Here is a 57,671-nt window from a genome sequence, read left to right as displayed (position 1 = left end):
CCACAAAACAAACTAACGAATAGCAGACTTTTCTTTTTGCAAACGTTGCTGAAATTTCTGGCTATTAAATTTAGTTAACAAAGCCTGCGCACGGCGTTCAACCTTCGCCCAGAAAGCAGTGTTTTGCGGCAAATAATGTTGTTTAAAAACATCCAATTCTTTTGTGCTTAATCCACATTGCAACGCAGAAAAATATAACCCTGCAATATCTTTCATGACAGCGTTTCCGCTACTTGATTGGCCTTGTAGCATGCGATGCAAATCAATCAAATGTAGATTTTTAATGTTTGAATTTTTAAAGTCTAAATCCTGTTTTTTCAATACAAAATGGCATAAATAAAAATCACGATGGCAAAGCCCTGCGCCATGTAATTTGCTGGCGAGTTCCGCCATCGCTTGCATCAGCGCTTGTTTGAAACCATCCGAGTAGCTAGGCCAGTCGGCACAAATATCTTCCAGCGTCACAATCTCGCCTAAATCTTCTGTCATCACAAAAGACTGCATAGTTGCGGGATTACAGCCCTGCTGACCATAAGCTACTAGCGGTGTGGTGGGTATGCCAATTGCGTTGAGTTTTTGAATGGCATGTACCTCTGTCATCGCGCCAAGAATCGGTTTTTTAAAAGCAATTAAATTCTTAAAAATCTCAGCCCAACCCACGCCAAAATGCTGCTTAATAAAATAGCTCTTTTTCCCCAACTTCACTTGTATGGTTTTACGCCCACGCACGTCACGATAAGCTTTACCAGGCATTTGCATCAGCGCGCTAAAGGCTTCACCGCTTAAATGTTGTTTGATTTCGTCAGGCACAACTAAATGGCTGTTCATCATCACGATTTCTTTTTCTGCAAGGCTGCGTTTTGATTGGCCAGCTTTGTCTCTGCAAGTTTAATTAAAATTTCAGCTTCTGCGCTACCGTCGTTGGCCTGCATAATTTGCTGCACATAAGCCAAACCATTTTGTGCCCATTGTGCTTTTTCATTGGTCTGTATCATCTGCAAAAACTGTTGGTTAAACTGGGTTTGATTAAAGGGCGAAGCCGATACAATTCCCGCATCGGCATCCGTCACATGATGCGCATAGCCGCAACTTGCCGTAACCAGCATTGGCGCGCCACAAGCCATGCCCTCTAAAATCACTAAACCAGTATTTTCACGATATGCTGGATGTATGCACACATCTGCACCTTGCATCAATTGTGGCGTATCGGGCCGGCCTTTTGACACCACAACATGATTTTCAATACCCAGTTTTTTCGCCATTTTTTCAAATTGCTTAGGGTTATCCTGCCCCACCGCAACCAATCTTGTGTGGGCACGTACATCATCAGGCAATGCGGCAAGCGCCAGAATCGCACGATCCAAGCCTTTCATCGCGAAGCCAGAACCGGTTAGTAAAAACACAAAATCATTCACACCAAAGCCAAAAGCATTGCGCAAATGCGCGCGCATTGCCGCTTTATCTTGTAATACAAATCGCTCTGGCGATAAAAATGGTGGGATATAGTGAAAGCGCTCACTTTGCGTGCCGTACCAATGTTGAAAATGCGGTTTTTCGGTGAGTGAAACCGCTAATATCTGTGTATTCAGTTCTGCCGAAAATACCGCTTTTTCACACGCAGCGAACCATTTAAAACGTGGTAATAATCGATATAAAAAACTGCGCTGCTTGTGCGCACGCTCTATAAAACAAGGGTCTGCGGCAAAGTGCGCATCCAAACCGGCCATGCGGTTGTAGCCAAACACATAATCAAAATGACTGTGTTTTATTTGCGCAAAAGTAGCCTGTATAAACTGTTGGTAGCGTTGATAATTAAACCAGGCCTTTTGTGGTAATTCATGCACTTTGATATTGGCCGGCATATCGCCTTGCCAACTCATGGTGAAAATCTCTACAATATGCCCGCGTTTAACCAGCTCGTTAGCGGTGCGCAGCATATCGCGCTGCATGCCACCAAATGGAAAATATTTAAAAATGATAAAAGCAAAGTGCAATTGAGATGGTTTTGAGCGACTTAACGCTTTCAAAATAACAAAAAATCAATTGTATGCGAAAATGCCTGAAACCATGAAAATTCTCATCGTTAAAACTTCATCGCTAGGCGATGTTATTCACTGTTTACCTGTTATTAACGACATTCATGTCGCTTATCCGGACGTGCAGATTGATTGGGTGGTTGAAGAAAATTTTGCTGATATTCCACGCCTGCACCCACGCATTAATCGCGTTTACACGGTTGCATTCAGACGTTGGCGCAAACAATTGTTGAATGCAAAAACTTGGGAAGAAATCAAACGATTCAAACACTTAATTGCACAAAACAATTACGACGCAGTGATTGATACGCAAGGTTTATTAAAAAGCGCGCTGATTACGCGCTTCACCCATGGCGTTAAACATGGTTATGATAAACGGTCGATTCGCGAGCCGCTTGCCAGTTATTTTTATGATAGAAAATATAGCATTTCTTATCAGCAGCATGCAGTTACGCGCAATCGTGCTTTAGCTGCATTAAGCATCGATTATGATCCGCCTTCGGCAGTGCCGGATTATGGTTTGGAAGCAAAACCGAATTCGGAAAATATTCCAAAAAAACCTTACATTATCGCGTTGCATGGCACTAGCCGCGATAGCAAACTGTGGCCAACAGAGCACTGGATTGATCTAGGAAAAGCGCTAAACCAAACACAGGTCAGCATTGTGCTGCCGTGGTCTAATCCAGCTGAGTTGTCGCGAGCAGAGCAAATTGCCAAGTCGTTGCATAATTCGGTTGTATTACCTAAATTGAGCATTGAAGAGCTGGCATCTGTGATTAGCCAAGCAAAAGCCGCTATTGGCGTCGATACGGGTTTATCGCATTTGGCAGCAGCGCTGAATATTCCCACTATCGCGATTTACACCGACACCAACCCCGCACTTACTGGTGTAATGGGTAGTCAGGCGCAAGCGATTAACTTGGGTAATATTGGCAAAACTCCGAGTGTGGATGATGTCTTGACGTGCTTGAATCATATTCAATAATCATATTCAATTGGTTAATTTAGTCTAGTTTATCCAAAATATTGTGCCAATTTTGCACTGGCGCACTTGAAATAAAACCGCTTATCCCCACGTTCAAAACAGTGTTATTAATGAATGGGGAAACACATGACAGACGATTTAGAAAACGCACAACAAGGCGAAACACCAATTGAAGAAATCAGCGCACAAACACCAGAAGAACGTATTGCTGAACTAGAAGCAGCACTGGAAGAAGCCAAAGCCAGCGTTTTATATACTAAAGCAGAAGGCGAAAATATTCGCCGTCGCGCCAATGACGATATTGATAAAGCACGGAAATTTGCGCTAGAGAAATTCAGCAATGAACTACTTGCTGTAAAAGATAGCTTGGATGCAGCGATATTGATTGAAGCAGCAGATGTAAAAAGCTACAAAGATGGTATTGAAATCACCATTAAACAATTAACTTCTGTGTTTGAAAAATTCAATATCGCAGAAGTGAATCCATTAGGTGAGAAATTTGACCCGAATAAACATCAGGCGATTTCAGTGCTGGAAAATAGTGGCGAGCCAAACACGGTAACCAGCGTATTGCAAAAAGGTTACACACTGAATGACCGTGTATTAAGGCCTGCGCTGGTAATGGTTGCAAAATAAGTGGCGCAAAATAAATGAATAGCCACAAATTCTTTAAGGCTATTGAAAAGCTGAAAAACCACCCAACATTACATTCATACAGGTTTTAAATTAACCGAATTAAATTAAGACAAAGTTAAATTTAAGACTAAATTAAATTTAGTCATATTGAAAGAAAAAGGAATAAGCAAAATGGGAAAAATTATTGGTATTGACTTAGGTACAACAAACTCTTGCGTTGCCGTGATGGAAGGCGGCAAACCACGCGTGATTGAAAACTCAGAAGGCACACGCACTACGCCTTCAATCATCGCTTACCAAGAAGATGGCGAAATCTTAGCGGGCGCACCAGCTAAACGCCAGGCGGTAACTAACCCAAAAAATACGCTGTACGCAGTTAAGCGTTTAATTGGTCGTCGTTTTGAAGAAAAAGAAGTGCAAAAAGACATCAAACTGATGCCATACACCATTGCAAAAGCCGATAACGGCGATGCATGGGTGGAAGTGCGCGGCCAAAAAATGGCACCACCGCAAATTTCTGCTGAAGTATTACGCAAAATGAAAAAAACCGCTGAAGACTATTTAGGTGAAGAAGTAACTGAGGCCGTGATTACTGTGCCGGCTTACTTTAACGATAGTCAACGCCAAGCCACTAAAGATGCTGGTCGTATCGCTGGTTTAGAAGTTAAACGTATCATCAACGAGCCGACTGCTGCTGCATTAGCCTTTGGTCTGGATAAACAGGAAGGTGATCGCAAGATTGCGGTATATGACTTAGGCGGCGGTACATTCGACGTTTCTATCATTGAAATCTCCAGCATCGATGGCGAACATCAATTTGAAGTATTGAGTACCAACGGCGATACGTTCCTGGGTGGCGAAGACTTTGATAACCGTTTAATCGACTTTTTAGCCGATGAATTCAAAAAAGACAATGGTGGCCTGGATTTGCGTAATGATTTATTGGCAAAACAACGTTTGAAAGAAGCGGCCGAAAAAGCAAAAATCGAGCTTTCTGGCGCAACACAGACAGAAGTGAACTTGCCATACATCACTGCAGATGCAACCGGCCCTAAACACTTAGTAGTGAAAATCACGCGAGCTAAATTAGAGTCATTGGTTGAGGACCTAATTGAACGCACAATGGCACCGTGCCGCACTGCGATTAAAGATGCAGGCATTTCCGTTGACGATATCACCGATGTGATTTTAGTTGGCGGTCAAAGCCGTATGCCAAAAGTGCAAGAGAAAGTAAAAGAGATTTTTGGTAAAGAGCCACGTAAAGACGTGAACCCTGATGAAGCGGTAGCGGTAGGCGCCGCGATTCAAGGTGGCGTGCTGAAAGGTGACGTTAAAGATGTGTTGTTATTAGACGTAACGCCACTGAGCTTAGGTATTGAAACACTAGGCGGCGTGATGACTAAGGTTATCAAGAAAAACACGACGATTCCTACCAAGGCATCACAAACGTTTTCAACCGCTGATGACAACCAGAATGCAGTGACGATCCAAGTGTTGCAAGGTGAGCGCGAAATGGCTTCTGCCAACAAATCGCTTGGTCAATTCAACTTGTCAGACATTCCGCCAGCGCCACGTGGCATGCCTCAAATTGAAGTGACATTTGATATTGATGCAAACGGTATTTTGCATGTTTCTGCTAAAGATAAAGCCACTGGTAAAGAAAATAAAATTACCATTAAAGCGAACTCTGGCTTGTCTGAAGCTGAAATTCAGCAAATGGAAGAAGACGCGATTAAATACGCGGATGAAGACAAGAAATACCGCGAATTGGTTGATGCACGCAACGCAGCCGATGGCATGGTTCACTCAGTGAAAAAATCATTGTCTGAGCATGGCGATAAGTTAGATGAAGCTGAAAAAACAGCGATCGAAACGGCATTGAAAGATGTTGAAGATGTGCTGCAATCTGACGACAAAGATACGATTGAAGCAAAAACCAATGCATTGACCGAAGCAGCGCAAAAACTTGGTGAAAAAGTGTATGCAGAAGAGCAAGCACAAGCAAATGCTGCCAATGCACAACCTAGCCCGGAAGGTGAGAAAACGGTAGATGCAGAAGTAGTCGACGCTGAGTTTGAAGAAGTGAAGAAAGACTAAGTCTTTTAGTTAAGTAATCGATAGTCGTTAGCGTCCTAATATGATGCTAACGATTTTTCGTTATTAACTATTCATGAAAAAATAACTGACGATTCACTATAGATTAGATAAATATCAAACCATGGCTACCAAAAAAGATTATTACGAAGTATTAGGCGTTAACAAAGACGCCTCTGAAGAAGAGATTAAAAAATCTTATCGCAAATTGGCGATGAAATATCATCCTGACCGCAACCCTGACAATCCAAATGCTGAAGAACACTTCAAAGAGGCAAAAGAAGCCTACGAAATGCTCTCTGACGACCAAAAGCGTGCGGCTTATGATCAATATGGTCATGCAGGCGTAGAACAAGGCGCTGGTGCCGGTGGTTTTGGTGGCGCAGGTTTTGGTGATGCATTCGGCGATATCTTTGGTGATATTTTTGGTGGTGGTCGCCAAGGTGGCGGTCAACGTAATAATGTCTATCGCGGTGCCGACTTACGTTACAACATGGAAATTAGTTTGGAAGATGCCGCAAAAGGCACTGAAACCAAGATTCGCATTCCTGTTCAAGCAGCGTGCGAAACCTGTAAAGGTACTGGTGCCAAAACTGGCAAATCACCTGTTACCTGCTCTACTTGTGGTGGCCACGGTCAAGTGCGTATGCAACAAGGCTTTTTCTCTGTGCAACAAACCTGCCCGAAGTGTCATGGCAGCGGCAAAATTATCAAAGATGAAGATAAATGCGGTACTTGCCACGGTGCTGGCCGTCAAAAAATCAACAAGACCTTATCGGTTAAAATCCCCGCTGGCGTGGACGAAGGTGATCGTATTCGTTTAACAGGCGAAGGTGAGGCTGGCGTGAATGGCGGCCCAACTGGTGATTTGTACGTCGTGGTGCATTTAAAACAACATGAGATATTCCAACGCGACGGTGGTAATTTACATTGCGAAATGCCGATTAGTTTTAGCACCGCTGCAATTGGTGGCGAGATTGAAGTGCCTACTTTAGGCGGCTCTGCCAAAATGAAAATTCCTGCGGAAACTCAAACTGGCGGTGTATTCAGGTTAAAAGGAAAAGGCATTAAACCGCTTCGCCAATCTGAAGCTGGCGATTTAATGGTGCATGTGGTGGTTGAAACACCGGTTAAATTAACCGAAAAACAAAAAGAATTATTACGTGAATTTGAAATCAGCACCCAAGCAGATTCAGGCAAGCACAGTCCACGCAATAAAAGCTGGATGGATAAAGTAAAAGGTTTTTTTGATTAAGCTGTAAAATATGAGCAAAGATTAACCGCGCTTCACTTTCATATATCTAAATACTGTATTTTTCTATTTTAAAGGTCTGCAATTGCAGGCCTTTAATTTTTTCTCATTTGCATTTCACTCGCGTAAAAGTTTTCAACGCTTAATTAGCTGAAGTATTAGATAATCTAATTTCAGTGTTATTCTGTGGCGCGATTTTTAACATGCTTTAATCAATTTTTAATTTACCTTAACCAAATTAGTGAAATCCGATAACAACAAGCGTAAGCTACATCCGCGTAATCAGCATCGTGAGCGATATGATTTTGACCAGCTTACGCAGTCCAGCGCAACATTGGTGCAGTATGTGCGATTGAACGAATATGGTGATGCCTCTATCGACTTTTCTAACCCGCAAGCGGTTAAAGCCTTAAATCAGGCACTGTTAAAGCAGTTTTATGGCGTATCTGTTTGGGATATCCCAAAACAGTATCTTTGCCCGCCGATTCCTGGTCGCGCAGATTATTTACATTACCTTGCAGATTTACTTAGTGAACTTAATGACGGTCAAGCGCCAATAGGCAAATGTGTGCGTGTATTGGATATTGGCGTGGGAGCCAATATGATTTATCCGTTAATAGGCAATCGCGAATATGGCTGGCATTTTGTAGGGGCAGATATTGAAGTGAAAGCCTTACAAAATGCGCAACAATTAATTGATGCGAACGGACTTTCAAATGCGATCGAACTTCGATTGCAAACCTCACCGCCTTCTATTTTTAAAGACATGATTCGTCAGGATGACGCTTTTGCTTTAACAATGTGTAACCCACCCTTTCATGGCTCGTTAGAAGAGGCGCAGGCAGGTACAAAACGTAAATGGCAAGGACTAGCCAAACAATCGGCGAAACATACTACAGATAAAAAATCGACGATATTGAATTTTGGTGGACAAAGTGCAGAGCTATATTGTGAAGGCGGCGAAGAAGTCTTTGTAACCACAATGATTAACGAAAGTAAGCAGTTTTCCGCACAGTGCCTGTGGTTTACTACGCTTGTATCAAAAGCAGCTAATCTGCCGGGCATTTACCGTGCGCTTAAAAAAGCGAATGCGCTAAAAGTGAACACCATAGAAATGGCGCAAGGTCAAAAACAAAGCCGTATCGTTGCCTGGACTTTTCTTAACCCTAGTCAACAGCGGGCTTGGGTAACTATGCATTTAACCAAACACTTGCTTTAATCGCCCTTCCCGTTTTTTAAAACCTTCAACTACAGGGTTAAAACTTAAATATGCTTCATATTTACTCATTAACAATTCATTAACTTTAAATATTGACCGCTTACACTTAGGTTACACGCACGTCATAAAACCGACATATCTCTTTGATATTATTCATTTTAAGTTAACTAAATGGAGATAATAAAAATGAAAAGTATATTAACAAAGAGTATTTTACTTGGCAGCTTGGTATTAACAAGTTTTGCATTTGGCTCTTTTAGTGCCAATGCTGCAGGCTTTAACCAAAATGCTGCAAATGATGGCAAAGTCATGTCATCAATTAAATTTCAGGATGTGTTAGACAATACATCGCCAAATCAACTAGCAAGCAATTTTGGTAAGCCTGACGAAATTGTGATGATGAAAAACGCAGCAGGTGATGTTGCAGGTGTGATTTGGGTTTACCGTGATGCGGTTTTAAAAGCGCGCGGCATGATGGATGCAAGCTTTGTATTGATTAATGGCCAAATGAGGTACGTGACGTTATCTGATGCAGTTTAATTGAGTCTGACTCTATGTTGTAAGTAAGAAATGCCCGCAATTGCGGGCATTTTTATGTGTATAAAACATCAATAAGTGCAGTGTGTTGATCATTAGTAGCTGAAACTTCCTGTCATTTCTGATTCAACCACCTCTTCTCGCGCTCGCCTACGTCAACTAGATAAAAAACAGATCGCAGGATATACTGCAACTGCCTTTGTATAGGCAAACTCGTATCTTAAATTTGTTATTTTAAACGCTCTCATGAATTTATATCCTGTCACCATCATCGAAAATTTTTACGAAAATCCTGATGCAGTGCGTCAATTTGCGCTCAGTCAAAAATATCAGTTTCGGCATGAGCTTAACAATCTGAAATATGTGTTTCCTGGCAGCCGGACTAAAGACCTGTCCATTATCAACAAGCCTCTCTTTGAAAAAGTCTGCAGTAAAATCGTGTCAGTATTTCACAATTCTGAGCACGATTATATGCGCTGGGCGATTACCACTAGCTTTCAGAGTGTTTCAGCAGAATATAAACGCGGTGTGATTCATACCGATAGCAACACCATTTTCGCAGCAGTGTTATATTTATCGCCCGATGCGCCGCTAGATGCTGGCACCTCGTTATTTAAGCCCAATAAAAATTGGGATGCGGCAAAATATGAACAAGCATTAAAAGATAACGATAAGCGTTTTGAAGCGGGAGAAATCGCGATGAATACGGATTATCACAACATGTTTGATGAGATTGTGCGTATTAACAATGTGTATAACACCTTGATTTTATATGAAGGTCGCCACTACCATGCAGCAAACCAATTTTTTGGTAAAACTTTAAAAGACTCGCGTTTGGCTCAGGTGTTTTTTGTCAGCAAAATCGATGCGCAGAAACATAATGTGTTTCCATTAAATCGAACCAGTGCGATTAAAGTTTAAATAAGCTAATTTAAACTATCTAAAATCGCTGTTAACTCATCACGTATATCATTAAAATCGGTATATTTTCTAGCTTCTGCACCAACGCTTGATGTACGCGCATACCAATAGTGACTATTCCCTACGTCACCTTCTATTTTATGCAGTACCGCGTGCAGCCAATTAGCGGTGGTGTCAGAATAATCCTGCGCGATACGATGCGAAGTATCCCAATCGCCATCTAGTGCCGCCTGTACAGCAATTCTCAGCTGTTGTTTATTGTCAGCCATATTTGCACCAAATTTGACCTAATTTACTCGCTATCTTGGATATTCACGCTATCTTGGATATTCAATAGTGCCTTTTTGAATAAACTCGATTTTATAGCCATCTGGATCTTCAATAAAAGCAATCACAATCGTGCCATGCTTCATCGGCCCTGCCTCACGAATCACTTTTCCGCCAGCCGCTTTTACTTGCTCGCAGGCTTTGTAGGCATCGTCCACTTCCAGTGCCAAGTGCCCATATGCGCCGCCCATTTCGTAACTGGTTTTACCGTAATTATAGGTAAGCTCAAGTACGCTATTGTCGTATTCATTGCCGTATCCTACAAATGCCAGCGTAAATTCGCCATCAGGATAATCTTGTTGGCGTATCAATTTCATTCCCAACACTTTGGTATAGAAATCAATAGACTGTTCTAAGTTGCCGACGCGCAACATCGTGTGCAAAATTCTCATTTCAAACTCTCCTTGAGTTTTGTAGATTTATTATTCTTAAACAGTTTTATTTTTTGTATTGTTTTATTCTTGTATTAATTTATTTTAAGCAGTTTTTAATTGTGTCAGTCGATAATACTTATTCAATAACTGCTCCTGTGTCTCAACGACATCTGGATTAAGCGGAATACAACTCACCGGACACACCGCCACGCATTGCGGCTTATCAAAATGCCCTACACATTCTGTGCACAAATTGGGATTAATTTCGTAAATTTCCTGGCCTTGATAAATCGCTTCATTCGGGCACTCAGGCTCGCAAACATCGCAGTTAATGCATTCATCGGTGATAAAAAGCGCCATAAATTATGCTTGTTTAAGTTTTTGAATAATCGCATCTTCAACCGTGGATGATACAAACTGATGCACATCACCACCCAGTTTGGCGACTTCGCGTACCAGGCTGCTAGATACAAACATATATTGTTCGGCAGGTGTCAGGAACAAGGTTTCCAGTTTCGGGTAAAGCTTGCGATTCATGCCTGCCAGTTGAAACTCATATTCAAAATCACTGGCTGCACGCAAACCGCGAATCACCATTTGCGCGCCTTGATCTTGCACAAACTGCATTAACAAACCACTGAAGCCAACTACTCTAATATTGCTGGATTTTTTAAAGCCGCTTTGCGCAAGCGCGACACGCTCTTCCAGAGTAAATAATGTGCCTTTATTGGTACTGCCCGCAACGGCCACGATTAATTCATCAAACAAATTAGCCGCACGATGCACAATATCTTCATGCCCTAAAGTGATGGGATCAAATGTACCGGGATAGACGGCAATACGTTTTTTACTCATGAATGGCCTTAAATCAATACAACATATTAAGAAGTTGAAACCGATTTTAACAAATGATAGTAGACGTTGCCTGCTTTATTTTGTTTGATAATTTGCCAAGCATCAGTATCCAATACTTCAAATTCAGCTTCAACATACACAATGCCATCTGGAGCAAGGTGCTGATTTAATAATGGGAGTAGCTTGCTAAACCAATCTTTGTTGTATGGTGGATCGCAAAAGATAATGTCAAATTTTTGCGTATTCTGACTTAAAAACTGCAACGCATCCAAATGATGTATCTGGCAATTCTGTGCATTTAATAATGTTTGATTTTGCAAAAGCGATTTAAACGCTATAGCCGCATTTTCTATCATCAGGACACTTTTGGCATTACGTGACAATGCTTCAAATCCAAATGCGCCAGTTCCTGCAAATAAATCCAGGCAGTTTTTACCGGTTAAATCTTGTCCTAGCCAATTAAACACGGTTTGCCGGACGCGCTCTGGCGTAGGCCGCAAGCCTTCCGCATCAGGAAATTTCAGTAAACGGCTACGCCAAACACCGGCATTGATGCGGATTTGATTGGTGACAGTTTTAGTGCCGGATTTGTTGTTAAGTTTAGATTTAGACAAGGTTTTGTATAGACAAGTACGTCGTGGCAAAACCTTATTTTACCGCTTTATGGCCTGATTTTATGGCTTAAGTTTTGATGCGGTGTGTTTGCTTTACTGCCCGCCTACAATCACTGATACAAAATGATCCGGTTTGATACGGCGATTAAACGCATCTTTAATCTGTACAGCGGTTACTTTTTCCACTTCTTTATTAAAATCGTCTAAATACGTCAATGGCAATTTGTAAAACCCAATCACACTTAAGTAATCTAAAATTTTGCTATTACTGTCGATTCGCATCGGAAACCCGCCGGTAATATTGGATTTAGCCGCTTTCAACTCCTTCTCAGTCACGCCGTTTTGCATAAACTTGGCTAAAGTTTCGTTCACCACTTTAAGCGCGTCACTTGCTTGTTCTCTTTTGGTTTGCAAGCCGATTTGAAAAGGACCCAATTCGCCCATTGGCATAAAATAGCTATAAACGCTGTAAACCAAGCCACGTTTTTCACGCACTTCTTCGGTTAAGCGAGATACAAATCCACCGCCACCTAAAATGTAATTGCCCACATATAAAGGAAAGTAGTCTGCGTCACCACGTTTAACACCTGGATAGCCCAATAGAATGTGCGATTGGCTAGCAGGATGGTTAATATTCTGTGTGCTTGCGGCTTCTGGCAATGTTACCTCAGCAATTTTTGCTACCGCTGCACTTTGTGGTAAACCTTTCGATACGTTTTCTGCGATCTCACGCGCTTGTGCTTCTGTCATATCGCCTATCAAGGCGATTGTTGCGCTTTTTGCAGTGTAATATTGCTGATAAAACGCGATTAAATCTTCACGCCTCATGGCTGTAATCGTGTCAACTTCACCACTTTCATCCAAACCGTATGGATGTGCGCCGTATAACGCCTGCATAAACGCTTTGTTTGAAATACTTTCCGGTCGGGTTGCGGCTTCTTGCAAGCCGGCAATAATGCGCGTTTTTTCACGCTCTAAAATCGCTTGCGGAAAATCGGGTTTATGCAAGATTTTATTAAAAACAGTCAATGCTTTGGCTTGCTCACTGGTTAATGTGCGCAACTTAAATGCCGCTCTGTCTAAATCCAACTCGCCACCTAAAATAGCGCCAATATCCGCAAACTGGTTGGTAATCGCCTCTTCACTCAAACCATCTGCACCAAGCGTCATCATGTATTTAGTGACACCTGCAACGCCAGAGGTCGCTTTGGTATCGTGCGAACTACCCGCAGGAAAATTCACGCTCATATCAATAATCGGCAAATCGTGATTCTCGACAAAATACACGTCACTGCCTGAAGTCGTTTGCCAGTGGTTGATCTTAACGGCGGCGTTGGCATTAAATGCCAAAAGCGTGATAAATAAAGCGATTAAATATTGCATTGTTTTCATGCTAAAACCTTAAAATGGATTCTGTTTATTTGAAAAATTTAAAGCACTAAGCGAAGCTAGGCGCGCAATATCGCCGTGTACATTTGGTACACAAGATATTGCGCAACAACGCATCGCGACGCGGTTTAAGTTTTCCATTAGTGGATGTGTGGTTTGCCGACGGGCTTGGCATTCGGATCAATCGGCTGCGGGTCTAGCGTCGCAATGGTCATGTTATCTTTAACCAGATATTTTTTTGCCACTGCCTGTATTTGTTCAGATGTAATCGCCTTAAGCTGCTCAGGATATTCTTTCAGCAAACGCCAGCTGTAGCCCATGGTTTCAAGTTGCCCGATTTGCATGGCCTGATAAAACATCGAATCGCGCTGATAAACATCCGATGCAATCACGGCAGCTTTCACACGATCAAGTTCTTGCTGTGTCACGCCATTGGTTTTAATTAACTCGATTTGTGCGATTAAAGCGGCCTCCAGCTCTGCCACTGTTTTGCCTTCTGCTGGCGTACCAATCAATTCAAATAGCGCTTCGCGACCACGCGAAGTGCTGTCATAACCAGCGCCAACATCAACAGCAACTGAGTTTTCGCGTACTAATTTTTGATTTAATCGAGCAGAATCATTACCGCTTAACACACCGGCCAACACATCCAGCGCATAAGGCTCCCAAGCCTGCTCTGGCGTCGATGATTTTCCTTGTAACGTTGCTTTATCTTGTAAAGCAGGCACATGGAAGCCCATCATCAGATACGGCAACTTGGCAGGGGCCTTCACCACCACACGGCGTTCGCCAATTTGTGCAGGTTCTGTTTGCGGTTTTCTGGCGGGCAATACTTTAGGTTTTAATCCGCCAAAATATTGTTTGGCCAGCTTTAATACCTCTTGTGTTTTCACATCACCGACTACCACTAGGGTTGCGTTATTCGGTGCATACCAAGTGTTGTACCACTCGCGCGCATCTGCGGCAGTCATATTTTCCAGATCATTCATCCAGCCCACGATGGGTCTGGCATATGGGTGTGCTTTAAAAGTAGTCGATTGAAACTGTTCATTTACTTTTGACTGCGGCTTATCTTCCGTACGCCAGCGACGCTCCTCCATCACCACTTTAATTTCTTTGGCAAATTCGGCATCGGTAATCACCAGATTCGCCATGCGATCCGATTCCAATTTTAAAGAAAGCGGTAAATGCGACTTTTCCAATTGCTGAAAATAACACGTGTAATCAGTGCCGGTAAAGGCGTTTTCCTTGCCGCCTGCGGCTGCAACAATGCGCGAAAACTGGCCTGCCGGTACATTTTTTGTACCTTTGAACATCATATGTTCCAGCACGTGCGCCACACCCGTCTTACCATTTACTTCATCTATACTGCCTGCGCGATACCATACTTGTGACACCACCACTGGCGCACGATGGTCTTCCTGCACAATCACTTTCATGCCGTTTGGCAATTTAAACTCTTGTATCTCTGCTTGTGCAAACAAAGGACTTAATGCCAATAATAGTAAGATTAATCTCGAATTTGCCTTTTTCTTCGCTTTTTTGATATGTGTTCGCACAAAAATCTTTCTTAAAATTCAAAAATTGATAAGCACTTATTAAATAAGAACTTAAATGACACGGATTAAATAAATTTAGTTCCTGCCAGCGACTAATGGCACGCTCACGATTTTACGACTAAAATGCTTATTAATTGTTATTTAAAGTTAGCCATGTTTAATATTTTCAAGAAAAAATCCCAGCCAGATAACAGCATTGACAAAGAAACCGCTGTTAACGAAACAGAGGTTCAAGCAGAAGCAGTACCTGTCGTAACAGTATCAGCCACAGAGCCTAAAGAAACGGAACCTAAAAAAGCAGCACTAAGCTTTACTGAACGTCTCAAACAAGGTTTATCCAAAACTCGTCAACAACTTGGTGGTCAACTCAATAGTCTTTTTGGTGGCGGGAAAATCGATGCCGATACTTATGAGGAATTAGAAACGATTCTTTTGACATCCGACATTGGCGTAGCAGCAACCCAGCGATTACTCGACAATTTAAAAAAGCGTGTTAAACGTGAAAATCTGCAAGATACGACTGCACTTAAACAAGCATTAAAAGCAGAATTATTGGCGGTATTAACGCCATTAGAAATACCTTTACAAACCAATACTCATGCGCCTTTTGTGATTATGCTGGCAGGTGTTAATGGCGCAGGAAAAACCACCACTATCGGCAAATTAGCCAAACAATTTCAATCGCAAGGCAAAAGCGTTCTAATTGCAGCGGGCGATACATTTAGAGCCGCTGCGCGTGAGCAATTGCAGGTATGGGGCCAGCGCAATAATGTGCATGTGATTGCATCAGAAGGCGGTGATGCGGCGGCAGTTATTTTTGATGCAGTGAATTCTGCCATGGCAAAAAAAATCGATATCGTGATCGCGGATACGGCAGGTCGTTTGCCCACGCAGATGCACTTGATGGATGAAATTAAAAAAGTGCAGCGCGTCATTGATAAAGCCTATCCTGGTGCGCCGCATGAGATATTGTTGGTGATAGATGCCAACACTGGCCAGAACGCCGTCAGCCAAGTAAAAGCATTTGATGACGCGTTAGGTATAACGGGCTTGGTACTCAGCAAATTAGATGGTTCTGCCAAAGGCGGCGTGATTGCAGCGATTGCAGAAGCAAGACCGATACCAGTGCGCTTTATTGGCATCGGCGAAGCAATAGACGATTTACGCCCATTTAAGGCACAAGCATTTGTGGATGCGCTGTTTGATTAAGTACATTTGGCTTAATTTGATTAAAAATTTTTCATTTACTAAGCGCTATAATATTTTGATGACATATTTCAACCCAGCCTTTACCCAAGTGACCTTATGATTGTTTTTGACAACGTCACCAAACGCTATCCAGGCAGTATCGATGCCATTAGTAACGCGAGCTTTACGATTGAACAGGGCGAGCTTGTTTATGTCACCGGCCATTCGGGCGCAGGCAAAAGCACTTTACTTAAATTGATGGCAGCGATTGAGCGCCCTACTAATGGCACGGTGCTGATTAACAATCAAAACGTCAGTAAATTAAAAGAGGCAACTTTGCCGTTTATTCGCCGCAAATTTGGCTTGGTATTTCAAGATCATAAATTGCTTTATGACCGCAATTGCTTTCAAAATGTCGCCCTGCCATTGGCTATTAACGGTATTACCGGGCAAGAAGCCGCCAAACGTATTCGCGCAGCCCTAGATAAAGTAGGCCTGTTAGGCCGTGAAAAATCCATGCCGATTACCTTGTCCGGCGGCGAACAACAACGCTTGGCGATTGCACGTGCTGTAGTAAGCAAGCCCTCTATTTTAATTGCAGATGAACCAACCGGTAATTTGGATAAGAACTATGCGGAGGACATTCTGGCACTCTTTAAAGCATTTCAACAGGTTGGTGTCACCGTCATTATTGCCACACACGATGCGCTAGGTCGTACCGATGCTGACAATCAAACGGGCCATGAAATTACACATCACGAAAATAAAGTGTTGCATCTGAATCAAGGCAAGCTAATCAATCCGACCAATTCAGAGGTGATTGTATGAAAACTTGGCTGATACACCATATGCAGGCTTTACGGCTAGTATTATCTCGCTTTCAAAAAAACAGACTTGGCACTTTATTGATTTGCTTAAGTATAGGCGTCACGCTTGCATTACCTAGCGTAGCTTATATTATTTTAGATAATCTAAATGGCTTGGTGAGTAGCGTTAAGAGTGAATCACAGATCAGTGTATTTTTAACGGAAAAGCATGACACAGCACTTGTTTCAGGCATTGAAAAAATACTGAAACAAAATCCAGCCATTCAAAATGTAATATTTGTCTCAAAACAAGACGCTCTTGAACAGTTGACGGCAATCGATGCGAATAAATCACTGCTGGATTCTTTACAAGGCAATCCTCTGCCCGATGCATTTTTTGTTGAACCAAAGATGCTGGATGCAACTTCTATTGAGTCGCTTAAAAATGAATTAAGCAAAATACAGGGTGTAGAAACCGTTTTAGTGGATGGTGTATGGATTAAGCGCTTGAACTCACTGCTATTTTTAGGCAAAAAAATCTTAATTATTTTGGCTGGACTACTCGGCTTCGCGCTGATTGCCGTGATTGGCAATACCATCCGCATGCAGGTTTTAACCCAAAGCGCAGAGATAGAATTAAGCCGACTTATCGGTGCAACCAAAAGCTTTATTCGCAGGCCATTTTTGTATGTTGGTGGTTTGTATGGATTAGGTGGTGGCGCATTAGCGTTAATGATTACGTGGGTGATGATACTATTTTTTAATCAAACGATAAAAGCCATCGCTAACAGCTATCAATCCGATTTCAACTTACACTTTTTATCGTTTGCTGAGATTTTAGTTGTTCTAATTATCTCAACTGCGCTGGGCTGGATATCCGCTTATTTTTCACTATCCAGTTCAGCTAAAAGAACATAGGTTTGCCAACTATAATTTTCCCAACTTTAGTCTTCCTAAACGATTAGGCATTGACTCAAGCTTATAATTTGTTGCCAGTTAACTGGTTTAAACATACTTATTCCATAGAGTTTCAGATGCCTCTGCTCTCAAGCAGAGATATCTGAAACTCGTCAGGCTTTACTCCTGAAGGCTTGAAACACGAACAGCACAAATGTGGCCACGCCCACAGAAAATACAATGTCTCCAGGCACTCGTGCCCAAACAAGGCCTTCCATCACGTTGCTATGCATAAACTCTGCCGTTCGTGCATAAGCATAATGATGCTTAATGCTGGCATATGTTTGCCAGAGACCTTGGGGCAGCAAGGATAAGAACGTCATCATCGCCAGACCAATATTCAATGACCAGAATGTGATTTTTAGCAATTTCTGATTCCATTGTTTTACATCCGTCAATCCGCGCATGCAAAAGAGCATTAAACCGATGCCCAGCATTCCATAAACACCAAACAGTGCAGCGTGACCGTGATTGGCTGTAGTAGTTAAGCCTTGCATGTAGTACAGCGCAATTGGCGGATTAATCAAGAAACCGAAGAGTCCTGCCCCAATTAAATTCCATATTAAAACTGCGCTGAAGAACATGAATGGCCAATGATAAGCTTCTTGCCAGAGCGCCTGCTTCTCCATTTTCGCGTGATTGTAAGCTTCAAACCCAACTACCATCAGGGGCACGACTTCCAGCGCAGAAAAGGTTGCACCTAAAGCCATCACCCCAATCGGCGTACCGCTCCAATATAGGTGATGGAACGTGCCCAATACACCGCCACCAAGAAAGATAATGGTGGCAAATAGCACCATAATGGCCGCCACACTCTCACGTAGTATTCCCATGCGCACAAACAGTGTAGAGATGATTGCTGTCGCAAAAACTTCAAATATCCCTTCTACCCATAAATGCACGACCCACCAGCGCCAATATTCCATGATACTAATATGTGTATGCTGCCCCCACATCAGGCCAGCTCCGTAGAGCAGGCCAATGGATATCGTTGACACGATGACTAAAAACACCAAGGAGCTACTAGATTGCTGGCGTAAAGCTGGCCATAGCGCGCGTAAGACCAATAGCACCCACAACATAAGGCCAATAAACAGATATATCTGCCAGAAACGTCCAAGATCAATATATTCATAACCTTGATGCCCGAACCAGAAGTTAACCTTGAGACTATCAATAAAACCATGCACTGCAAGCCATTGCCCAGCAAACGAACCAACCACAATCAACAGCAAACTAATAAAGAGAAAATTCACCCCAAAGCGCTGGAATTTAGGTTCATGGCCTGATAATAACGGCGCAACATACAAACCTGTCGCAAGCCACGCGGTTGCAATCCAAAGTACGGCCAATTGCGTATGCCAAGTTCGAGTAACTACATAAGGCAAATAATCGACTAATGGCAGGCCATAAAGTCCCTGGCCTTCGACTGCGTAATGCGCAGTAATGATGCCCAGTCCGACTTGCGCGGCAAATAATAAGGTAACAATCCAGAAATATTTGGCAGTAGCACGCATGGACGGTGTAACAATCACATTCGCCAAACTATCTGTTTTTGCAAAACCCGTTTCTGGCTCTAAATCATTACGCCAATCATCGTATTGGCGCGCGTAATACCAAACCAAGCCGCCAATACCGGCCAGCAAAAGTAAAATTGAAACCAGACTCCACATCAGCACACTTGCGCTTGGTGTATTACCAACCAGCGGGTCATACGGCCAATTGCTGGTGTAACTTATATCATCATCAGGCCGATTGGTGACAGCGCTCCAGGAGGTCCAAAAGAAAAACGCATTCAGCGCATGAGCATCTTCATCATTAATAGTGGAATAAAGCGGAAATGCATAGTCGCGCCGTAAATCTAAATACGTATCATCACCTTGAAAAAGGCCGCGATAATGTTCAGCAACTTGGCTAACAGCCTTTGCACGCTCGGGGCTTACTGTGATTATTTCGCTATCAGGACTATAGGTATTTTTGCGCAACTCCTGCCGCAATAGCACTTCATTAATCGCTTTTTGTGAATCAAAGGTAGCGTTGCTTTGTGTATTTTCCCGCACGGAAATTAGTGTTAACAAAGCCTCGGCTTCGCGATGCAACCAATCAGCGCTCCAGTCTGGTGCTAAATAGCCGCCATGCCCCCAAACTGAGCCTTGCTGCATGCCACCTAATGATTGCCAGACATTCTGGCCGCTCTGGATGTCGCCACGCGTATAAAGAACTTCGCCTGCGTTGGTTTGCACGCTAGCAGGAATAGGCGGTGCCAGATGGTAAATTTCGCGGCCGTAATAAAGCAGCACTGCGAACATGACAATCATGCTACTTGCCAATATCAGCCATAAACGTTGAATCGTAAATGTGGTGGTGTAGCTTTTCATACCTCTCCCCTTGATGATTTTTTATACGCCGCCTTATACATTTACCTCGCCATTTTAGGCATTAAATGTATCAGTAAAGCACTAGGCTCAGCCAGTTCCAACTCAACAATTAGTAGATTATATGTAAATTATTTAAATAGAAACTGGGGCTTTAATTCTAAACTTTAAGATTAGTTAAAATAACTCACTAAGCAAATCTGGCCCGAATACTTCTTTATGGATATTGTGTTTTGCTACGCCAGCTTCTGTTAACTGCTCCTTCACGCACTTCATGAATTCCGTAGGTCCGCAGAGATAGAACTTTGTACTATCACTTTCCCACTCAGGAAAATGCTCAACGTGCATACGGCTGTAAAACTCGTTAGGTATATTTTCTCCATCATTAACCACACCATCAAAGAAAGTCTGAACTTCTAAATTTGGCATCACTTGCAATACTTGCTTAATATCATCTTGATGTGAGTGATAATCTTTGCTTTGTGCTGCATGGGCAAAAATAATCTTTTGTGTCGGATTCACTTCAGAAAAATGCTTTAAGGTAGCAATCATTGGGGTAATGCCTACGCCACCAGAAATTAGAACCAGTGTTTCATCTGCCTGTACTTCAGGCGTGAAATCACCTGCGGGTTGCCCTACAAATAATGCATCTCCTACTCTTAAATGATCATGCAACCAATTAGATACGCGCCCTGCCGGACTTTCTGTTTGATAGGACTCACGCTTAACTGAAATTCGATAATGCTGGTTAGAAGGTGCATCTGACAGGCTATATTGCCTTAGTTGGCGCGAGCCATCAGAAAAGTCTACAGCCACACTGACATATTGCCCTGGCTTAAATGGAGCGAGCGGCATGCCATCAATGGAGACTAATTCAAATGACTTTACTAATTTACTTTCTTGCTTGATATTTTTTACTTTGAGTTTAGTTAAGTAACCTGGTGCGATAGACGATCGTTCATACAATGCTTTTTCGTGCGCGATAAGTGCATCTGCCAATAAGCCATAAGCCTCAGCCCATGCATCCAATAATGGCTGCGTTGCAGCTTCACCCAATACCTCTTTAATAGCGCCAAGCAAATGCCAGCCTACGATGGGATAATGCTCTGGCAAAATACCCAAAGAAACATGTTTGTGCACAATCCTGCTGATAACGGGCGCTAATATTTCTGGATTGCTGATATTCGCCGCGTAAGCAAAAACGGCCGCCGCCAGAGATTGCTGCTGTACACCTTGGGCTTGATTTCCCATATTGAATAGATTTTTTAAATCAGGGTATTCAATAAAAAGATTTCGATAAAATGCCGTTGTGATGGCAACACCATGTTGCCGCAATACAGGCACACTGGCATCAATATAGGGTTTTGACGCTTCTGATAACATTTAGCACTCCTTTTTTTAATATGTATTTAAAATACCACTTTTAAATCAAAATAAAGAGCAGCACTCCGACCACTCTATTTTTCGACCGCTCTAATTAATGGATTGTGGATTTATCCAAATATATTTCCATGAAACTCTTCTGCATGTTAACAATCTGTTTTGTTGCTAATCCATGCGTTACATCTGCCAGTGTGTGCCGATCAAGCACATTAAAAAAAGCCTCGTAAGCTTCAGCAAGTATCAACCTTAATTCGCATCCATTTTTAAGTCTGCAATTCAGCTTTTCACAATCAATGACTTCTTGATGACCTTCAAGCACTCTTAATACTTGCCCAATACTAATATCGGCTGGCTCTACGGCCAGACACAATCCGCCTGAACGTCCTCTGATAGCGGCAACCCACCCGTTTTTAACCAGTTTACCCGCAACTTTGGCCAGGTGATTTCTTGGAATAGCAAACTGACTAGACACTTCTGCCAAGGTAATTGCCGGCGTTTCTCTGCGCTCGTGAGCAAGATACATCAAGAGACGTAAGCCAATATCTGAAAACTGAGTGAGTTGCATCGTTTAAGAGTGTATATAAGTTGCATTTAAAATGCAACTTATTAAATAGCACTGGCGGATGTGTTTTAGACTGGACATTATGCAACACAACAAACTATTCAAAGCATGGTGCAATTCTGAAACAGAATATGCGCTGTATAATTTAAGTAGATATTTTGATAGAAGCTTACATTGAAATGAACCTGACTAAAAACCATCGCTGTGTATGGGCAACCAATAACGAACTCATGCAGAAATATCACGATGAAGAATGGGGACGACCACAGCATGACCCGCGTATGCTGTGGGAAATGCTAATGCTAGAGGGATTTCAGGCTGGACTCTCTTGGATTACGGTACTTCGTAAGCGAGAGGCATTCCGCAAGGCTTTTGCTGACTTTAATCCAGTGGCTGTTGCTAGTTTTAATGAAGATGACATTAAACGCTTAATGGATGATGCAGGAATTATACGTGCGCGAGCCAAAATCGAAGCAACTATAGCTGGCGCAAAGATTTATTGTGAAATGATTAAACAAGGAGAAAGCTTTAGCGACTTCTGTTGGTCTTTCACAAATGGAAAAGTGATAGTTGGTGACGGTTCAAATATGCCAGCAATGACACCGTTATCTGAAATAATATCAAAAGAATTGAAACGCCGAGGATTCAAATTCGTCGGCCCCACAATTGTCTATGCCTGGATGCAAGCAGTTGGTATTGTGAATGATCATTCTGCAGATTGCTTCTGTCGCCAATAAATGTATTAAGCTATCAATCAGTTAGCTGATTGATAGCTGTATCTAAACTGAGGATTATGGAAATATGACGTGGTCAGTAGGCCAAGTGCCGCTATAAGCAGCTTCGGGATGTTTTCTTTCCACCAGTGCTCGAATCTCATTAGCTCGATGAAAAGGCACTAATACCGTCATCAACACTTTTCCTTCAGAAATTTTCTTTTCAAATGGCTTGAGGTGCGTGATGGGAACCGTGGTGGCCACCACTGCAGTCCACACCGCCCCACCGATAAAACCTAGCAATGTACATATTCCTAATGTAAGAAAAATTGGCAATGGTTGCGTATGACCCCATACTGATACACTCACTACAACCAACCCCAACACCAGTCCTAGCAATGCCCCTACTCCAACGCCAATCTCCCAGTCTTTAATCAGGGCGGAGCGCGCTGATGCAATCACCCCGGGCAAATCGCCCATCCTTGTGCCAGGCCTAGCAAGAAAATGAATACGCTTGGCGTTGATGCGCGCTAGTAATAGGTCATCTAGCGTTGAATGTGCACTAGCAACATCAGGCAATATAAAATATAGTCGACGGTTCATTTTGATACTCCTTATTCAGACTTAAAGCCAATAAACAAACACAAACAATAACAACCAGACCACGTCTACAAAGTGCCAATACCAGGAAACTGCTTCAAAAGCAAAATGGCGTTTTTCTGAAAAATGCCCGGCAATCACACGACCTAAAATCACGACCAACATAATGACGCCTAGCGTGACATGAGCGCCATGAAAACCAGTCAGCATGTAAAATGTTGCGCCATAAATCCCAGTCTTTAGACTGAAGTCGGCCAAGAAATATTCGTACGCCTGTAGCGCAATAAATATCACTCCCAACAGAATGGTGAGCGCCAGCCCGATTTTCAGTTGCAGACGGTTATCTTTTTTAAGACCCCAGTGCGCCCAAGTCACAATCGCACCAGAACTAAGCAATATCAGTGTATTAATGGCGGGAATACCCCATGCTGCCATAGGAGTAAACGATGCAAGTGAGCCCGGCCCGGCAGTCGGCCAAGTAGAGTTGTAGCCAGGCCACAGCAGTGACGCCTGCCCCAGCCAGGGTACGGCGAAATAACGTGCGTAGAACAGTGCGCCGAACAGGGCGGCAAAAAACATGACTTCGGAAAAGATAAACCAGCTCATGCCCCAGCGATAAGAAACGTCCACTTGGCCGTTGTATCTACCTGCAATGCCCTCTCTAATCACCGCACCGAACCATCCGAACAGCATAACTGCGAGTATGACCGCTCCGGCCAGCATCAGGTAAGAACCTGCAGGCATACGTTGTAGCAGAAGCAAAAAACCACTAGCCAAAGTCAACAAGGCAACTGAACCTACGATAGGCCACCAGGACGGAGCGGGTAAATAATATCGGCTGGTATCCATGACATATCCCTTTATCTAATTACCGGTGCAGTTTCAAACGTGTGATAAGGTACTGGCGAAGGCAACGTCCACTCCAACGTGTCCGCTCCATCCCAAGGTTTTTCACCAGCTGGCATACCTCCACGAATACATTTGACTACGATGTAGAGAAACAGTAGTTGACTAGCCCCCAACACGAATGCGCCGATGGAGGAAATCATGTTGAATTCTGCGAACTGCAAAGCATAGTCTGGCACTCGGCGCGGCATTCCCGCCAGTCCGGTAAAATGCATGGGGAAGAACGTGATGTTAAAGGCTATAGCAGTCAGCCAGAAATGCCACTGCCCTAGCGTTTCGTTGTACATATGTCCAGTCCATTTTGGTAACCAATAGTACACGCCAGCCATGATAGACATCGCCGCACCAGAAAATAATACATAGTGGAAATGCGCCACGACGTAATAGGTATCTTGCAATTGAATATCCACCGGCACCACCGCCAGCACCAACCCGCTGAAGCCTCCTATCGTAAACAGACAGATAACTGCTACGGAAAACAACATAGGTGTTTCAAAAGAAATAGCGCCTTGCCACATGGTGGCAATCCAGTTGAATACTTTTACACCGGTCGGCACCGCAATCAGCATTGTGGTGTACATAAAGAACAGCTGCCCAGCCGCAGGCATACCCACGGTAAACATATGATGCGCCCACACCACGAACGACAGGATAGCAATGGAAGCGGTGGCATACACCATAGAGTGGTAGCCAAACAAGGGCTTGCGCGAGAAGGTCGGAATAATGGTGGATAGAATGCCGAACGCCGGCAGGATCATAATATAAACCTCAGGATGACCGAAGAACCAGAATATATGCTGAAACATCACAGGGTCGCCGCCCCCTGCAGCATTGAAAAAATGGGTACCAAAGTGACGATCTGTTAATAACATCGTCACTGCCGAAGCCAGTACCGGCATTACCGCGACCAGCAGATAGGCAGTGATTAACCAAGTCCAAACGAACATCGGGATTTTCATCATGATCATACCAGGCGCCCGCAAATTGAGGATGGTGGTGATAATATTGATAGAGCCGATGATAGACGACAGCCCCATGATATGTATGGCGAAGATGGTCATATCGTAGCCAATACCACCCTGAATATATAGTGGTGGGTACATGGTCCAACCACCTGCTACGGCACCTCCCGGCACTAAGAACGAACCAAGCAGTAATAATGCTGCCATTGGCAACAGCCAGAAACTCCAATTATTAAGGCGTGGGAAAGCCATGTCTGGTGCGCCAATCATCAGCGGAATCTGCCAGTTAGCAAAACCGACAAAAGCAGGCATGATGGCGCCAAAAATCATAATCAGACCATGCATGGTCGTGAGCTGGTTAAACAAATTAGGCTGAAAGAATTGCAGTCCTGGTTCAAACAACTCAGTGCGGACTAACATCGCTAACGCCCCTGCGAACAGAAACATGGCAAAACTAAAGCACAGATACAGCGTGCCGATGTCCTTGTGGTTAGTAGTCGTTAACCAGCGCCTAATACCGCTAGGATGATCATGTTCATGGGAATCTAATGCAATGGCTGTCATTTAGCTACTCCTTTTCGTAACGCGGCGACCTCAGCTGGCTGAATCGTATCGCCAGTCTTGTTACCCCAACTATTGCGTTCGTAACTAACAACGGCAGCAATGTCAAAGTCAGACAGTTGCGCTGCCATCGGCTGCATGGCTGTACCTGTGATACCATTCATTAAAATATCCAAATGCCGCTCTTTGCTACCTAGCACCACCTTGCCATCTTTCCAGAATCCACGCTCAGCTAAAGGAGTGGTAACCCCTGCACCCGCACTGAATGGCGCACCATCAATCAGTGGCGGGAACATGCCTGCAATACCTTGCCCATTGGCTTGATGGCAGGCTGCGCAACGGCTTAAATATACTTTCTCGCCATGCATTGTTAGTTCCGCTAGTGTATAAGTCTTGCTGCTTGTACTGGAAGTTTCGGCTAGGCTGATTTTCTGGGTTTTAAGCCAGTCATCATATTGTTCCGGTGGTAGTGCTTCCACGACAATAGGCATGAAGCCGTGACCGACACCACACAATTCTGCACACTGGCCACGATAGGTACCAGGTTTTTCTACCTGAAACCATGCCTCATGAATAAAACCAGGAATGGCGTCCTGCTTAACACCGAACTGCGGTAACCACCACGAGTGAATGACATCCGCAGAGGTCAGTAAAATACGCACTTTCTTTCCAGTGGGCACCACCAGTGGCCTATCAACCTCCAGCAGGTAATGCGCACCTTTCACCACTTTGTTGTCGATTTGGTCGCGCGGTGTACCTAGATTGCTCACGTAACGCACACCCTCACCAAGGTACTCGTATTCCCACATCCATTGATGACCAGTGACTTTGATATTCATGTCTGAATGCTCGACATTTTTCATCGCCAATACTGTTTTGGTCGTTGGAATGGCTATACCGATCAAAATTAAAAAAGGTATCAGTGTCCATATCACTTCTAGACGAAAATTCTGGTGAAAATGCGATGCTTGATGGCCTGTCGACTTGCGATGCTTAAAAAGTGCATAAAACATGAAGCCAAACACTACAAAAAAAATTAGCAGACACACTAGCAGGATAAGCGTATGCAGGTTATAAATCTGATGGGCGATTGGAGTAACGGGGCTTTGGAGATTAAAGTTAAGTGCCGCTTGCGCCTGACCAGTTAGCAAACTTAAGATTACGGCTTGGGGAGGAAGTTTTTTCATGTCATAAACCCACCCAGTATAGGTCGTAACTGACGCGCCAGTTTTAGACGCTCATCACTTGTCATGTGGCGACCAAACTCGACTTCACACCCGCTTGATCGTAATACTAACCACCGGCAATAGCCGCCTGGCATACAATCCAGCACCAATCGGGTCCAGTAGCCACTGAGCTTTACACACCTGTCCCGCCCCAGCTCATGTATTTGGACAACAACCTTGTCATCATCTATGATCAGTTGCTCATAATCCCCAGCATGCAGCAAAACATGATAAAAGCAATAACCTAGTGTCAATAGTTCAGCTCCAGCAAAAAACAATACTGGCCAAGCACCAATGAACACGAATACTAAGGAAAAACTCAGGGAAATTAAGGCAATAACGGAAAAGACACGCAGTGTGCCCGCAGGTGACAGCGAACAGTTGGGTCTGACGGTCACTGAATAATGCACAGGTGACGTCGTTCCGCTTATATCGACCATGATGCACCTCGCTTTACAAGGGTAAGTGCTGTGTTATCTATTTGGTGCCGTTTAGCAATTACGGCCTAGTGTTCAGTTTTTTTTATTGTTCCAACTAACACAACCTTTTTCTATCGACAGTATATTAGTAGATAGGTTCAAAAACTGCATATTAATCTTACTTAAAGTGTAAACTAATATCAATTAGATAGTGCTTACATATTACATGGCTGTTTACCGTGTTAAGTTTTACGGAAAGGGTGGATTATCATGAACCCGTTAACTTTATTTTGGTTATTCACGACACCAGTTAAAGGCTGGAGTCGCCTGGTACATAGCAAACCGTCCATTCCCCAGCTTTACTTGGCACATGTTGTTCCGTTTTCGCTGCTGCCAGCACTGATGGTGTATCTTGCCGGTAATATACATGGCGGACAACTAGTTCAAATTTTATCGTTATCACATGAAAAGTTGTTATTGGTTGCCTTCATTTTGTTTGTCATTGAACTAATAGTTGTACCAGTGATGGCTATCATTATTCGTCAACTTGCGGAGGTGGCAAATTTTCAGCCTAGTTACCATGAGGCCTTCATGCTCGCAGCAGTGGCCCCGACACCACTGTGGATGGCTCCGATATTCCTAATCATCCCCAACGTGATGGTTAACTTGATTGTAACGGCAATAGCCATGATGGCCGCAATTGGCCTGATTTACTATGGTATCCCAGTAGTATTTCGACTGAAAGAGAAAGGCCGCGCCATACTCATGTTCGGCGCGGTGCTGACGGCAGGAATGGTCGCTTGGGTATTTCTTGTAATATCAACGCTGGTGATACTGGGTAGCATGCAAAACCTGCAGTTAGCAATGCCATTCCTCTAAACTTATACAATAGTAGATGAAATGATATAAATCTTTGTTTTGAACGTATTCCTGCAAGATAAGTTGGACAAAAACAACTTAAATGGGCAACGTGGGATAAACATTTAATCAAACATATATTTACAATTCAGCTACAGTTATTTAGCCGACATACTTAATTGTTCACGACTTTCAATGTCAAAAAATAAAATCTTAACACTTTGAAACTTTTCGTCACTAGCACTCTCATAACCAGAGTGCTAAAATATTATTTCAGTAATTACTTAATGATTAAAGGAGTTTTATCATAAACGCTTTAACAATACCGTCAATTTCATCTCTTGATAGCTTTGATCAGTACATGCGTGCGATTAAGGCCTTTCCGCTATTGAGCGCAGAAGAAGAATATGATTTGGCCACGAAGCTCAAAAACAATAACGATTTAGACGCCGCGCAAACATTAGTTGTTTCGCATTTGCGTTTGGTTGCTAGTATTGCGCGTGGCTATTTAGGTTATGGTTTGCCACAATCAGACCTTATTCAAGAGGGCAATATCGGCCTGATGAAAGCGGTTAAACGCTTTGATCCGGATCGTGGTGTGCGCTTGGTTTCCTTTGCGATGCATTGGATTAAAGCCGAAATGAATGAGTATATTGTGCGCAACTGGCGTTTGGTTAAAACTGCGACCACTAAAGCGCAACGTAAATTGTTTTTTAATTTACGTAGTATGAAAAAAGGTTTTGATAGCCTGCATACAGATGAAGTGAATCGTATCGCGCTTGAACTCAACGTAAAACCAGAAGAAGTGATGGAGATGGAATATCGCCTGAATGGGCAAGAGATTTCATTAGATGCACACACGGATGATGATGGCGACGAAAGCTTTAGCCCGATTGCTTATTTAGAAGATGAAGGCCCAGAGCCATCAGAGTTTTTGGCGAACAAACAAGCCGAGCAGTTGCAATCCGCTAGCTTAAGTAAAGCATTAATGAGCCTGGATGACCGTAGCCGCCGCGTATTAGAAGCACGCTGGTTAACGGAAAGTGCAACACTTACTTTGCATGATTTAGCTGCTGAGTTTGGCGTTTCTGCGGAGCGTATTCGCCAGATCGAGCAGAAAGCGATGCAGAAGATTAAAGGCGCGATGTTAGCCGCTTAAATTGAGTTAACTCGATTTAACTCATGCAATAAAAAAGCCGACTAAATGTCGGCTTTTTTATTTACTTTTCTGCTTGAGACAAATGATTAAGCTACTTTTGCTTCTGGCTCATTTTCAAAAGCCAGCGCATTACCCATATGCTGACGTAAAACTTTTAAATCTGTCATTTGTGCGCGAATACTTTTCTCGATATTTTCCAATTCCAGAATGCGATCTTCAAGTGTATCCGTCGCCTTATAGATGCGCTTGATGCTTTCCAAACGCCGACGCAATTGCAATTGATGCTCACGCACCTGAGATTCCATTGGCGCAATTACCGCTTTTAACCAGTTTTCCACATCACGATTCGCCACTTCATACACATGAATCACGCGGCTCGCTAAAGTTTCAAAGAATTTAGTGGTTAATGTCATCTTCTCGTTAGCAATCATATTAAAGGCGGTGTTAAATTGCTCTTTATATGCACGCTCCAGCTTGGCCAACTCTTTTTGATAGCGCAAAGTTGAGAATGCTGGCGGCTCAGATTTACGTAATCCATGCTCTTTAGAGAACTTGTCGTACATCACATCCATCATTTTCTTGATCTCATCAATCTGTGCATCCGATGAAACCAGACGGCCTTTAAGATCCAAGAAGAAATTATCCATCGCCTCACGGATTGTTTTGGTGAAACTGGCTTTAATCATAGTTTCACGCGTCGTGTGCACTTGCACCTTCAGTGCCTCCATACCCAACAAAGTGAATAATTTATTGGTTTGTTGAGAAAACACGCTACGCAATGCCTGAAAGCGCTGTAAACCTTTTTCAAAGTTTTCTTTATCTACTTTGACCTTATTCATCATGTGCTCAACAACGTCTTCATTTTTGCCACGCAAACCGCGTAACTCATCCAACTGCTCAACCACGCCAGCAACACGTGATTCTAAAATCATGTTTGAGTTGGTGATTAAATCTTCAATCTCATTTTTGGTGTTATCGCGAACGATTTCTTTTTTAGATGGGATTAATTCATCTGACAATGCTTTTTCAAGCGCTGGCAAACGACTTTGTACTAATAGCGTTTCATCACCATTAATTTTAGCCAGCAAACCTTTTTGTGCCGATGTCGGGAAAATTTGATTATTTTCTAAACCCAATAACTCAGCACTGGTTTTAATTTGTTTGTTAATCTCTTTTTCAATTTCTTTTTCGTTCTTCAGCTCATCCCACAAACCGTCGATTTTATTCAATACAGCTAGGCGACCTTTTTGTTTCCAGCGTGTGCCGCTGATATATTGGCGCCATACGTCAATTTCTGACTTAGTAACGCCCGTATCAGCAGCTAAAATAAATAATACCGCATGTGCATTTGGCAACATATTAAGCGTTAACTCAGGCTCAGTACCTATCGCGTTCAAACCTGGGGTATCTAAAATCACCAGTCCTTGCTCAAGCAAAGGATGCGGGAAATTAATCATGGCATAACGCCAGCAAGGGATATCAATGCTGCCATCTTTGTTTAAACTCATGGCATCGTCAGCGCTGTTCGGATCATACAAGCCAAACTTTTCGGCCTCTTCAGCTGTTACGCGCTTAGTGCTGCTGACTTCTTTAAATGCAGCAACCATACTGTCGTTATTATCAACATTAAATTCGACTACTTTCCACTCATCTGGATAGCGTTTGTATTCGGTGGTAGTCGCATCTGACGAGCGCGTTTCAATCGGCAGCATGGCAATAGATGTGGGCTTCGCGGCGTCATACAACAACTCAGTGGGACACATCGTGGTGCGACCAGCGCTAGACGGCAATAAACGTTGACCATAATCAGCAAAGAAAATCGCGTTAATTAACTCTGATTTCCCGCGGGAAAACTCAGCCACAAAAGCAACATTCAATTTATCTTCGCGTAAACGTTCCAGTAAATTGCTAATGCGCTGATCAATTTGCGCATCGTTTAGCTCTTGCTCATTCAACCAACTACGATAATCACAAATGCTATCGACTAGTGCTTTTCGCCATTCGGAATATGCTGCAAATTGATGCGCTAATTTATTTTCTGCCATTGTTGTTCCTAACAAAACGTTTCTAGGATTTACACTTCTGTGTACACCTAAATTTAACTACTTTACTGCTCCAAAGTACTGTATCACATGATGAATAATATTTAAATTAATCAACGCTATTATCAGGTTTAATTGATTTAGTTTCTGATGGAAGGTTAATATTTAACGACAAGCGGTTAATTAGCCGGATTACTTGTGGTTAAAACCGCTAATCTATTGGGGTGATGCATGTTCTGTTATCATTCTGGTTTGATACTTTTACACTTTCACCAATGAGCAGTTTAAACCCAGATTCTCCACGCCCTATCGATATTCGCCTGCATCAGGCGTCGCGTTTATTGGAGATTAAATTCGATAACAATATGGAGTGCATGCTGTCATGTGAGTTTTTGCGGGTATATTCACCGTCAGCCGAAGTACGCGGCCACGGCGCAGGGCAAGAAACACTGCAAATTGGCAAAGAAGATGTGAATATAACAGCTATCGAACCTGTCGGTAATTATGCAGTCAAGTTGGTATTTAGTGATGGCCATGATACAGGCCTATTTTCTTGGGATTATTTGTACGAGTTAGCAAACAACTATCAGGCAATGTGGCAAGACTATGTCACAAAGCTTGAAATGGCTGGGCATCAAAGAAAATCAGTTGAAACGCAAAAATAACGCAAGAAAATGTAAGGATAAACATGACGGAAAAAACCACACATTTTGGCTTTAAAACGATTAACGAGCCAGAAAAACAGCAAAAAGTTGGCGAAGTATTTCATTCTGTCGCCAGCAAATATGATGTCATGAATGACGTGATGTCTGCTGGATTACATCGCGTTTGGAAACGCTTTGCGGTTGATGTAAGCGGTGTAAAAGCGGGTGATAAAGTATTGGATATTGCTGGTGGCAGTGGCGATCTATCTAAGCTATTCGCAAAAAAAGTCGGGCAAGAAGGTTCAGTCACTTTAACCGACATTAACGCATCCATGCTTGCCGTTGGACGCGATCGCATGATTGACGCAGGGCTGAATGTGCCAGCCATGCAATGCAATGCGGAACAATTACCATTTCCGGACAATACTTTTGATTGCGTGATTGTGGCATTCGGCCTGCGCAACATGACGCATAAGGATATCGCACTGAAAGAAATGCAACGCGTGTTAAAAATCGGCGGCAGGCTTTTAGTGCTGGAATTTTCGACCATCTGGCAGCCACTACAAAAATTATACGATGTGTATTCATTCAAATTATTGCCGTTTATGGGCAAACTAATCGCCAAAGATGCAGAAAGTTATCAATACTTGGCAGAAAGTATTCGCATGCATCCAGACCAGGAAACCTTGAAGCAAATGATGCAGGATGCAGGGTTCGACAAAGTGGATTATCACAACCTGAACGCAGGCGTTGTGGCTCTACATAAAGGCTATAAAACTTAATTTCAGATACTCATTCACTTCTAAAGTCGCTTAAATCTAAATTCAATAATCAAACTCAATGCTAAAACCTTTAGTCACACGTTTTCTGCAACATATCACCAATCAAAACAATTGGTCACGTGCTTATTTGGTCGCCTTTGCGGGCAAAGTCGTGCAGTTTGACTTTACCTTAATCAAAGCAAATCTCGCTATTTTGGAAGATGGCAGTTTGAGTCTTGCAGGCGAAGCAGCGGAGCCAGACGCGTTTATTCATATTCCACCCAGTTTGGCATTGCGTTTACTAACTAAAGATGAGGCTGCCAAAATGCAGATTCAAATTGATGGCGATGCACATTTGGCGACAGAACTCAGTAAAACTTTACGACAAATGCGCTGGGATATTGAAGAAGATTTAAGTCATTTGGTGGGCGACATTACCGCCAGCAAGCTAGGCGAAACAACGCAAAAAATGTTACATGAAACTAAAAAACAAACCGTGAATATAGCAGAAATGTTGACAGAATACTGGCAAGAAGAAAAACCTATGCTGGCAAAAAAACGTCATATTGAACAGTTTAACCATGATGTGGATAGCCTAAAAAGTGATATCGCACGCTTTGAAAAAAGACTACAAAAACTAACTCAGCAAACATCCAACTCAATAGAAAGTTAACCCGATTAAATGCATTACTTTCGGTTATTTGTCATCATTTTCACCCTATTAAAGTTTGGGCTGGATGAATTTATCAGTGAGCATGTCACATTTAAACCGTTACATACGCTGATTAAATGTGTGTTCTTTTGGCGCAGCACCACGCTACCAAGAGGCGTAAGATTACGTTTGGCACTGGAAAAGTTAGGCCCACTTTTTGTTAAATTTGGACAAATGCTTTCAACCCGCCGCGATTTACTGCCATCAGATGTGGCAGACGAGCTAGCCAAATTACAAGATCAAGTGCCGCCTTTTGAGTTTGCAGAAGTACAAAAAAGTATCGAAACTGCATTTTGCCTGCCATTAAACCAAATCTATAGCCAATTTGAGCCAGTTGCCATTGCCAGCGCGTCGGTGGCGCAAGTGCATTTTGCGCATTTAATCGATGGGCAAGAAGTAGCGGTGAAAGTATTACGTCCTGGTATTGCCAAAGTCATTAGTCAGGATTTGTTGCTATTAAAATCATTGGCACGGCTACTGCAAACTGTTTCTAGCGAAGGTAAACGTTTAAAACCTTTAGAAGTAGTGGATGAATTTGCGCGCCACACCAAGCACGAACTGGATTTAACTTTAGAAGCAGCCAACTGCAGCCAATTGGCGCGTAATTTTGCCAAAAAAGACGAAGTACGCGCGCGCTTGCTAATCCCCGATGTGTATTGGGATTATTGCCGCAAAGAAGTGATGACAATGCAGCGTATGCACGGCATACCAATCAGTCAAATCGATGTGTTGCGCGCCAACGGCATTGATATTACAAAACTCGCGCATGACGGCGTTGAGATATTTTTCACACAAGTGTTCCGTGATGGTTTTTTTCATGCAGACATGCATCCAGGCAATATACAAGTCGCCAATGATGGGCTTGATAAAGGTAAATATATTGCGCTCGATTTTGGCATCATGGGCAGCCTAAGTGATATCGATAAATATTATCTGGCACGTAACTTCCTGGCTTTTTTTAATCGTGATTACCGCGATGTCGCAGTCGCGCATATTGAATCTGGCTGGGTGCCACAAGACACCAATATTGAGGAGCTGGAAACCGCAGTGCGCGCGATTTGCGAGCCGATTTTTGACAAACCGCTTAAAGACATTTCCTTTGGTCGCACACTATTAAGCCTCTTCCAGATGTCTCGCCGTTTTGGCGTGGTGATTCAGCCGCAACTGGTCATGCTACAAAAAACGCTATTGAATATTGAAGGGCTTGGTCGTGATCTAGATCCTAATATTGATTTATGGCAAACCGCAAAACCATTCCTAAATCGTTGGATGAGCGAACAGGTCGGCTGGCGCAGCATTGCCAATACATTCAAAAAAGAGCTGCCTTTTATCTTGAAAAACACACCGCAAATGCCGCGATTGGTACATCAATTTTTAACGCAACAAACGCTTGCTGAACAAAATATTCCAGCACATAAAACAATTAATATCTTGATTAAAATACAAAAAAACCAAGCGCGCTGGCAAAAGTGGATGGTTATCGCAATCGTAGTGCTGGTCTTGCTACAATCCGTCAGTTTGACCATTATTTTATTTAAGTAGCTTTATCTCAATAAAATAAAAAACTTAAATAATGCAATAATAAATCCGAAAATATCAAAAAATATCAGTGTAAAATGCGGTTAAATCGAATTATCAGCAAGCTGAAAAGGTACAGTTTTGTTGGCGTTTCGCGATTTTTTGCTCTCAGAATTAACATCACGTAGAAGAGTTATTAAAAGGAATATCCGTGCTGACTTGGTTTGTTGCTGCCTATTTATTTGTCTCTATTGGCATTGGCTTAACCGCCGCCACCCGCGTTAAAAACACAAAAGATTATGCGATTGCAGGCCGCCACTTGCCTCTGCCAGTGGTGATGGCAACGGTTTTTGCGACCTGGTTTGGCGCAGAAGCGGTATTTGGTGTTTCCGCTACATTTGTAAAAGAGGGCTTAAACGGCGTAGCAGCAGACCCATTCGGCGCCAGCATGTGTTTGGTTATTGCCGGCATTTTCTTCTCTACCCAACTCTATAAATTGAACATCCTCACGCTCGGTGATTTTTATAGGATGCGCTACAACCGCTCAGTGGAAATACTCACTACTATTGCCATTGTTATTTCCTATTTAGGCTGGGTATCCGCACAAATCAAGGCACTCGGCTTGATTTTCAATATGATTACCAACGGCGCAGTGAGTGAAGAGGCTGGCATGATTTTAGGTACCGCCATTGTGTTAACTTACACCACGCTGGGCGGTATGCTATCAGTTGCCATATTAGATTTTGTGCAAATGATTGTTGTCATTGGCGGCTTGCTGTATATCGGCAATATTGTGTCTGGCATGACTGGTGGCGTAGCACCAGTGATTGAACACGCAAGAGCTGCTGGCAAGCTGGATTTCTTTCCTAAAGGCGCAGACATTTGGATCTGGATTACCTTTCTGGGCGGCTGGATGACCATGATGCTGGGCAGTATTCCGCAGCAAGATGTATTTCAACGCATTACTTCTGCCAAAAGTGCCAAAATCGCATTATGGGGTTCCATTTTAGGGGCTTCTGTCTATTTTTGCTTTACCTTTGTACCTATGTTTATCGCCTACTCTGCCACGCTGATCGACCCTGCCGTGTTTGGTAAACTAGTCGTAGAAGATTCACAGCGCGTACTGCCTACTTTAGTGCTACAACATACACCAATCATTGCGCAAGCCATCTTTTTTGGCGCTGTTCTATCTGCCATCATGAGTTGCTCATCAGCCACCCTGCTTGCCCCTTCAGTCACTTTTGCTGAGAATGTCGTACGCGGTTATATGCCACACCTTACCGATAAAGGCTTTTTGCGCGTGATGCGCATTTGCTTGGTCTGCTTTGCCGCTTGTGTACTACTTTATGCGCTTAACTCGGAGAACTCTATTTTTGGCATGGTGGAATCCGCTTACAAAATCACACTTGCAGGCGCATTTATTCCACTTGTTTGTGGCGCATTTTGGAAGCGTGCTACCAGCCAAGGCGCATTGGCTGCCATCATCGGCGGCATTGGCAGCTGGATACTGATTGAAGTATTGGTGGATGAAGAAAGTCTAGTTCCACCGCAATTGATTGGCCTTGCAATCAGCGCGGCAGCCATGGTGATTGGCTCATTAATACCGCAAAAATTTGGGAAAACGCCAAGCAAGCCATCTGGTTATCTACATGAGCATGCGGCAAGACCGCACCAGCACTAGCCAAAACTACTTAGCTTTATTTGTGTATGTATCTAACGCTTGCTGAATCAATTTAAGACGCTTCATATGCATTTGCGTATGCGTCATATTGTTAACGTAATCTACGCATTGCACCCCCATATTCAGTAATGTCTGCCTATCACTCATAATTGCAATCAACTGACTTTTTAAATGGGTTATATCACCAATCTTGAAAAAATAACCAGTTTTCTGATTCTCTACACACTGCATTAAACCCGCAGTGTCCGCACAAAGTACAGGCAAAGCCTGAGAAAATGCATCAAATACATTTCTAGGCTGCTCATCCGATAAACTGGGAATCACCATCAAATCATACCCATGTAGCAACTTAAAAAAGTCTGGCCCATATTTTACTGTGCCACACATATGTATGAATTCTTGTTTCTGTTTCTGCTCAATCAAATCTAGACATTCTTGCAATAAGCTACCATCACCATAAATATCCAAGGCTAATCGATGCCCCGCATCTATCAATTCGCTAACAGCGTTAATCAGCAGCAAGATGCCTTTTTCAATCACTAAACGTCCGGCAAATACCAATTTTATTGGATCCGTAATTTGGTTTTTTTTGTGTTGATTGAGCTTAATTAAATCAGCCTCATGCAGAATGTTTTCTGCATCTATCCAAGTGGCAGGAATAACGAAACCTTTATTTTGATGATGTGTTAGCAGCGTTTTTTTATATTCTTCTTGTGTGAAAGTACTTAAATCTGCGCTTTGTATACATAGTCGATTCAGATACTCCCAAACAATAGACTTTATCTTTTTCTTTAAACCAAGCACTTGGCCCTTTGGCACACGCCAAAAAGCTGATTCAACATTAATAAAATGAAAGCGCTTTTTAAATACTAAAATTGAGCAGATAATCCATGCCTCTGGAATCGGCCAGCCAGCAACTGCACTGTGTACGATAACTGTATGGTCGATTTCTTTAAGTAAAGTTTTTATGGTTTTGGGTAACAACAGTAGCGCATGCAATGTGTTTTTAGGCTTTGGTAGCAATTCAAAACGTACATTTTTGAGTGCTGGATTATTTTCTATTACCACCGCATCTGGTGGTGGAATTTCATCCGACAAATACGAAACTAAAGTGAGTCTTTCAATGTAATTAGCATGCTCAATCAGGTCTTTCGCCCATGCCAGTGAAACGCAAAGCTGGTTTTCAGCATTTCGCATATACGGCACAGAAAATAGTACCAGCAAGTAAGGGATTGTTAGCTTAGGCTGGCTCATTAGCTAGCCTCCAGCTTGGCATTGCTCACAATAAAATGTGGAGCGTTGACCTAGTCGAATATTCTTAATCGGTTTTGTACACACTTTGCATGGCTCGCTTGTGCGTCCATATACAAAGTATTCTTGCTGAAAATAGCCTGGATTACCATCTGCGCCAAAGAAATCACGCAAGCTACTTCCGCCGGCATTTAGCGCATCGTTTAGTGTGGCTTTAACCTCTAAAACCAGTGTTTCACATTGTTGCAGTGTGAGTTTTTTCGCTGGCGTTTCTGGGTGAATGCGGGCACGGAATAACGATTCTGACGCATATATATTGCCAACACCCACAACCAAATGGCTATCCATAATGGTGACTTTAATTGCAGTATTTCGTGAGCGTGTTTGAGCAAATAAATATTGTGCATTGAAACTCGGCTCCAGTGGTTCCGGGCCAAGCGTACTAATCAAGACATGCGTTTGCGGATTTTCACCAGCCCATAACACAGCACCAAACCGACGCGGATCACACAATCGCAACACGCTTCCATCATTAAAAGCGATATCAAAATGGTCATGCTTTTCAGGCGGATAATCACGCTCTAATAGGCGAATACGGCCAGACATGCCTAAGTGCAACAGCAAAGTGCCACACTCAAACTCGGCTAAAATGTATTTAGCACGACGTGTTAGGTTAAGTAATTTCTGTTGATGTAAGGTTTGCGGCAAATGCGCCGGAATTGGCCAGCGCATACTGCCATTGCGAATGACAACATGCCTAACCGTTTGATTAATCAGTGGAGTTAAACCACGCCGCGTTATTTCTACTTCTGGTAATTCAGGCATAGTTTAAATACGGATGTTATTTTAGATTAATGGGTGGATTCAACATGGTAAATCCGACGTCATTATTAAAGTGATACAAAATACCTTCATCAGGGCGCGCCAATAACAATTCAGGTGATTCTTGAATCTTATCAAATCGTATTTTTTTGCCATCTTTAAGCTTTAATTCAAAAGATGGGTACACCGTTTTACGATCTGGTACATAAAGCTCTACGGATTTAGCTGGGCTTTGTTTCCAACTAAAGTCCAGCCACTCATTCAATTCGTTTTGCGTAGGTTTAGCTTTAGGTGTATTCACCGTCCAATTACCAGCCTCTAAATCTACGTTTAACCCGATTTCTTCCCATTGCTCTAAATGTGAAAAATTAAAGCCGCTGATTTGTTTTAGCTCCTCGGGGCCAAGCGGCAACTTATCAACCAACTCAATGGGTTGTACGCTCGCTGCTTCAGAGTATCCTGCCTGAATCAGATAAACCGCATCTTTATAAGCCAAATATTGCTCGTCTGTTACTGGGTTATGCGTGCCGAAGATGAACTCTTCTACGCCATTACTGCTGGTTAGTTGTACTTTCAGTTCCGGATTATTCAAGCCGTATTTAGCCAAATCATTGGCAGAAAACTTCTCTACACTGGTTGCGGCGATAATCGACAAGATACGCTGCACCGACAGTTGATCCGCACGTGCTTTGTACGGTGCGGTCATACGCCAGAATCCATCAACTTTTTCAAAAGCCGTCGCTTTAAGCGCAGGAAATTCGACTTTAATGGCATTAAAATCCGCTAACTTTAACTGAGAAACCGCATGTTCTGTAGGCGCATCAATCTTAACTTGCGGGCGAAGATATAAAAAAGCAACCAAGCCGCCAACTACTGCCAGCATGACTAAATTAAGCAACCATCTATTTTTCATAACTTACCTATACTCATTGTCTGTATCGCTAATGACAGACTTTTCAAATTTTGAATACTTTTAATGTGTTAAGTATCACTTTAAGCTTTTCTACGTTTCCACCACAACCAGAAGCCTGCTACAAAAAAACCGAGCGGAATAAAATACTGGAAGCTATGGAACACCGTCCATGCGACCGCGCGGCCTTTGTCATCGCTAGGAATAGTCACATTGATATCTTTCAACGGCATCGGCTGAATAGTAATGAGTTTGTCATCGCCAGCCAGCCAGTTCACAATGTTTACGCCAAAATCCAAATTGCCGCCATTGGTAATAAACGTATTCGATAAGAAGTTTGCATTGCCCATCACCACTACACGCTGGCCTTTTTTGCCATACTCGCGCTCCAACGCCACGCCGATATTAATCGGGCCGCGCTTGTCTACTTTTTCATCAAACACCACTTTTTGGTTTTTAACGCCGGCTTTTGATATATCCGACTCTAACCAGCCATTCGGCGCCACTTCTACCAAACGCCCCACTTTCCAACCGAATTCATCCGAAGCGCGTGCGTCAATTTGATGCGCTTCTGGGAAAAGTGTTCTTAACTGAAAATTACGCGTAATGGCATGATCGCCATATGAAGAGGCAAATGCCACTTTCGCATCAGCGCCATATTGCGCAGCCGTCATATCCACCGCAATACCAGGCGAAACGGTAAAGCCTAAATAATCGGCTACTTCTTTCATACCACGCAAATTATTGTCGTCTAGCAGCCACAGCAAATTACCGCCCGATTCTAAATACGCTTTGATTTTTTTTGCTTCAATTTCACTCACATCTACTTGCGGGCTAGCAATCACCAGCATCGCACCATTAGCTGGCACGGCTTGCGCAATGGTTAAATCTGGATTGGCAAATTTAAAACCTTTAGATTCCAGTTGTTTACCAAACTCACCAAGATCGTGATTTTTAATACCCTGCAAATGACGTTCGCCGTGTCCATCCAAAAACATAATTGGTTGCGTATTCGTACGCGATAAACGTACCAGCAAATTAGTCATTTCCTGTTCCGCAATCGGCGGTGTGATATGTTCCGTACGCTTGTTGTATTCCACCACCATTTCACCATCTTGCTTAATCCCCGCTTCTTGCGCCAATTTTGGCTCTTCTGAAGGGTTAATAAAGGTCAGGGTAATGTTCTTTTTTTCACGCTGATAACGCGTCACAAAATCTTTAACACCTTTTCTAAACGTATCGCCGCGATTCGCATCATCAAGTGTCGCGTAAACCGTGATATTCACAGGCTCTTTCATCTGCTTCAATATGTTCGCACTACCCTGGGTGAGGATATTGCGATTGGCCTGCGTCACATCTTTTGCATAGCGATATTGGCTGGTTAAATAGCCAATCAATACAACTAATAAGATAAATAACACCACAAACAACCAGCTTTGCGCCAGCATTTGAAAACGTAAATTGCGATTAATTTTCATACAAAAAGTCCAATTAGCCTCTTAACCGGTCTGCATCCAAACGGCGAATCGTTAATATTAAAAAAGTCGCCGTAAATAAAACAAAGTATGCGACATCTGCGGTATCAATCAATCCACCGGCAAATGATTGAAAGTGATTCATTAAAGATAAATGCGCTAAAGTGTTGCTTGGGTCACCAGCGAAAAAGCGGTCTAAAATCATTAATGCAAACAGCGCGATAAAGCTCAGAATTGCAGCCACAACTGGCTGCGAAGTTAAGCTGGAGAAATACAAACCCAAGGCAGAAAAACCAGCCACCAATAAAAACAAGCCTAATGAGTTGGCTAAAATATAACCAAAATCAATCTCTGACCATATATTAAGCGTGGACAACATCAGCGCGATATAAACAATCAGGATACTTAAAAAAGCCACTAATCCTAAAAATTTACCTAATACGATTTCCGTTAACGATAAAGGCGCACTGAACAGAAACGGAAGGGTTTGGCTACGACGCTCTTCACTGATTAAACGCATTGAAAGCAGTGGTACGGCAAACAACATAATAAATGAAGCCAATCCGTATACCGTTTGACCTACAAACTGGGTTACGCCATAGCGTTCCGCCGGGCGAATCGCGCCTGACATCACCTCAAAATAATCGTTAACACCATTTAAAAAATAAGTACCGAATGCAAACATCAATAGGGCCAGAATAATCCAGCCCATGGGTGAAGCAAACACACTTTTAAGTTCTTTTCTTGCCACATTTAAAATCATGGAATTTCCTCTAAGCGACCGGAGTTTCTACTGCTGCTGCGTCTTGATACGTCAACTGTACAAACACGTCTTCTAAACTGGTTTGATCTGGCGCGATTTGGTACAAGCCCCAGCCGTTTTTAACTGCCGCCTGCACAATCGATTCGTGTGGCGTTGTATTCTCTGCAAAACGCACACGCATCATATTATTTTCCAGCGTTTCTGCTTCAGAAACGCCTGCAATTTGTAATAAATCTGCCGGTGCCGGCGCATTGTTAAAACCAATCAGTAGCTTATTGCCGACACGTTGGCGTTTTAATACATCAATGCCGCCGTTAAATACCAGCTTACCTTTGTCGATAATCTGTACGTGATCGCACACCATTTCAACTTCTGGCAAGATATGCGTAGAAAGGATAACGCTGTGGTCAGTACCGATTTCACGGATTAATGTTCGAATATCACGGATCTGAATCGGATCCAAGCCAACTGTAGGCTCATCCAAAATCACCACCATCGGATTATGAATAATCGCTTGCGCAATGCCTACACGCTGCTGATAGCCATTAGATAGATTTTCGATTAGGCGCTTACTCATATGCGTCAGGCCGCAACGCTCTTTAGCCGTTTCAACGGCTTTTTTAATGTTGCGACTCGCCACTCTATGCAATCTGGCGGCAATGGTTAAGTACTCGTCTACGGTAAATTCTTTATATAGCGGGCGCATTTCAGGCAGATAACCAATTAATGCTTTGGCTTCTTTGGGATTCTCGATCATATCAATACCACAGATTTTGACAGAGCCGGCACTTGGCGCCAGATTGCCTGTCAACATTTTCATAGTGGTCGATTTACCCGCGCCATTGGGACCTAAAAAACCGAGCACCTGGCCTTGAGTAAGATTAAAACTCACATTACTGACGGCCTCACGACCACCGTACAATCGGGTAAGCTCTATCGCTTCTACTGTTAAATTAGTCATGATGATTTGTCTTGTCATTGCTTAAAACGAATTGTCTTATGAAACAAAATCGCTAGATTAGTTTCAGGCAAAAAGTTATAGTCTTAATTAAATACAAACGAAATATTGCTTAACCTTTAATTATGGATGAACTTGCATTAACTGTCACGGACTAAACATAAATAAGAAAATGAACGTCATTTAACATGATTAACCGATGATAGTTAACCAAAGTGAAATTGAAAGTATCTGGAAACTTAAAAAATAATGCCCGAAATTAAAAAAATAGCTGCTGCAATTCTAATATCAACTGCATCATTTAGTGCATCAACCGCCTATGCTGCGTCTGTTAGCCCAACGGCCGTTCAGCCTAGCATTACCAGCGCAACACCCGAGTTTGTGTATACCTATCTATTAGGCGAGATTGCAGGTCAACGCGGTGACGTGACATTGGCTAGCCAATTGTTTTTAGATTTAGCAAAAAAAACCCGTGATGTGCGCTTAGCAGAACGTGCTGCGCGCGCAGCGGCTTATGCGAATCAGCCAGCAATTGCATTGCAAGCATCTACTTTATGGGTGGAACTGGATCCTGACTCACTGGAAGCACAACAGGCTTCTAGTCAGTTATTAGTCGCTAGCGGTAATTTCAAACAAGCCAAACCACATATTGAAAAACTGTTAACCAAGCCAGAAACGCGCGCGAATGGTTTTTTGTATTTGAATACTTTGCTTGTCAACCAAAAAGACAAAAATGAAGTCTTAAAAGCTGTTCAAGAACTGGCAGCGCCTTACCCGACATTGCCAGAAGCGCAGTTTGCCATTGCACAAGCCGCATTAATTGCAGACAAGCCAGCAATTGCTAACACAGCACTTACAACTGCAGAAAAACTGCGGCCAGGCTGGGAAGCGGCTGCATTGCTGCAAGGTCAATTAATATTTAGAGACTCACCTGAAAAAGCCGTCACTTTTTATCAGGATTTTTTAGAGAAATACCCTACAGCTAATGATGTGCGCATGTCTTATGCCAAATTATTAGTGAATCAAAAACGCTTTACAGAAGCCAAGCCGGAGTTTGTTAAATTAATTGATGCGGCACAAGGCAGCCCAGAAATCAGCGCTGTGGTTGGCCTGCTCTCTCTTGAGTCTAATGATTTCACAGGGGCAGACAAGTATTTTCAACAATCGATCGACAATGGCTTTAAAGAGCCAGAACAACTATATATATATTTAGGTCGCAGTAGCGAGCGTCAAAAAAATGACGCTCAAGCATTGATTTGGTACGACAAAATACCTGCAGCCAGCGAGCGCTATCTGGAAAGCAGACTTTCTGCTGCCAATGTGATTGCACGTACAAAAAATGTAGATGCCGCGATTGCCATGTTAGATGAAGTGAATGAGCTAACACCAGAACAGCAAATCATCGTCATTCAAACCCAAGCCAACATGTTGGGCCAAGTTAAGCGCAACCAAGAATCGTTTGATTTAATGGATAAAGCCGTTAAAAGCATGCCAAACTCACCAGAGCTTATTTACGATTACGCCATGGCAGCGGAACGCCTTGGCAAATTAGACGTAATGGAAGCAGAGTTACGCAGAGTGATTCGCATCAAACCAGATTATGCTGCTGCCTATAATGCGCTTGGTTACTCTTATGCAGACCGAAATATCAAACTGGATGAAGCAAAATCACTAGTAGAAACCGCGCTTAAATTACAACCGAATGACCACTATATGCTGGATAGCTTGGGCTGGGTACATTACCGTATGGGCAATTTGACACTTGCGGTGGAAAACTTGCGCAGGGCTTACAGCATTCAAGCTGACCCAGAAATTGCTGCACACTTGGGCGAAGTGTTATGGAAACAAGGCCAGCAAGAGGAAGCGAAGAAAGTTTGGGGATTAGCGCTAAAAGATCATCCAGCCAATGATTTACTAGTGGCTACTGCCAAAAAATTTAATTCTTAGTTTTTAGCCTTAAATTAGTTAAGTTAAAGAATTAAGTTTGCTTTTTAATCGCCATTTAATCGTTGCCACTGGCTTATTGTTATTGAGCGCCTGCGCGACAATATCCAAACCGCCTGTCGCACAGTCGTCAATGTCTTTGGCATCTCATCAGCAACACCTTGCCAAACTAGCCCAAATCAAAAGTTTTGCGCTAAAGGGGCGTTTAGGTGTAGTTACGCAAAAGCAAGGCTTTTCAGGTGGTATTGATTGGCAGCACGCAGTGGATACCGACAATGTTGATGTGTATTCACCAGTAGGCGGAAAAGTGGCGAATATCAGCAAGATAGTAACGGGAGTAACACTCACCAAACAGGATGGACGCAGCCTCACAGCCCAAGATGCAGAAAGCCTAACCGAAACCACACTAGGTTTTAAACTACCATTATCAGGGTTAAGTGACTGGGCGCTTGGCAAACCAACAACCAGCAACATTAACAGCAGTACTTGGGACGAGAACGGCCGATTGCTCACGTTAAAGCAAGATGGATGGGATATTAGTTACGAAAACTATGCCAACAATGAAGGTATATTTTTACCCAACAAAATTGTGCTAAAAAGTGAAAAAGTTAACCTGAAATTATTAGTAGAAAAATGGATTGAAATTTCCCAGTAATTAAAGTTTAATTAACCGGCCTTAAATTAATCGCTTGTGGTTTTCAATCACCTATCCAAAAATACAACAATGCAAGACTTTCAAACTTTTCTAGCACCTGCAAAAATTAATTTATTCTTGCACATCACCGGACGCCGTGCGGATGGTTACCATACACTGCAAAGTGTGTTCCAACTGCTGGATTTTTACGACACAATTCATCTTAAAGCAACCAATACCGGACAAATTAAACGTTTAAACACACTGAAAAACGTGCCAGAGTCACAGGATTTATGTGTTCGCGCAGCGCAGGCGTTGCAACTTGCCACAGGATGCAAGCAAGGCGTAGAAATCCGCATCGAAAAGCACATTCCAATGGGCGGCGGCTTGGGTGGTGGCAGTTCAGATGCCGCGACAATTCTATTAGCACTTAATCACTTATGGCAACTCAATTTAAGCCGCACACAACTGATGCAGATAGGCTTGACTTTAGGTGCCGACGTACCAGTATTTATTTTTGGCCAAACCGCATGGGCTGAAGGGATCGGGGAAGTTCTATCACCTGTCAATTTACCTGAATCACAGAAAAACTCATACTATGTTGTCCTAACTCCGGATGAACATGTATCAACTGCACAAATTTTTGCTAATCTGAGATTGACAAGAGACACGAAACCATTGAGAATAGCGGACTTTTCAAGCAGTGGTAATTCTAGCAAGTTTAGAAACGACCTTGAAACGATTGTATGTGAAGATTTTCCTGCAGTTGCAACTACGCTTAATTGGCTAAAACCTTATGGTGAAGCCCGAATGAGTGGATCGGGGGCATCTGTGTTTGTAGCGGTTAACTCAAAACAAGTTGCGGATGAAGTTTTAGCCAATAAGCCTGCCAATATCAGGGGTTTTGTTGCAAAGGGTTTAGCTAAACATCCGCACTATAATTTGATTTAGTGCGCTAAATTTAATACATTTTTTAAAAAATGTATTAAAGCAGTTATGAAGTTTTATTGGGGAGTCGCCAAGTTGGTTAAGGCACTGGGTTTTGATCCCAGCATCCGAAGGTTCGAATCCTTCCTCCTCAGCCAATATTTAGTATGTAGACGTTGTCTGTATACACAAAAAGAAAGCGTGTAGATTATATTGATTTACACGCTTTTACTTTTTAAAGTAGCTAAGGTATTAGCACGCTTAAAGAGCAAGTAACGCTTAAGTAACTAGAATTTAATATTAGAATATTAATATATTTTTTAATATATAAAGGGTAGCATTTTGAGTAACGGCAACATGATGGTATTTACAGGCAATGCTAACCCAGAACTTGCGCAACAAGTCGCTGCACACTTAGGCATTCAACTTGGTCGTGCCGATGTTGGCCGTTTTAGTGATGGCGAGGTGATGCTTGAACTACTCGAAAATGTGCGCGGCAAAGATGTATTTGTGCTGCAATCGACTAGCCACCCAACTAACGATACGCTCATGGAAGTCATGGTAATGGTCGATGCACTACGCCGCGCTTCAGCTGGCCGAATTACTGCTGCGATTCCTTATTTAGGTTATTCACGTCAAGATCGTCGTCCACGTTCTGCACGCGTAGCAATTACTGCCAAAGTGGTCGCGAATATGCTGACTAGCGTTGGTGTTAATCGCCTATTAACCATGGATTTGCACTCTGATCAGATTCAAGGTTTTTTTGATATTCCTGTAGACAATATCTACGCAACACCTATTTTGCTGGATGATTTACTTAAGCAGAATTATGAAGATTTAGTCATTGTTTCGCCAGACGTTGGCGGTGTTGTTCGCGCACGCGCATGTGCCAAACAATTAAACTCTGATTTAGCGATTATTGACAAACGTCGCCCAAAAGCAAACGTTGCCAAAGTGATGAATATTATCGGTGAAGTGGCTGGCCGCACCTGCGTCATTATGGACGACATGGTAGACACTGCGAATACGCTATGTGAAGCTGCAGCCGCCTTAAAAAACCAAGGCGCAAAACGTGTACTGGCTTACGCCACACACCCGGTATTATCAGGTACAGCAGCCGATCGTATTATGCACTCAGAATTGGATGAACTAGTTGTCACCAATACCATTAAATTAAGTCCGGCTTCTGCCAACTGCACAAAGATTCGTCAATTATGTGCAGCCGGTCTATTAGCTGAAACCATTAAACGTATCAGCCAAGAAGAGTCTGTTTCTTCTTTATTTATGGATTAATCGCTTTGGAAAATCCAGCACTGACTGTGCCGGCTTCGTCTTGCTGTATTTGATATGTGAGACTTGCCTTCTTGTCATTGCAAAATTTCCAAAACGACTATTTAGTTTTAACCCTGTTTTCTGGTCGCGGAAAACAGTTTTTGTGTAGTACCGCTGTTATTTATTCAATACTTGACTGAATAAAAACAGCAAAATTAGGAGTATTAAAATGAGTATCGAAATTAATGCAGTCAAACGTGACGTTAAAGGTACGGGTGCGAGCCGCCGTGCACGTCGCGCTGGCAATGTACCCGGTGTGGTTTATGGCGCTGGTAAAGAGGCCGTCAATCTTGAGTTAAATCACAAAGAATTGTTTTTACAATTCCGTCATGAAGCTTTTCATGCATCTATTTTAAGTTTGATTGTAGATGGCAAAAAAGAAAGTGTTTTATTACGTGACTTTCAAATGCATCCAGTACGTAACACGATTCAACACATTGATTTTCAACGTGTTTCAGCTTCTGAAAAAATCCACGTTAAAGTGCCTTTCCACTTTATCAATGCAGAAATTGCACCGGGCGTTAAGCTAGGTGGCGGTATTGTGGCGCATATCTTAACGGAAGCGGATGTAAGCTGCTTACCAAAAGATTTGCCAGAATTTGTCGAAGTTGATTTGGCTGATTTGAAAATGGGTGACTCTGTGCACTTGTCACAAGTTAAACTACCTAAAGGTGTTGAGTTTGTTCAGTTAGCACATGGCACAGACGCTGCCGTTGCTGCAATTGCTAAAACACGTGGCAGTGTATCTGACGCAGCAGAAGAAGAAGCTGCCGCAGCGCCAGAAGCACCAGCTGCTGCAGAGTAGTCAAAGTTGTGAAATTACTAAACGCGCGCTTAACTATTAAGTGCGCGTTTTTTATTAATGATGAAACACAATGGACAGCATTAAATTATTAGTAGGACTAGGCAACCCTGGCGACAAATATGCAGCAACTCGCCACAATGCAGGCTTTTGGTGGGTGGATCAACTCGCCGCTAGCTCTAATAGCAAGCTAGCTTTAGAGTCTAAATTTTTTGGTATTGTTGGTAAATTAAATACTGTTAAATTGAATTTAACAATGGACACTTGGCTGATTAAACCCACTACTTTTATGAATGGCAGCGGCAAAGCTGTTGCTTCGATTGCCAATTACTACAAAATTTCACCCGCGCAAATATTAGTGATTCATGACGAATTGGATTTGCCGCCAGAAACGGTGAAACTCAAAAAAGGCGGCGGTCATGGCGGACATAATGGCTTAAAAGATATTACAGCCGCGTTGGGTACAGCTGACTTTTGGCGTTTACGTCTTGGCATAGGCCATCCTGGCGATAGAAATGAAGTCGTCAATTTTGTGCTTAAAGCCCCAACAAAAGATGAACAAACGGCTATTTATCAATGCATTGATAAAAGCATAGAAATTGTGCCGCAGTTGTTAAGCGGAGACTTTGAGAATGCGATGTTAAAATTGCATACTAAAGCCTAAACACATGCAAACTTATGCTTTGCAATAAATAGTGAAATTATCAATTTTTCCACCTGTATTTTCGTTTAGTACAAGGCGGCAAGAATTGAGTAGCTAAGACAGTACATTAAGTACGGCGAAGTTGCGAAGACGCAGCCAACGCGGTAATCAACGAAAAGACAGACTGGAAAAAACATGAAGTGCGGAATTGTTGGCCTACCCAACGTAGGGAAATCTACCTTATTTAACGCGATTACCAAAGCGGGAATCGCTGCAGAAAACTACCCTTTTTGCACGATCGAGCCAAACGTTGGCATCGTAGAAGTGCCTGACCCGCGCATGCAGCCACTGATTGATATTGTTAAACCACAAAAAGTGCAGCCAGCGATTGTTGAGTTTGTCGACATTGCAGGCTTAGTAGCAGGCGCATCAAAAGGTGAAGGCTTGGGTAATAAGTTTCTAGCTAACATCCGAGAAACTGATGCTATCGCGCACGTAGTTCGTTGTTTTGAAGATGCAAACGTGATTCACGTATCCAACAAAATTGACCCACTATCAGATATTGAAGTCATTAATACCGAACTTGCGCTTGCCGATATGGAAACCGTTGAAAAAACCATGCAGCGCGAAAGCAAAAAAGCCAAAAGTGGGGATAAAGATGCCATTGCTTTAGTATCGGTATTAAACAAAGTGTTGCCATGCTTGAATGAAGCCAAAGCTGTGCGCACTTTAAACTTAGACGCGGATGAATTACAGCTATTAAAACCACTCTGCCTCATTACTGTTAAACCAGTGATGTATTTAGCCAATGTAGACGAAACAGGCTTTGAAAACAACCCACTACTAGACAAAGTAATTGCGCTAGGCAAAGTAGAAAACGCCCCTGTAGTATGTATTTGTGCAAAAATTGAAGGCGAAATCTCAGAACTGGATGAAGAAGATAAACTATTATTTTTAAGCGAATTAGGCCAAGATGAACCAGGCTTAAACCGCGTCATTCGCGCCGCTTACGATTTACTAGGCCTACAAACCTACTTCACCGCTGGCGTACAAGAAGTGCGCGCTTGGACCGTGAAAAAAGGCGCAACTGCCCCGCAAGCCGCTGGCGTCATCCACACCGACTTTGAACGTGGCTTTATTCGCGCAGAAGTCATTCAGTACGATGAATATGTCAAAAACAAAGGCGAACAAGGTAGCAAAGAAGCCGGAAAAATGCGCTTGGAAGGTAAAGAATATATCGTGCAAGACGGCGATGTAATGCACTTTAGATTTAATGTGTAACCATACAAAAATTAAGACTTAAAAATAACGACAAATTTTACGTAGAAAAGTTAAGTTATTTTTGACAATATGCCGCTAAAACACTAGAATTGCGCCCTTGTCTAAAGTTTAAGTGATTAAATTTTCACAACCAGTTTTACGTTAAAAGTTTTAAAGGTGATGTAGCTCAGCTGGTTAGAGCACAGGATTCATAATCCTGGGGTCGAGGGTTCAAGTCCCTCTTTCACCACCAACACAGACGCCCCTTTCGAGAGATTGGGGCGTTTTCTTTTGCGCCCTAAAGGGACACTCGTGGGGCAAGCGTGAAAAACAAATCAACTCACTAAAGCGCTTATCAGAACTGTCGCCCACCTGAATGAGTCAACTTCTAACTCAGCCTAAGATGCCCCACCACTGCCCCTTACACAAAGAATAAATCATATCTTCTTGATTTTATGGTTTTATTGCATCGGTATTTGAGGACTTTGTATCCTCTGTTGTAATTTATTGCTACTTACACTAGAGTGTGGATAAGTATTAAATTTATTCTCCGAGCTAATCATGGCTACAATTGAAAAACGTAAAAACAGCGACGGATCAACTAGTTACCGCGTGAAAATTCGTCTGAAAGGGCACCCCACAGAAAGTGCTACTTTTACTCGAATGACTGATGCTCGCGACTGGGTACAAAAAACCGAAGCAGACATTAAAGCAGGTCGCCACTTTGGTATGAGCAAACTGCACACACTAAGTGAACTACTAATTGAGTATAAAAGTAGCCCAGCACATATAAAACTTAAATCAGCAAGTTATATGAAGGCACGCCTTGATTGGTGGCATAAAACTCATGGCAGTAAATTATTAAAAGATATTACTCCAGCCTTGATAGCCAAAAGCCGCGACCAACTTCTAAATGAATTTCTTACTGTACGCAAACGTGGTGTAGACGGATTAGTAACGAAGGTTGCGCTCGAAAAGAGAAGGAGCGGGGCAACTACCAATCGATTTCTAGCTGCACTTTCTAGCGCATGTTCATATGGAGTGAAAGAGTTGGGGTGGCTTGAAAGAAATCCGATAGAACGCGTTACAAAGCTTGCAGAGAGTAAGGGTCGGGTACGCTTTCTTGATTCAGACGAACTGCCCCGCTTCCTTTTGGCTTGCCGCAAGCATCCCGATCTATATCTTGCAGTGCTATTATCGCTCACTACTGGAGGACGGCAATCTGAGGTGATGAGTCTTCGTTGGGGGCAAATTGATCTTAATGCTGGCAGGGCAATGCTTCAGGCTGGCACTACTAAAAATAATGACACAAAAGTGATGCCGCTAGTAGGTGAAGCATTAACCTTACTACAAGAGCGAGCCAAGGTACGCAACCTATCAGACGACCGAATATTCCCGCCTACACCTGCTTCTAGGAAATCTGCTTTTCTTCATTTGCGAAAGCCATTTACAACCGCATTAAGTGAGGCGGCTATTTCTGATTTTCACTGGCATGATTTGCGACATACTTGTGCGTCGTACCTCATGATGAATGGTGTTTCCCCACTAGAAATATCAAAGATACTTGGTCACCGTACCATGGCGATGGTAAGTCGGTACGCCCACCTTGCCCCCACCCGAGCATCAGAGATTAGCAACACGCTTGCAAAGACATTAGGAGTGGGCTAACTTGCTTAAAATTACTTTACCCGCAGCTACAGAAAAAATTTCATCTAGTGAAATACCATTACTAATAGCAAAAGCTATAACCCCTCCTGATCAAGCTAGCCATTTCACAATTACTGCAATCATGAAGAGAGCCAACCCCATAGATGTGCCCTATGATGAAGATATAGATAGCGAATTATTTCAATTAGAAAAACTTAATGATAGCGATTGGGAATCGCTAAATTTAGCTTCAGCACTAGATGATTTAGCACCCATCAGAATAGGAAAGACTCTAAGAGAAGATATTAGTTTAACCGCATGGGAGTTCTATGAAAAAGCTTTTAATGAAAATATTAGTAATTGGAAATACATTTCGTTTAGCAACTCAAAATTAAATATAGTTGCAAATAAACATTTGGAATATCTCACAAAGGCTATATTAAATAATGATGTGACCGTTTACGACTATCACACCCATATCCCACTACAAAACCCAACAAAGCTTACAGCATTTAACAAAACATACATGACTATAAGTGACTTCACGTCATATTCTAAAAAGTTTAATTTGACAGTATATGTGGTCATTGATGACGGGCAAGGCAACGTCGCAAACACTAAGAACCTTAAAAAAATATCTGTTAGTGAGCAGCAAAACAACGCAGTCCTTGCTTGGCTTAAAGCACACAATTATGACCCTAAAATGTTACCGGTCCCCGCTAGCGGTAAGGCTGGCGTCAAAAAAGAGTGCCGTGTTGAGCTATGTAAAAATTTAAAACTATTCTCATCAAATAGCGTATTTTACACAACGTGGGATAGGCTTCGAGCTAACTTGCAAATACAAGACGCAAAGTGATAACGCCCCTCCTTCATGACCCTCCTATAAAAACAGGGAATTAGGGAGGGTTGCGGGGAGGGTTAGTTCCAGACTTATTGTACTCATAACTGCTGAATAAGCAGCATTTAATGAGGACAATGAGAATGACTAACGAACATCAAGATCAATTCATATTAAACCAACATTTAGTAATCAAAGCGCTACCTGTAATCTCTACTGTCGGCAATTTGCCAACATTTTTCCCCTCTGCAAATCTTACAGCAGCAAAAATTAGAGCTCAAATTTTCAAAGCTTACGATAGGTTTGATTCACGAGGTAGGCTAATTGCAGGAAACGGACTTGCTAATTCTGGGGCAATTATCAGGCGCAATGGAACTCGTTCAGTACTGATTGACGTCACCCTATATGGGAATTGGCTATCTGGCACAGGGGAGTCAACATGAAAACTAATAAGTCAATAATAATTCAGCTGGGGTGCAATTTATGGCGCTAACTAAAAAACAAAATATAGTTAAAAATTCCCTTATTGAGCACTTAGAACAGGTTTTGAAAAAAATAATTCCTGCCGCTAAATTTACTGGCACAGAATCCAGAATAGGAGATATTCACGGAAACGCAGGTAACAGCTTAAGCATTAGTTTGGTTGGGGGAAAAAGAGGGTGCTGGTTTGACCATGCTACACAAGAGTCTGGCAATATTATTGATTTTGTCGCTGCGCATTTCGATTTAAATATTAAAACCGATGTAGAAGCTGTGTTTGGAAAAGTAGAAACCACTTTAGCTGAAATAGGCAAATCTGGGGCACCAGACAACGACAAAACTCAGCTTAACAATGATACAACTTTTGTAAAAGTCGCTGAGTGGGACTATCTGAATGCTGACGGTACATATATTTGCACAACTATCCGCATGGAAGATTCCAGTGGCAAAAAAACGATCCGTCCATACAACAAAGAAACCAAAGAGTATAAAGTCCCTCCCGAGCCACGCCCTTTATACAATCTTGTTGGAATTGCGAAATCAGAGCTGGTAGCTTTGGTAGAGGGTGAGAAATGCGCACAAGCACTCATAGATGCGGGATATTGCGCCACCACTGCAATGATGGGTGCTAACGCCCCTGCCGCTAAAACTGACTGGGCACCACTTAAAGGTAAAGAGGTAATGATTTGGAGAGACAACGATAACCCTGGCATCGTATATGCGCAGAACTGCGCCAAAGCCATTATTGCTGCAGGTGCAAAATCTTGCACCTTACTATTAATACCCGAAGGAAAGCCAGTTGGTTGGGATGTAGCAGATGCGCTCAATGAGAATCCTGAGTTAGACATTGCTAGCATCTCTCAACTCTGGGGTAGTGAAAATACAACTTGCAACGAATCAAACAAGCTTAGTGACTCCAAACCTACACAAAGCGAAATTACCGTAGAGGAGTTGAACAAAACATATGCGGTAGTTTTTATGACTGGTCAGACATTCGTAATCACAGAGTTTATCAATGAGAAAGGAAGGCAGGACATTAGTCTTTGCCGCTTAGGTGAACTGAAGTTAAAGTGTGCCAACATGCGCGTTGTAACCACTGATTTACTCGGAAAACAGCACGATGTAAGTATTATTGACGCTTGGATGAAAGATGAAAAACGTAGGTCATATGACGGAATAGTGTTTTCACCACAAGGGGCTTCTTCAGCGTTTTACAATCTATTCAGGGGGTTCGCAATACAAGCCATCAAAGGTGATTGTAGCCTCTACCTCCAACATTTAAGCGACAACATATGCCGTGGCAATACTGATTATTATGAATATCTATTGAGCTGGATGGCGCACATGATTCAGCGACCTTGGGAGTTACCCGGCGTTGCAATTGTGTTTCGTGGAGCCCAAGGTACTGGTAAAGGCGTGGCAACCGATGAGTTAGGAAGGCTGATTGAGCCACACTACATTACTCTATCAGGCATTGAGCAGCTTGTGGGTAGATTCACAGGGCATCTTAAAGATGTATTATTAGTTTATGCCAACGAGGCAACTTGGGGCGGCAACAAGTCAGCTGAGGGCGCTCTAAAAGCGATGATTACAGACCCAGACTCATCAATTGAACAGAAATTTAAGGATGTGATACGCCTTGGTAATTACAAGCGAATAATGGTCTCATCTAATGAAGATTGGGCTGTTCCAGTTGGTAAAGACGACAGACGCTTTTTCATTCTTAATGTAAGTAATAAGCATAAGGAAGACCACAATTATTTTGGTGCAATTATTAATCAAATGCGTCAAGGAGGTTCTGAAGCGTTGATGTATTTTCTGAAAAAACGTGATTTATCGAAATTTAATGTTCGCAAAGTGCCGCATACACCGTTTAACTTTGACTTGAAATTATTATCAATGGACTCTACTGATAGTTTTATTTACGAATACTTGCGTGAGGCATCAGAAGATAATTGGGATTGTTCAGTAAGTAAGGCATCGTTGCACAAAATATATCTTGATTGGTGCAACGATAATGGTAAAAAACATAAATCGATTGCTTCAGTGTTTGGTAAACAATTGAAACGCACTTTGCCAAGTCTCACGGAATGTAAGAAGAAACCGGAATCGTATGGCCCCATCCCAACGATACGGCAAAACCACTATATTTTTAGCACATTAAAAACTTGTCGGAATGAGTTTGAGAATGCGTGCAAATCAGACTCAACAATTTGGAATTTGTAGAGGAACCGTTGTTAGTGTCCTAGGAGTATAAAATTGCTAGGACACATGAGTGCGTTATGGAAATGGGTTTGTCAACCATGTCAACTGAGTCATAGGAGTTTATATGTTATTCGTAAAGGTAATCATGTGTGATATTGGTCTGTTAATTTCTAAGACTCTGCGTAAGTCAATATATTGCCATGACACCATTGACTTCTAGAACATCAATTAATAATTAAGGAGTTACATCCTACATCTACTTTTATTGCTGGGACAACTGCTTAAATTACATTGACTTTCATAGACTTAAAAAGATTCATATTGGAGGACTTCGTTTATGACTCGGTGCACATGTAAAAATGTTATGAATTGTTATATTTTGTGGGGTATTTAAATGAACAATGTTAAGTCTCTAAAGGCCAGACAGCTTAATGCAGTTAAGTTGTTATCTTTAGGAACTCCAGCTTACTTAGTAGCAGCGCAGCTGGAAGTTTCAACCATGACAGTTTATCGTTGGCAAAAGTTGCCTGAGTTTGAAGCAAAACTTAATTCAATTACAACATCTGGATTAGAAGAAATTGCAAAGCAGATGAACGCTACTACGTTAACAGCGGTTCAAACACTTCAAGAAATACTTTGTGATATGCGGCTACCTTCAAACACTCGCTTGAAAGCTGCTTTAGGTGTTTTGTCTACCACAGCATCCGTAAACAGTATGCTTGAAAAAAGCTTAATACACAGAATGGCTGATTTTGATTTAAAGAACCAATTTAAAAATCAATCTATTTCCTTTGATAGCAATGGCAATAAAATTGAAATTTCAAAGAATATATTACTGTCAAAGGCAGAAGAAATTGAAATATAGCCAATTAAATTATATAAGTCATTGATATTTATAAACATTTGACAATCTCTCGTATAAGGTGAAGATAAGTTTTATCACCAATTACTTATGAGAATCAAATGTCAAAAGAATTTTGCAAGCAAGCTTTTCTTGAAACCAACCTAATAGCAGCATCTCAAGATTTATTCGGCGAACACATTCTAGAAAAGCACATTGAATCGCTACTTAATACTGAGTTAAGTCATTATTCATTTGCAAATACTGAACCAGCTGTATATGACAAATGGGTAGCGGTTAGTAGTTTGCACAAAAGCATTCGTAGAGGCGAAGTTAAAACAGCATTCCATGCCACCTCGACTCTTTTAAGTCTTGACCCAGCTTATCTAATCAAAAGACTTCAAATAATTGTTTTTGAGGATATAGGTATTGCAAATCCCAGCCTTTGCTTGCTAACACTCCTTGCATCAAGCAAGCGGTTACATAATGCCTATGGTCGAGATAAAGTTATCCATTATCTGGTTGAGCAAATGGTTAAATCAGCAAAGTCCCGAAACGCAACTGATATTTACTGCTTCACCCTTTCCGATCCGGATGCCGCCAATTATTTACACTGTTGTTTAAATACACCCGTGGAAAGATTAGTCACTGTCGCACTTGATACAAGCTTATATATAACTCATCGCATGACCGCTTTAAAAGTTATTTCAGGTTTTTCTGAGCGGCATTCAAATGGCTATCACCGAACCATCTCTAAAGCACGATTAGACTTGTTGGGTCAGATCTGTGATGCTATGTCATTGCCAGATGTGCTTAATCAAGCGGTATTGCTAGGAAATGCTAAGACAGCAGGTTTGAACGCAGCAATGTTGTTAGCATTTGAAATGTTGATGGAAGCAACTAATACACAAGTTAAGGATGAGATCTTACATAGCAACGAATACCAAGGAATCAATCTGGCCTCGTTAGATATTTACTGTCGCAGCGGGAGGCAAGTAATTTCAGATTTTGTAGCTGCTAGCAAACTGTTGCAGCAGTTTTTTATTGAATACCCAAATAAGAATTCGACTAAGTTGGTTGGTACAGTGTTATTCATTATTGAGGGGAG

The 57,671-nt window shown here is 42.5% G+C and carries 55 protein-coding genes and 2 tRNA genes (2 of these 57 running past the window's edge); 33 read left to right on the top strand and 24 right to left on the bottom strand.

The window, feature by feature from the left end:
* Window positions 1-23, top strand: the end of a protein-coding gene (locus K370_RS10745) for a lysophospholipid acyltransferase family protein (RefSeq protein WP_047541462.1). The gene continues 877 nt to the left of window position 1, outside the view; the window shows 23 of its 900 coding nt (coding positions 878-900); its start codon lies beyond the left edge, outside the window; the stop codon is at window positions 21-23.
* On the opposite strand, the gene rfaP is transcribed toward K370_RS10745, so the two are convergent.
* Both rfaP and K370_RS10735 read right to left on the bottom strand, forming a co-directional pair.
* Window positions 13-831: a lipopolysaccharide core heptose(I) kinase RfaP gene (rfaP, locus tag K370_RS10740; protein ID WP_235272736.1), complete on the bottom strand. Its 819-nt coding sequence runs from the start codon at window positions 829-831 to the stop codon at window positions 13-15. The two genes, K370_RS10745 and rfaP, sit on opposite strands and share 11 nt — an antisense overlap.
* Window positions 831-1,949 (bottom strand): glycosyltransferase family 4 protein, encoded by a 1,119-nt coding sequence (locus K370_RS10735; protein ID WP_268747050.1) that lies wholly within the window; start codon window positions 1,947-1,949, stop codon window positions 831-833. The genes rfaP and K370_RS10735 overlap by 1 nt, the downstream gene beginning before the upstream one ends.
* Window positions 1,950-2,067: 118 nt before the next feature.
* Here K370_RS10735 and waaC point away from each other — a divergent pair, with 118 nt between their 5' ends.
* The 7 genes from waaC to K370_RS10700 all read left to right on the top strand — a co-directional run bounded on the left by waaC (window position 2,068) and on the right by K370_RS10700 (window position 9,680).
* Window positions 2,068-3,021 (top strand): lipopolysaccharide heptosyltransferase I, encoded by a 954-nt coding sequence (waaC, locus tag K370_RS10730; RefSeq protein ID WP_047541975.1) that lies wholly within the window; start codon window positions 2,068-2,070, stop codon window positions 3,019-3,021.
* 126 nt (window positions 3,022-3,147) lie between these two features.
* A complete protein-coding gene (gene grpE, locus K370_RS10725; RefSeq protein WP_088177657.1) occupies window positions 3,148-3,657 on the top strand; it encodes a nucleotide exchange factor GrpE in 510 nt (169 codons plus the stop codon).
* Window positions 3,658-3,828: 171 nt separating this feature from the next.
* Entirely contained in the window at window positions 3,829-5,754 is a 1,926-nt protein-coding gene (dnaK, locus tag K370_RS10720; RefSeq protein ID WP_047541973.1) for a molecular chaperone DnaK, read from the top strand.
* Window positions 5,755-5,875: 121 nt separating this feature from the next.
* Complete coding sequence (gene dnaJ / locus K370_RS10715; protein ID WP_047541459.1) at window positions 5,876-7,006, top strand: molecular chaperone DnaJ; 1,131 nt, start codon at window positions 5,876-5,878, stop codon at window positions 7,004-7,006.
* Between the two features lie 238 nt (window positions 7,007-7,244).
* Window positions 7,245-8,222: a 23S rRNA (adenine(1618)-N(6))-methyltransferase RlmF gene (gene rlmF / locus K370_RS10710; RefSeq protein WP_047541458.1), complete on the top strand. Its 978-nt coding sequence runs from the start codon at window positions 7,245-7,247 to the stop codon at window positions 8,220-8,222.
* Between the two features lie 186 nt (window positions 8,223-8,408).
* Window positions 8,409-8,762, top strand: coding sequence for a hypothetical protein (locus K370_RS10705; RefSeq protein WP_047541456.1), 354 nt, complete (start codon window positions 8,409-8,411; stop codon window positions 8,760-8,762).
* A 243-nt stretch (window positions 8,763-9,005) separates the two neighbouring features.
* Window positions 9,006-9,680, top strand: coding sequence for a DUF6445 family protein (locus K370_RS10700; protein ID WP_047541453.1), 675 nt, complete (start codon window positions 9,006-9,008; stop codon window positions 9,678-9,680).
* Window positions 9,681-9,685: 5 nt separating this feature from the next.
* Here K370_RS10700 and K370_RS10695 read toward each other — a convergent pair whose 3' ends face one another.
* From K370_RS10695 to K370_RS10665, 7 genes are all read right to left on the bottom strand, one after another.
* Window positions 9,686-9,949, bottom strand: a complete 264-nt coding sequence (locus K370_RS10695) for a hypothetical protein (protein WP_047541451.1) — start codon at window positions 9,947-9,949, stop codon at window positions 9,686-9,688.
* A 48-nt stretch (window positions 9,950-9,997) separates the two neighbouring features.
* The gene (gene gloA / locus K370_RS10690) at window positions 9,998-10,399 is read right to left on the bottom strand and encodes a lactoylglutathione lyase (RefSeq protein ID WP_047541450.1); all 402 of its coding nucleotides are present in this window, start codon (window positions 10,397-10,399) and stop codon (window positions 9,998-10,000) included.
* An 84-nt stretch (window positions 10,400-10,483) separates the two neighbouring features.
* The gene (locus K370_RS10685) at window positions 10,484-10,741 is read right to left on the bottom strand and encodes a YfhL family 4Fe-4S dicluster ferredoxin (RefSeq protein ID WP_047541449.1); all 258 of its coding nucleotides are present in this window, start codon (window positions 10,739-10,741) and stop codon (window positions 10,484-10,486) included.
* A gap of 3 nt (window positions 10,742-10,744) precedes the next feature.
* Window positions 10,745-11,236: a pantetheine-phosphate adenylyltransferase gene (gene coaD, locus K370_RS10680; RefSeq protein WP_047541447.1), complete on the bottom strand. Its 492-nt coding sequence runs from the start codon at window positions 11,234-11,236 to the stop codon at window positions 10,745-10,747.
* Between the two features lie 26 nt (window positions 11,237-11,262).
* Complete coding sequence (rsmD, locus tag K370_RS10675; protein ID WP_047541446.1) at window positions 11,263-11,850, bottom strand: 16S rRNA (guanine(966)-N(2))-methyltransferase RsmD; 588 nt, start codon at window positions 11,848-11,850, stop codon at window positions 11,263-11,265.
* A 93-nt stretch (window positions 11,851-11,943) separates the two neighbouring features.
* Complete coding sequence (locus K370_RS10670; protein WP_047541444.1) at window positions 11,944-13,242, bottom strand: M16 family metallopeptidase; 1,299 nt, start codon at window positions 13,240-13,242, stop codon at window positions 11,944-11,946.
* Window positions 13,243-13,379: 137 nt separating this feature from the next.
* Window positions 13,380-14,798: a M16 family metallopeptidase gene (locus tag K370_RS10665; RefSeq protein ID WP_047541442.1), complete on the bottom strand. Its 1,419-nt coding sequence runs from the start codon at window positions 14,796-14,798 to the stop codon at window positions 13,380-13,382.
* A 153-nt stretch (window positions 14,799-14,951) separates the two neighbouring features.
* On the opposite strand from K370_RS10665, the gene ftsY reads away from it, so the two are divergent.
* The 3 genes from ftsY (at window position 14,952) to ftsX (ending at window position 17,710) form a co-directional block, all read left to right on the top strand.
* Complete coding sequence (gene ftsY / locus K370_RS10660; RefSeq protein WP_047541440.1) at window positions 14,952-16,007, top strand: signal recognition particle-docking protein FtsY; 1,056 nt, start codon at window positions 14,952-14,954, stop codon at window positions 16,005-16,007.
* A gap of 96 nt (window positions 16,008-16,103) precedes the next feature.
* Entirely contained in the window at window positions 16,104-16,814 is a 711-nt protein-coding gene (locus K370_RS10655) for a cell division ATP-binding protein FtsE (RefSeq protein WP_047541438.1), read from the top strand.
* Complete coding sequence (gene ftsX, locus K370_RS10650; protein ID WP_047541436.1) at window positions 16,811-17,710, top strand: permease-like cell division protein FtsX; 900 nt, start codon at window positions 16,811-16,813, stop codon at window positions 17,708-17,710. Before K370_RS10655 ends, ftsX begins: the two co-directional genes overlap by 4 nt.
* Window positions 17,711-17,862: 152 nt before the next feature.
* Here the strand turns inward: ftsX and K370_RS10645 are convergent, their stop codons facing one another.
* From K370_RS10645 to K370_RS10635, 3 genes are all read right to left on the bottom strand, one after another.
* The gene (locus K370_RS10645) at window positions 17,863-20,127 is read right to left on the bottom strand and encodes a nitric-oxide reductase large subunit (RefSeq protein ID WP_047541435.1); all 2,265 of its coding nucleotides are present in this window, start codon (window positions 20,125-20,127) and stop codon (window positions 17,863-17,865) included.
* Between the two features lie 174 nt (window positions 20,128-20,301).
* On the bottom strand, window positions 20,302-21,507 hold the full coding sequence (gene hmpA / locus K370_RS10640) for an NO-inducible flavohemoprotein (protein WP_047541433.1): 1,206 nt from the start codon (window positions 21,505-21,507) through the stop codon (window positions 20,302-20,304).
* 94 nt (window positions 21,508-21,601) lie between these two features.
* A complete protein-coding gene (locus tag K370_RS10635; protein ID WP_047541432.1) occupies window positions 21,602-22,072 on the bottom strand; it encodes an RrF2 family transcriptional regulator in 471 nt (156 codons plus the stop codon).
* A 176-nt stretch (window positions 22,073-22,248) separates the two neighbouring features.
* On the opposite strand from K370_RS10635, the gene K370_RS10630 reads away from it, so the two are divergent.
* Window positions 22,249-22,806: a DNA-3-methyladenine glycosylase I gene (locus K370_RS10630; protein ID WP_047541430.1), complete on the top strand. Its 558-nt coding sequence runs from the start codon at window positions 22,249-22,251 to the stop codon at window positions 22,804-22,806.
* Window positions 22,807-22,860: 54 nt separating this feature from the next.
* On the opposite strand, the gene K370_RS10625 is transcribed toward K370_RS10630, so the two are convergent.
* Genes K370_RS10625 through K370_RS10605 form a run of 5 tightly spaced genes read right to left on the bottom strand, consistent with a single transcriptional unit; the run spans window position 22,861 to window position 27,477 of the window.
* Window positions 22,861-23,385, bottom strand: a complete 525-nt coding sequence (locus K370_RS10625) for a hypothetical protein (protein WP_047541429.1) — start codon at window positions 23,383-23,385, stop codon at window positions 22,861-22,863.
* Between the two features lie 21 nt (window positions 23,386-23,406).
* Entirely contained in the window at window positions 23,407-24,231 is an 825-nt protein-coding gene (locus K370_RS10620) for a cytochrome c oxidase subunit 3 (protein ID WP_047541428.1), read from the bottom strand.
* Between the two features lie 11 nt (window positions 24,232-24,242).
* Window positions 24,243-25,814: a cytochrome c oxidase subunit I gene (ctaD, locus tag K370_RS10615; RefSeq protein ID WP_047541427.1), complete on the bottom strand. Its 1,572-nt coding sequence runs from the start codon at window positions 25,812-25,814 to the stop codon at window positions 24,243-24,245.
* Window positions 25,811-26,998, bottom strand: a complete 1,188-nt coding sequence (gene coxB / locus K370_RS10610) for a cytochrome c oxidase subunit II (RefSeq protein WP_047541422.1) — start codon at window positions 26,996-26,998, stop codon at window positions 25,811-25,813. The genes ctaD and coxB overlap by 4 nt, the downstream gene beginning before the upstream one ends.
* Window positions 26,995-27,477, bottom strand: coding sequence for a DUF2244 domain-containing protein (locus K370_RS10605; protein WP_081977200.1), 483 nt, complete (start codon window positions 27,475-27,477; stop codon window positions 26,995-26,997). Before K370_RS10605 ends, coxB begins: the two co-directional genes overlap by 4 nt.
* A 249-nt stretch (window positions 27,478-27,726) precedes the next feature.
* On the opposite strand from K370_RS10605, the gene K370_RS10600 reads away from it, so the two are divergent.
* Entirely contained in the window at window positions 27,727-28,335 is a 609-nt protein-coding gene (locus K370_RS10600) for a Yip1 family protein (RefSeq protein ID WP_047541418.1), read from the top strand.
* Between the two features lie 283 nt (window positions 28,336-28,618).
* Entirely contained in the window at window positions 28,619-29,473 is an 855-nt protein-coding gene (gene rpoH / locus K370_RS10595; protein ID WP_081977199.1) for an RNA polymerase sigma factor RpoH, read from the top strand.
* An 86-nt stretch (window positions 29,474-29,559) separates the two neighbouring features.
* On the opposite strand, the gene K370_RS10590 is transcribed toward rpoH, so the two are convergent.
* A complete protein-coding gene (locus tag K370_RS10590) occupies window positions 29,560-31,518 on the bottom strand; it encodes a dynamin family protein (protein ID WP_047541415.1) in 1,959 nt (652 codons plus the stop codon).
* 272 nt (window positions 31,519-31,790) lie between these two features.
* On the opposite strand from K370_RS10590, the gene K370_RS10585 reads away from it, so the two are divergent.
* From K370_RS10585 to K370_RS10565, 5 genes are all read left to right on the top strand, one after another.
* Window positions 31,791-32,180, top strand: coding sequence for a gamma-butyrobetaine hydroxylase-like domain-containing protein (locus K370_RS10585; protein ID WP_047541411.1), 390 nt, complete (start codon window positions 31,791-31,793; stop codon window positions 32,178-32,180).
* A gap of 23 nt (window positions 32,181-32,203) precedes the next feature.
* Window positions 32,204-32,941: a bifunctional demethylmenaquinone methyltransferase/2-methoxy-6-polyprenyl-1,4-benzoquinol methylase UbiE gene (ubiE, locus tag K370_RS10580; RefSeq protein WP_047541409.1), complete on the top strand. Its 738-nt coding sequence runs from the start codon at window positions 32,204-32,206 to the stop codon at window positions 32,939-32,941.
* Window positions 32,942-32,999: 58 nt separating this feature from the next.
* A complete protein-coding gene (locus K370_RS10575; protein ID WP_047541408.1) occupies window positions 33,000-33,593 on the top strand; it encodes a ubiquinone biosynthesis accessory factor UbiJ in 594 nt (197 codons plus the stop codon).
* A gap of 9 nt (window positions 33,594-33,602) precedes the next feature.
* Window positions 33,603-35,174 (top strand): ubiquinone biosynthesis regulatory protein kinase UbiB, encoded by a 1,572-nt coding sequence (gene ubiB / locus K370_RS10570; protein ID WP_047541406.1) that lies wholly within the window; start codon window positions 33,603-33,605, stop codon window positions 35,172-35,174.
* 187 nt (window positions 35,175-35,361) lie between these two features.
* The gene (locus K370_RS10565; RefSeq protein ID WP_047541404.1) at window positions 35,362-36,831 is read left to right on the top strand and encodes a sodium:solute symporter family protein; all 1,470 of its coding nucleotides are present in this window, start codon (window positions 35,362-35,364) and stop codon (window positions 36,829-36,831) included.
* A gap of 6 nt (window positions 36,832-36,837) precedes the next feature.
* Here K370_RS10565 and K370_RS10560 read toward each other — a convergent pair whose 3' ends face one another.
* From K370_RS10560 to K370_RS10535, 6 genes are all read right to left on the bottom strand, one after another.
* Window positions 36,838-38,085, bottom strand: coding sequence for a glycosyltransferase (locus K370_RS10560; protein WP_047541403.1), 1,248 nt, complete (start codon window positions 38,083-38,085; stop codon window positions 36,838-36,840).
* 3 nt (window positions 38,086-38,088) lie between these two features.
* Window positions 38,089-38,907 carry a bifunctional DNA-formamidopyrimidine glycosylase/DNA-(apurinic or apyrimidinic site) lyase gene (gene mutM / locus K370_RS10555; RefSeq protein WP_047541402.1) on the bottom strand — a complete coding sequence of 273 codons (819 nt, stop codon included), beginning with the start codon at window positions 38,905-38,907 and terminating at the stop codon, window positions 38,089-38,091.
* 16 nt (window positions 38,908-38,923) lie between these two features.
* Window positions 38,924-39,817, bottom strand: a complete 894-nt coding sequence (locus K370_RS10550) for a DUF4340 domain-containing protein (RefSeq protein WP_047541401.1) — start codon at window positions 39,815-39,817, stop codon at window positions 38,924-38,926.
* Window positions 39,818-39,897: 80 nt separating this feature from the next.
* Complete coding sequence (locus K370_RS10545) at window positions 39,898-41,292, bottom strand: GldG family protein (protein WP_047541400.1); 1,395 nt, start codon at window positions 41,290-41,292, stop codon at window positions 39,898-39,900.
* 13 nt (window positions 41,293-41,305) lie between these two features.
* On the bottom strand, window positions 41,306-42,052 hold the full coding sequence (locus tag K370_RS10540; protein ID WP_047541399.1) for an ABC transporter permease: 747 nt from the start codon (window positions 42,050-42,052) through the stop codon (window positions 41,306-41,308).
* Window positions 42,053-42,062: 10 nt separating this feature from the next.
* The gene (locus tag K370_RS10535) at window positions 42,063-43,013 is read right to left on the bottom strand and encodes an ABC transporter ATP-binding protein (RefSeq protein WP_047541398.1); all 951 of its coding nucleotides are present in this window, start codon (window positions 43,011-43,013) and stop codon (window positions 42,063-42,065) included.
* A gap of 246 nt (window positions 43,014-43,259) precedes the next feature.
* On the opposite strand from K370_RS10535, the gene K370_RS10530 reads away from it, so the two are divergent.
* The 14 genes from K370_RS10530 to K370_RS10455 all read left to right on the top strand — a co-directional run.
* Window positions 43,260-44,957 (top strand): tetratricopeptide repeat protein, encoded by a 1,698-nt coding sequence (locus K370_RS10530; RefSeq protein WP_047541396.1) that lies wholly within the window; start codon window positions 43,260-43,262, stop codon window positions 44,955-44,957.
* Between the two features lie 37 nt (window positions 44,958-44,994).
* Window positions 44,995-45,609, top strand: coding sequence for a lipoprotein insertase outer membrane protein LolB (gene lolB / locus K370_RS10525; RefSeq protein WP_081977198.1), 615 nt, complete (start codon window positions 44,995-44,997; stop codon window positions 45,607-45,609).
* Between the two features lie 69 nt (window positions 45,610-45,678).
* A complete protein-coding gene (gene ispE, locus K370_RS10520; RefSeq protein WP_047541394.1) occupies window positions 45,679-46,539 on the top strand; it encodes a 4-(cytidine 5'-diphospho)-2-C-methyl-D-erythritol kinase in 861 nt (286 codons plus the stop codon).
* A gap of 57 nt (window positions 46,540-46,596) precedes the next feature.
* Window positions 46,597-46,673, top strand: a tRNA-Gln gene (locus tag K370_RS10515).
* Between the two features lie 199 nt (window positions 46,674-46,872).
* Window positions 46,873-47,808, top strand: coding sequence for a ribose-phosphate pyrophosphokinase (locus K370_RS10510; protein WP_047541393.1), 936 nt, complete (start codon window positions 46,873-46,875; stop codon window positions 47,806-47,808).
* 208 nt (window positions 47,809-48,016) lie between these two features.
* Complete coding sequence (locus K370_RS10505; RefSeq protein ID WP_047541392.1) at window positions 48,017-48,652, top strand: 50S ribosomal protein L25/general stress protein Ctc; 636 nt, start codon at window positions 48,017-48,019, stop codon at window positions 48,650-48,652.
* 70 nt (window positions 48,653-48,722) lie between these two features.
* Entirely contained in the window at window positions 48,723-49,313 is a 591-nt protein-coding gene (gene pth, locus K370_RS10500) for an aminoacyl-tRNA hydrolase (protein WP_047541391.1), read from the top strand.
* 174 nt (window positions 49,314-49,487) lie between these two features.
* Window positions 49,488-50,573: a redox-regulated ATPase YchF gene (ychF, locus tag K370_RS10495; RefSeq protein ID WP_047541390.1), complete on the top strand. Its 1,086-nt coding sequence runs from the start codon at window positions 49,488-49,490 to the stop codon at window positions 50,571-50,573.
* A 155-nt stretch (window positions 50,574-50,728) separates the two neighbouring features.
* Window positions 50,729-50,805, top strand: a tRNA-Met gene (locus tag K370_RS10490).
* A 308-nt stretch (window positions 50,806-51,113) separates the two neighbouring features.
* Window positions 51,114-52,220 (top strand): tyrosine-type recombinase/integrase, encoded by a 1,107-nt coding sequence (locus K370_RS10485; protein WP_047541388.1) that lies wholly within the window; start codon window positions 51,114-51,116, stop codon window positions 52,218-52,220.
* Window position 52,221: 1 nt separating this feature from the next.
* On the top strand, window positions 52,222-53,055 hold the full coding sequence (locus K370_RS10480) for a hypothetical protein (RefSeq protein WP_047541386.1): 834 nt from the start codon (window positions 52,222-52,224) through the stop codon (window positions 53,053-53,055).
* A 465-nt stretch (window positions 53,056-53,520) separates the two neighbouring features.
* Entirely contained in the window at window positions 53,521-55,743 is a 2,223-nt protein-coding gene (locus tag K370_RS11900) for a DUF5906 domain-containing protein (RefSeq protein WP_052185239.1), read from the top strand.
* Window positions 55,744-56,116: 373 nt separating this feature from the next.
* Window positions 56,117-56,587 (top strand): hypothetical protein, encoded by a 471-nt coding sequence (locus K370_RS10460; protein ID WP_047541379.1) that lies wholly within the window; start codon window positions 56,117-56,119, stop codon window positions 56,585-56,587.
* Window positions 56,588-56,685: 98 nt separating this feature from the next.
* On the top strand, window positions 56,686-57,671 hold the 5' portion of the coding sequence (locus tag K370_RS10455) for a hypothetical protein (RefSeq protein ID WP_047541378.1). It continues 187 nt past the right edge of the window; 986 of the gene's 1,173 nt are visible here — the first part of the coding sequence; it begins with the start codon at window positions 56,686-56,688; its stop codon lies beyond the right edge, outside the window.

Source organism: Methylotenera versatilis 7, from assembly GCF_000799165.1.
GTDB classification, from domain to species: domain Bacteria; phylum Pseudomonadota; class Gammaproteobacteria; order Burkholderiales; family Methylophilaceae; genus Methylotenera_A; species Methylotenera_A versatilis_A.
This window is presented reverse-complemented; position numbering and strand designations above follow the sequence as displayed.

Coding starts and splice junctions, on each gene's coding strand:
- rfaP (WP_235272736.1), bottom strand. CDS start 831: ATGATGAACAGCCATTTAGTTGTGCCTGACGAAATCAAACAACATTTA.
- K370_RS10735 (WP_268747050.1), bottom strand. CDS start 1,949: ATGCAGCGCGATATGCTGCGCACCGCTAACGAGCTGGTTAAACGCGGG.
- waaC (WP_047541975.1), top strand. CDS start 2,068: ATGAAAATTCTCATCGTTAAAACTTCATCGCTAGGCGATGTTATTCAC.
- grpE (WP_088177657.1), top strand. CDS start 3,148: ATGACAGACGATTTAGAAAACGCACAACAAGGCGAAACACCAATTGAA.
- dnaK (WP_047541973.1), top strand. CDS start 3,829: ATGGGAAAAATTATTGGTATTGACTTAGGTACAACAAACTCTTGCGTT.
- dnaJ (WP_047541459.1), top strand. CDS start 5,876: ATGGCTACCAAAAAAGATTATTACGAAGTATTAGGCGTTAACAAAGAC.
- K370_RS10705 (WP_047541456.1), top strand. CDS start 8,409: ATGAAAAGTATATTAACAAAGAGTATTTTACTTGGCAGCTTGGTATTA.
- K370_RS10700 (WP_047541453.1), top strand. CDS start 9,006: ATGAATTTATATCCTGTCACCATCATCGAAAATTTTTACGAAAATCCT.
- K370_RS10695 (WP_047541451.1), bottom strand. CDS start 9,949: ATGGCTGACAATAAACAACAGCTGAGAATTGCTGTACAGGCGGCACTA.
- gloA (WP_047541450.1), bottom strand. CDS start 10,399: ATGAGAATTTTGCACACGATGTTGCGCGTCGGCAACTTAGAACAGTCT.
- K370_RS10685 (WP_047541449.1), bottom strand. CDS start 10,741: ATGGCGCTTTTTATCACCGATGAATGCATTAACTGCGATGTTTGCGAG.
- coaD (WP_047541447.1), bottom strand. CDS start 11,236: ATGAGTAAAAAACGTATTGCCGTCTATCCCGGTACATTTGATCCCATC.
- K370_RS10670 (WP_047541444.1), bottom strand. CDS start 13,242: ATGAAAACAATGCAATATTTAATCGCTTTATTTATCACGCTTTTGGCA.
- ftsY (WP_047541440.1), top strand. CDS start 14,952: ATGTTTAATATTTTCAAGAAAAAATCCCAGCCAGATAACAGCATTGAC.
- K370_RS10655 (WP_047541438.1), top strand. CDS start 16,104: ATGATTGTTTTTGACAACGTCACCAAACGCTATCCAGGCAGTATCGAT.
- ftsX (WP_047541436.1), top strand. CDS start 16,811: ATGAAAACTTGGCTGATACACCATATGCAGGCTTTACGGCTAGTATTA.
- K370_RS10645 (WP_047541435.1), bottom strand. CDS start 20,127: ATGAAAAGCTACACCACCACATTTACGATTCAACGTTTATGGCTGATA.
- hmpA (WP_047541433.1), bottom strand. CDS start 21,507: ATGTTATCAGAAGCGTCAAAACCCTATATTGATGCCAGTGTGCCTGTA.
- K370_RS10635 (WP_047541432.1), bottom strand. CDS start 22,072: ATGCAACTCACTCAGTTTTCAGATATTGGCTTACGTCTCTTGATGTAT.
- K370_RS10630 (WP_047541430.1), top strand. CDS start 22,249: ATGAACCTGACTAAAAACCATCGCTGTGTATGGGCAACCAATAACGAA.
- K370_RS10625 (WP_047541429.1), bottom strand. CDS start 23,385: ATGAACCGTCGACTATATTTTATATTGCCTGATGTTGCTAGTGCACAT.
- K370_RS10620 (WP_047541428.1), bottom strand. CDS start 24,231: ATGGATACCAGCCGATATTATTTACCCGCTCCGTCCTGGTGGCCTATC.
- ctaD (WP_047541427.1), bottom strand. CDS start 25,814: ATGACAGCCATTGCATTAGATTCCCATGAACATGATCATCCTAGCGGT.
- coxB (WP_047541422.1), bottom strand. CDS start 26,998: ATGAAAAAACTTCCTCCCCAAGCCGTAATCTTAAGTTTGCTAACTGGT.
- K370_RS10605 (WP_081977200.1), bottom strand. CDS start 27,477: ATGGTCGATATAAGCGGAACGACGTCACCTGTGCATTATTCAGTGACC.
- K370_RS10600 (WP_047541418.1), top strand. CDS start 27,727: ATGAACCCGTTAACTTTATTTTGGTTATTCACGACACCAGTTAAAGGC.
- K370_RS10590 (WP_047541415.1), bottom strand. CDS start 31,518: ATGGCAGAAAATAAATTAGCGCATCAATTTGCAGCATATTCCGAATGG.
- K370_RS10585 (WP_047541411.1), top strand. CDS start 31,791: ATGAGCAGTTTAAACCCAGATTCTCCACGCCCTATCGATATTCGCCTG.
- ubiE (WP_047541409.1), top strand. CDS start 32,204: ATGACGGAAAAAACCACACATTTTGGCTTTAAAACGATTAACGAGCCA.
- K370_RS10575 (WP_047541408.1), top strand. CDS start 33,000: ATGCTAAAACCTTTAGTCACACGTTTTCTGCAACATATCACCAATCAA.
- ubiB (WP_047541406.1), top strand. CDS start 33,603: ATGCATTACTTTCGGTTATTTGTCATCATTTTCACCCTATTAAAGTTT.
- K370_RS10560 (WP_047541403.1), bottom strand. CDS start 38,085: ATGAGCCAGCCTAAGCTAACAATCCCTTACTTGCTGGTACTATTTTCT.
- mutM (WP_047541402.1), bottom strand. CDS start 38,907: ATGCCTGAATTACCAGAAGTAGAAATAACGCGGCGTGGTTTAACTCCA.
- K370_RS10550 (WP_047541401.1), bottom strand. CDS start 39,817: ATGAAAAATAGATGGTTGCTTAATTTAGTCATGCTGGCAGTAGTTGGC.
- K370_RS10545 (WP_047541400.1), bottom strand. CDS start 41,292: ATGAAAATTAATCGCAATTTACGTTTTCAAATGCTGGCGCAAAGCTGG.
- K370_RS10540 (WP_047541399.1), bottom strand. CDS start 42,052: ATGATTTTAAATGTGGCAAGAAAAGAACTTAAAAGTGTGTTTGCTTCA.
- K370_RS10535 (WP_047541398.1), bottom strand. CDS start 43,013: ATGACTAATTTAACAGTAGAAGCGATAGAGCTTACCCGATTGTACGGT.
- K370_RS10530 (WP_047541396.1), top strand. CDS start 43,260: ATGCCCGAAATTAAAAAAATAGCTGCTGCAATTCTAATATCAACTGCA.
- ispE (WP_047541394.1), top strand. CDS start 45,679: ATGCAAGACTTTCAAACTTTTCTAGCACCTGCAAAAATTAATTTATTC.
- K370_RS10510 (WP_047541393.1), top strand. CDS start 46,873: ATGATGGTATTTACAGGCAATGCTAACCCAGAACTTGCGCAACAAGTC.
- K370_RS10505 (WP_047541392.1), top strand. CDS start 48,017: ATGAGTATCGAAATTAATGCAGTCAAACGTGACGTTAAAGGTACGGGT.
- pth (WP_047541391.1), top strand. CDS start 48,723: ATGGACAGCATTAAATTATTAGTAGGACTAGGCAACCCTGGCGACAAA.
- ychF (WP_047541390.1), top strand. CDS start 49,488: ATGAAGTGCGGAATTGTTGGCCTACCCAACGTAGGGAAATCTACCTTA.
- K370_RS10485 (WP_047541388.1), top strand. CDS start 51,114: ATGGCTACAATTGAAAAACGTAAAAACAGCGACGGATCAACTAGTTAC.
- K370_RS11900 (WP_052185239.1), top strand. CDS start 53,521: ATGGCGCTAACTAAAAAACAAAATATAGTTAAAAATTCCCTTATTGAG.
- K370_RS10460 (WP_047541379.1), top strand. CDS start 56,117: ATGAACAATGTTAAGTCTCTAAAGGCCAGACAGCTTAATGCAGTTAAG.